Origin of the sequence: Agrobacterium vaccinii, assembly GCF_021310995.1 — a bacterium.
Lineage (GTDB): Bacteria > Pseudomonadota > Alphaproteobacteria > Rhizobiales > Rhizobiaceae > Agrobacterium > Agrobacterium vaccinii.
In genome coordinates this window covers 111,848-168,291 of record NZ_CP054152.1, presented here as the reverse complement: position 1 = coordinate 168,291, position 56,444 = coordinate 111,848, and the positions used below count along the sequence as shown (strand labels likewise).

Genomic DNA, 56,444 nt, shown 5'->3' with positions numbered 1-56,444 from the left:
CATCGTGATCGGGAGACCCGGTTGCTCGCCATTGCTCACGGCCTTATCGCGGCCGCAGAGATCGGGCTGAAGGAGCACGATCGTCTGGCGCTTGCCCGAACCCTTCTAGAGCGGAAGCTCGATGGGCGACGGACGTCGTCAAGACTGCCAGAACTGGTCGAGCTGGTGATGGAAAAACCATTGGTATCGGCTGGGATGGTGGCCAAGACGCTCGATGTGACGCCGCAGGCGGCGCGGCGGATTGTTTTGGAGCTGGGACTGAGAGAGATGACGGGGAGGGGGAGGTTTCGGGCGTGGGGAATTCTGTAACACACAAGAAAACTTTATTTGTCGTCTTCGCGTCAGGTCGATTGCGAATAGCTCTAATTACCGCTTAGATTGTGTTCTACTTGGGGAGCAGCCTGTGCCATCATTGCGAACAAATCTTGTTAAACGAATTGATCGTTTACCGAAGCCATCGAATACTGCCGATGCTATGCAGCCGTTGTTCGAAGCCGTTAGCAACTCTATTCACTCGACACAGGATCGTTTCCGGGAGAATGTAGCCCGCGACGGCCGTGTTGTGGTCACCATCGTCACAGGCCGTAAGCAGGCGCCAGTGAAGATCGTGGTTGAAGACAACGGGAATGGTCTAGACGAACGTAACTTTGATGCCTTCTCTACCACTGACACGGACAATAAGTACGCTCGTGGCGGAAAGGGTGTGGGCCGTCTTCTGTGGCTTGATTGCTTTGAAGGGATAAAAGTCAAGAGCGTTTACACGGAAGGGGAGGCTGTTAAGCGAAGGAGCTTCAGCTTTGTCTTATCGTTGTCAGACCAGATCGAGGACTACAGCGAGGAGGACCTAACGAACTCTAGCGCTGACACCGGCTTCGTTGTGGAGTTCGACGGACTACGCGACAATACGTATCGAGCAAAATTTCCGGGCAGAGCAAGCTACATATTTCAACACTTTACATCTCATTTCCTTCCGACATTCATCGGTTCAAGGTCGCCTCGAGTGACCGTTCACTGTGGCGACGAGACGCGACACTATCCGGATGAGATCAACTCGGTTATCCATCGAAAAGAGGTAATTCCGAGTATCGAAACCGCCGAGTATGGCGAGCTTAGTCTTACACTCATGGAATGCGACAAGATTGCCAGCGCTGACTTGCAGGGCTCGCATTTTGTCCATTTCATCGCACATGACCGCACCGTTCATTCTCATAAAATAGATGGCAAGCTAGGCTTAAAGTTCTTCGGCGAAAAGAGCGATAGAGTTTTTCACGCCGTACTAACGGGCGCCTACCTCGATAAAAACGTCAATCAAGAGCGAACCAAATTTCAGTTTGAAGACGCCGTTCTCGATAACATCGTTAATGACGTCTGCTTCTCCTATATCGAAGCTTTTCTCGCGGGCCCATTGCAAGCTCTCCACAAAGATCAGCGGACGCGTGTCAGAGCTATAACAGAATCATATCCATCAGTAGCGTTTGGCGACATCGATGATCTCCAGGACAAGCTTCCATCAGGCGAGTTAAATGACGATGCAATATTCGGTCATCTCTCACGTGAACGGTTCCGGCGTGACCAACGGCAGGCGGAGAAAATCAGGAAAGTTCTGGAACGGCTCAAGGAGCCATCAGTCGATGTGAACACCTTCTCTGCCGCAATTGAAGCTGCAGGCAAAGCCATCGAGGAAACCGAGCAGAAAAGCCTTGCGGAGTACATTGTTCGCCGAAAAGTGGTTTTAGATTTCATGGAAATCTTGCTCGAAAAAGTCCGTGATGATTCCCGTGATAGTAGTTACCAGCGAGAAGACATTCTGCATTCGTTCATTTGCCCTTTAAGGATAAACACGCTGGCAGATGGGGCGAGGAAGGTCGTGCCTGCATCGTCGCATGACCTCTGGATCATCGACGAGAGATTGACGTTCGCGCAATATTTCAGCTCGGATGACGAGTTTAACAATCTATCCAGCGCCGTGGACAGTGATGAGCGGCCGGACGTTCTCATATTCGATCATGTACACGGCTTGCGGCAGACCGACGATCCTTCACGGGTGTTGCTCGTAGAGTTCAAGCGTCCTGGCCGGACAAGCTACGCAGACGACGAAAATCCCCAGCACCAAGTTGAGCGTTATGTGCGTCGGCTGCTCGGCGGCGGACAGATCGACGTGCGCGGGAGGCCCATTAAACTGAAAGAAGACACGGTTTTCTACTGCTTCATTGTCGCCGATATAGTGGGGAAAATGGACGACTGGACTTATTCCTGGGATCGAACTGCGGATGGTCGAGGTCGCTTTTACCAACCACGTAGCGGTTTCAAAGGATCGATAGAGCTGATTGGCTGGGATACGCTTTTGAATGACGCACGCGAGCGAAACCAAGCATTTTTCGACCGAGCAGGAATATCCGGTAAAAGCTTTTTCGTTGAATCACAAGAAGTTGCGCGCGAGCGCCTTCGAGAGCCGGTTGCTGATTCAGTGAATTCCAAGCTGGAAACCGTCAATGGTTCGTAGATCCAGCACAAAAGTGCACTGCTCCAATGTCGGCCGCGACTAGAAGTGAGGAAAAGTCTTGTTCTTTAAAATTCTAGCAAGTGGTGTAAGGCCACCGGCCGATGCCATCGGCTGCGCGTTTCTGCTGACGGACAATTGGGATGACTGGTTTAAATACAATACCTTGTACCAATTGGTGGTCTTTGACGGAGACGGAACGCGGCATGACATAGGTGGCGTTAAGATTGGTCAGTTCAAAATGGAAAAAGAACAGCGACGGCCAGTGTTGCCCGTGGAGTTCGATGAGCTCGGCGAGGAGTTCTTCTCCCTTGGCCAAGATGACAGCTACTACGAAGACTTGAACAACCTCGGAGATGAAGCGCGCGACTTTATTCTGCGCGGTTTGCGCGACATGGCGTTTGATCTTGATCTTTTTCAACTCGCCCGCGAAGAGGGTGTCACGGGTGTTTCGCTTTTGCGGTCAGTGACGCCGGCAACGGTCCGAGGGCAGTTTTCACGTATGTCGCGTGGGGGCGCCCGGCTTTCAAAATATCGGTTTTCCTATACCGGGCCAAAACCCCGGAGAGCCGCTGTGCCGCCTCCGGTCTTTGAGTTTGAAGTTGAGCCAGGCTCAAACCCGCCGACAAATGTGCATGTAATTATTGGACGAAACGGAGTCGGGAAGACCCATCTGCTCAATAACATGACCCGGGCGATAGTTGATTCGAACGCTAGGACGAGCGAAGTCGGATCGTTTGAAGGGGATCCAGAGGATATTCTAGAAGATCAAGTTTTCGCAAATATTGTATCCGTCTCCTTTAGTGCATTCGACTCATTTGAGCCGCTGCCCAACCGACAAAACAAAAGCGAAGGCATTCTTTATACCTACGTCGGTCTGAAACGGATCGACAGTGCGGACAAGGATCGACGCCTCGTTCCGAAGTCTCCAGCAAGATTGGCAACAGAGTTCGCAAATAGCGTGCTCGTTTGCCGTCAGGGGGCAAGGGCTTCAAGATGGCAACGTGCCCTGGAAACACTGGAAACCGATCGCGTCTTTAGCGATGCGGAAGTGGTCGAACTGGCAAACCCTGAGCTCGACAGCGAAGACGTGAAAGGGGAGGCCCGGCGCAAATTCGACTTGCTGAGTTCGGGCCACAAAATCGTCCTTTTGACAATAACTCGACTGGTTGAGACAGTTGAAGAGCGCACGCTTGTCCTGCTCGATGAGCCCGAGGCCCATTTGCATCCGCCTTTGTTGTCAGCTTTCGTCAGGGCGTTGTCCGACCTGCTGGTCAACAGGAATGGTGTGGCAGTTATTGCAACGCACTCTCCTGTGGTCGTCCAAGAAGTGCCAATGAATTGCTGCTGGAAGATTCGACGAATAGGAGAGCGTTCTATAGCTGAGAGACCGGAAGTCGAGACGTTTGGTGAGAACGTTGGCATCTTAACACGCGAGATCTTCGGCCTCGAGGTAACTCATTCTGGGTTTCACAAATTGCTTACGGATGAGGTTCAGAGCGGTTCGACCTTTAATGGGATTGTCGAAAAGTTTGACAACGAACTCGGCGGTGAAGCGCGCGCGCTCGTGCGGGCCTTGATCGCAGCGAGAGATGCGAACGACATCTGATGCTGAAACTCGACAAACCAGCCCAAAGCGCACTCGACACATTTACCCTCTGCATTAGCCGTGTGAAAAACGTCAATCTGAAAACTCGGCTGAACGCTGCAACAGGTGCTGTTGTTGCAGCGTCCGCCGCATATGACATCGCCGGACCACTTCAGAACCTTCATTCCGTTCCCAGGACCGCACCGGTTGTTGCAGTCACAAAGGATGAAATGGAGACCGTTTACACCCAGCGAATGGCGGGATCAAAAGGTCCCGGGCGTCCAATTTATGACGAGATTTTTGCATCTGCGCCTAACGGCCGCTGTCCTCTTTGTGCTCATCGTAACGTGATGACATTGGATCACCATCTGCCCAAGGCTCACTACCCTGCGCTTGCTGTGTCGCCCTTGAACCTGGTGCCATCATGTACCGATTGCAACAAGGCAAAACTGGCGGGGTTTCCTACTACGGCGCAAGAGGTTGGCATTCATCCCTATTACGATGATGTCGACTCCGAGACGTGGTTGGTCGCGAGCGTCGTGCCGACCTCGCCCAGCGCGCTCCTCTTTGAGGTACAAGCCGTTGCAGCTTGGGATCCAATTCTTATGCAAAGAGTCCGAAATCACTTCAAGGAGCTAAAGCTTTCGACGCTCTATGCGTCTCAGTCCGCTGAAGAATTGCTGAACATACGGTACACTCTTAGTCAAACATACGGAGCCGGGGGCGTGAACGCTGTTCGCGATGAGTTAATGGCAAAGGCCATCAGTTGCAGCAACGCTCGCCGAAATGGTTGGAGAACGGCCGCTTATTTTGCATGGGCGTCTGACGACTGGTTTTGTGACGGCGGCTTTGCGTGAGCACAGGAAATGGTCGCTACAAATTGAGCTCACTCCGATGGATAGAAAGTGTGGAGGCTGGAACAGCTCACAACGACCACCGCTTCTAAATAGCGTTACCGTCGAGGGTGTTCACAGCATTCGTCCGTCTTTCAATCAGATAAATTGTCTCTGTTTATCGAGTGTACACTTTCCTCGCGCTGGAAGCGCAGTTTCGACGATTTTCTAATTGAAAATTCTAGAGTATATTCACTCATTCCAGATGAATTCATAAAATATATGAAGTCTATCGAATTTCGATTTATGTCGTTGTCGTCGAATGATTTGAATTCATCTACGAATGATTCTTCGAACTCATCTCCATTAAATTCATACCACTCGCCTTTGTACCAAAACATTGCCAATCCAAGTTGGATATATCGCTCGACGGTTTGATGATTCCAAAAGGGTTTGACACCTAAGATTTCCCCGTCGGGAAGCCAAGTCTTGGCCTGCCTTAGTCGAGACGTCCTATCCGTTGAGCGGCCGATTTTCAAACGAGATCCCGATCGAATTATGTAAATATATCCAGGATCTCCAGACGAGACGCCGAAATTACCAAGGCTTTTCGAGGGTTGGAAGCTGTCCGGCATAATTTGACGAATCCTCATCTGCGGTGCCTAATCTTGGCACACATGAATCGACTGCTTCAAGTATCGAATGGAACTATGAGGTGACGGAAACCCAGTGGGTGCAGTGAAGCGGACAGGAATCGGCGATTCCAGGATTATACGACGCCTTGAGGGGCGATCAGTTTGGGGGACGGATTTGACCAAGGGAGATATCTGTATTTTTTGCGGGAAGTCGGAGGTGGCTTTCAGTAGTATTGAGCACATAATTCCAGAGTCTTTAGGTAATTTATCCGACAGACATGCCCTGCCTAAGGGTATTGTTTGCGATCGATGTAATAATTACTTTTCCCACAGCGTGGAGGCTCCGATCTTGAGCCATACGTCGTTTCAAAACATTCGCGGTAAGTTTCAAATACCTACCAAACGTCGAAAAATACCTTTCGTGAAAGGATATGCACATGGAACCGACATCGAAGTAGGCATGCGCTTGGAAAAGAAAACGGGAAGGCTGGAAGTCTTTTCCACTAAAGAAAGTCAGAAGTCGGAATTTGAGCGTCTGAAGCGACTTGACGCTCTCTTCATTCGGAAAAATGTTTATGTCTTTCCGATGGATGTGAGACCACCGGAAAAGGAGATGTCTCGGTTCTTGGCGAAAATGGCCCTTGAGGCGATTTTCGCGAGGTTTGATACAGTTTCCGGAACTGAATTTGCTTTAGAAATGATCTCAACGGATCATTACGACAACATTCGGAAGTGGGCTAGGTACGGCAGTAATTTCGACGATTGGCCTTACCATTACCGGGCATACTTCCCGGAAGACACGTTGATGGAACATCCGGAGACAGGCAAGTGGGTTCAGTTTGGGTTCGCTTATGATCTGCTTCTTACGGATCACCCGGAGACATTTTTCATATTTTCATATCACGGCCACGAGTTCGCGATCAATCTTGGCGGCCCCTCCATCAAAGGCTACGAGAAATGGCTCGCCGAAAACAACTACGTCAGTGCCCTTGTGGAAAAGAAGGGTAGTTATGTCCATTCGGAGGTTGAGAGGGGTGCAAAAAAACATTTTCTCGTTCCTATTTTAAAAATGCCTATAGGCTTCGGAAATCTTTGTACTGCCCCGTGACTGCGCAGCCATTGTCGAAGTCGGTCTTCGTCTCCAGAAGGCTTTTGGTATTTTGGCGCGGTTCAATGCGCCCGGCATTCGACGGAGGCGCTATCTCGGGCTGAGTTCGCCTTGAGCCTGAAAAGCGACAAGCAACGCGTAAGAGCAGCTGCTCAGACTGTTTCCGGCGAGTCAATCTGACTTACCTCGCCGGAATTGTTGAGAGCGATCAGCGCTGCTCGGAGACTATCGCAGTACGCCGCCGACCAGCCACGGACAACAAGACGGCACCTACCGCACCCGACAGAACCGAACCCGCGAGAATGCCGATCTTCACACGATCCTGAACGCCGGGATCGTCAAATGCCAGAAGGCCTATAAAAAGGCTCATCGTAAAGCCGATACCGCACAGCAGCGCCGTGCCCGCCACTTGTCCCCAGCTTGCCTGAGCGGGAAGATCTGCAACACCAAGCTTCACCAGAAGAGCCACCGTGCCGAGGACGCCGACCAGTTTGCCAAGCAACAGACCGGCGGAGATACCCATCGTCAGGTGTTCTGAAAAGACCGACATGGAAATGCCGGCAAACGATACGCCGGCATTGGCAAAACCGAATATTGGTACGATCACGAATGCAACGGGCTTGTGAAGCAGGTGCTCGAGCCTGTGCAGAGGAGATTCGTGATGGGCTGCCTCCGGTATGCCGGGTGTCAACTTCAGTGGGATTGTCAGGGCCAGAATAACACCAGCCAATGTCGCGTGAACGCCCGAAGCAAACACGAGCACCCAGAGCACCGCTCCTAACACAAGGTAAGGCCAGAGCGCTTTGACGCCCATCCGGTTGAAGATGATCAGATTGCCGACCACGATGCCTGCGCCCGCAAGGGCCAAGAGATTAAGGTCGGCTGTGTAGAAGATCGCGATGACGATGACAGCGCCAAGATCATCGATGATCGCAAGGGCCGCCAGAAATATCTTGAGCGAGGCAGGGACCCGGCTTCCGAGCAGAGAAAGCACACCGAGTGCAAAAGCGATATCGGTTGCCGTAGGAATGGCCCATCCGCGTAACGCTACCGGATCATTCCAATTGAAATAGACATAGAACAGCGCTGGGAACAGCATGCCGCCCGCGGCGGCTGCACCCGGAAGAATTCGTCGGCTCCAGGTCGAAAGCTGGCCGTCCAGCATTTCTCGTTTGATCTCCAGCCCGACGAGCAGGAAGAAGACGGCCATCAGCGCGTCGTTGATCCAGTGTTGCAGGCTGAGTGGCCCGATATAGACATGGAGGAGATCAAAGTAGGTTTTCGCCAGCGGTGAGTTGGCGGTGATGATCGCCAAAACTGCGACGACCATCAGGACGATACCACCGGATGCCTCGTTGTCGAGGAAATGGCGAAGAGTGGATTGGATGCGACCGGGTCTTTGTTCTGAAGACATGGGTTCTCGCTCCCTTGTGAGAGGTTGATCGAAGTCTCCGTCAATTTCGGGAAGGAACCCGTGGCGCACGCAGCACGCGCCAAGACCTTCAACTTAGGGGAGGCGGTCTGTCTTTTCTATAAAAATCGGTGTTCCGCGATCATGAAATTTGCCGAGGAGTGCGCAAATTTCTGTGTTTTAGGCACTGCTGACTTACCGTAAGACCTTAGAAGGCTGTGCATGACCTTGACACCTCGACCCTGCCATTTAGACCTCGCGACAATTCTGGAATTAGGGAGTGAGGATATGAAAACACTAGGAACCATCTCTACGTTTGTCGGCAAGACATTTGCCGCCTGGGTCATTCTCTTTGCGGTCCTCGGTTTCTTTTTCCCTGACACCTTCAAGCAGATCGCACCGTGGATCGTAACGCTCCTGTCGATCATCATGTTCGGAATGGGTCTCACCCTGTCCGTGGATGATTTCCGCAAAGTTGTGAAGCGTCCGTTCGATGTCACCATCGGCGTGCTTGGTCAGTTCCTCATCATGCCGTTACTGGCCGTGTTGCTGACACGGATTATTCCAATGCCTCCAGAGGTCGCGGCTGGCGTCATTCTGGTCGGTTGCTGCCCGGGCGGCACCTCTTCCAATGTCATGACGTATCTGTCGAAGGGCGATGTTGCACTTTCGGTGGCCTGCACCTCGGTGACGACACTTGCAGCACCGCTGGTAACGCCGTTCCTGGTGTGGATGTTTGCCAGCCAATTTCTGCCGGTCGATGGCTGGGCAATGTTCCTCAGCATCGTCAAGGTCGTACTCGTGCCGCTGGCTCTGGGTGCTGCGTTGCAGAAGCTGCTCCCTGGCGTCGTCAAGGCCGCGGTTCCCGCGCTGCCGCTGGTCAGCGTCGTCGGCATTGTGCTCATCGTTTCGGCAGTCGTTGGTGCATCAAAAGGCGCCATCGCCCAGTCCGGCCTGATGATCTTTGCTGTTGTCGTCCTCCACAATGGTCTGGGCTACCTGCTCGGCTATTTCGCGGCAAAGGCGACGGGCCTTTCGCTTGCAAAGCGCAAGGCAATTGCCATCGAAGTTGGAATGCAGAATTCCGGTCTGGGTGCGGCGCTCGCAACTGCATATTTCTCGCCCCTTGCGGCGGTTCCAAGCGCCATATTCAGCGTGTGGCACAACATTTCTGGCGCGCTCCTGGCAAACTGGTTTTCGAGACGAAGCGATCAGAACACTGGCGCTGACTCAATCAATCGAGCCTAACCCATGTTATCTATAAACATCTGGGGGCACCAGATTGCTCTCAGTGATACCACATTAGAGGCGCTTCTTAGAGGGTGCGTAACCAGATGATCTGGGTGACACCGAGTGCCAGGATGGCCGCGATTGGAAGTCTTGCGATCATATGGACTTGAGGCTCACGCGCTGCTCCAGCTTCTCAGCGTCTTCCTTCCGCTCGCTGTAGCGATCGGTCAGGTAGCTAGATGCGTCCCGCGTCAGCAGCGTGAACTTTACCAGCTCCTCGCAAACGTCGACGACCCGGTCGTAATAGGATGACGGCTTCATTCGGCCGTCCGCGTCAAACTCCTGAAAGGCCTTGGCAACCGAGGACTGGTTGGGGATGGTGATCATTCGCATCCAGCGGCCAAGTACGCGCAGGTGGTTCACCGTGTTGAATGACTGGGAGCCGCCGGACACCTGCATCACCGCGAGGGTCTTGCCCTGCGTTGGGCGGATCGAGCCGACCGCCAGTGGAATCCAATCGATCTGCGCCTTCATGATTCCGGTCATCGCGCCGTGACGCTCCGGCGATATCCAGACATGGCCTTCCGACCACTGGGTGAGGTCGCGCAGTTCTTGGACTTTGGGATGGGTGACCGGTGCGGCATCGGGCAGCGGCAGATCTGTGGGATCGAAGATCCGCACCTCGCAGCCAAGTTCTTCCAGCAACCTGCCCGTCTCGAACGCGAGCAAGCGACTGTACGATACCGTGCGCAGCGAGCCGTAAAGGATCAGGATGCGCGGCTTGTGGGTCGAAAATGCCGGCCGCAGCGCGTCGAGGTCCGGCTGGCGCAGGTGGTCGCAGTCGAGAGCAGACAGATCAGCCAATGCGCTTGCCCTCCCCATCGAGAACCTGCTCGCCGTCTTCCTTGGTAAACGCACCCTTGTGCGTCTCCGGCAGGATGTCGAGTACGACTTCGGACGGGCGTGACAGCCGCGTTCCAAGTGGTGTCACCACGAACGGGCGGTTGATCAGGATGGGGTCTTTCAGCATGGCTTCGAGCAACTGATCGTCGGAGAGGTCCGGGTTGTCGAGACCAAGTTCGGCATAGGGCGTGCCTTTCTCGCGGATGGCTTCCCGCAACGCGAGGCCTGCGCCGGAAATCATCGTTTGAAGCTGATTACGGCTCGGCGGGGAGGTCAGGTACTCGACAACGGTTGGCTCGATGCCGGCATTACGGATCAGCTCCAAGGTGTTGCGCGACGTGCCGCAAGCGGGGTTGTGATAGATGGTGACGTCCATGATCTCAGGCCTTTTTGATGGTGGCGGCATTGGTCCGGACGGCAGCGCCGCGCTCGTACCAGTTCTTGCTGCGGTTGACGATCCAGACCACGGACAGCATCACCGGCACCTCGACGAGGACGCCGACGACAGTGGCGAGCGCTGCACCGGAGGTGAACCCGAACAGGCTGATGGCGGCGGCCACAGCCAGCTCGAAGAAGTTCGAGGCACCAATCAGGGCGGAGGGACCGGCCACGCAATGCTCCTCGCCGCTGACGCGGTTCAGCACATAGGCGAGGCCTGAGTTGAAATAGACCTGGATGAGGATCGGCACGGCAAGGAGCGCGATGACCATCGGTTGCGCAATGATCTGCTCACCCTGGAAGCCGAACAGCAGCACGAGGGTGGTGAGCAGCGCCACCAGCGAGACCGGCTGCAGGCGACCGGCCATGCGGTCGACATCCGTGCTCCCGCGCAAAACCTGCGCCACGATCACGGGCAGGAAGATATAGAGCACGACCGAAAGAATGAGCGTATCCCACGGCACGGTGATGGCGGAAAGTCCCAACAGGAGGGCTACGATTGGCGCAAACGCCACCACCATGATCGCGTCGTTGAGCGCCACCTGGCTCAGCGTGAAGTGCGGTTCGCCCTTGGTCAGGTTGGACCAGACGAACACCATGGCCGTGCAGGGTGCCGCCGCAAGAATGATCAGGCCTGCGATATAGCTGTCGATCTGGGTTTCCGGCAGATACGGTCGGAACAGCCAGCCGATGAACAGCCAGCCAAGCAGCGCCATCGAGAATGGCTTGACCGCCCAGTTGATGAACAGGGTAACGCCGATACCACGCCAGTGACGACCAACCTGGGCAAGAGAAGTAAAATCGATCTTCAGCAGCATGGGGGTGATCATCAGCCAGATCAGCACGGCGACCGGCAGGTTGACCTTGGCGACTTCCACCGCACCGATGGCTTGGAACACGTCCGGCATCAGGTGCCCGAGCCCAATTCCGACAACGATGCACAGGGCGACCCAGACGGTTAGGTAACGCTCGAACGTGGACATCAGGCGACCTGCCCCTGCGGGCGGGTGCCGCCTTCAAGCGCGCCTATCTCGCGAAGGCGGGTTTCCAGCGCCAGCTTGTCGATCGACGTCAGTGGCAGACTGAGAAACGCGGAGATCCGGTTTTCGAGGAAGCGCGCGGCCTTGGAGAATGCTCGGTCCTTCTCGATCTCTGTGCCTTCAACGGCGGCCGGGTCCTCGACACCCCAGTGAGCGGTCATCGGGTGGCCAAGCCACACAGGGCAGGCTTCGCCAGCGGCGTTGTCGCAGACCGTGAAAATGAAATCCATTTGCGGGGCACCGGGTTCGGCGAACTCATCCCAGGTCTTTGAGCGAAAGCCGGTGGACTCGTAACCGAGGGCGCGCAGCGTATCGAGGGCCAGCGGGTGCACTTGCCCCTTGGGTCGGCGACCTGCCGAATAGGCCTTGAAGCGCCCCTTTCCTTCGCCGTTGAGGATGGACTCGGCAAGGATCGAGCGGGCGGAATTGCCGGTGCATAGGAACAGGACACTAAAGACGCGGTCGCTGATCATCGCAGGTTCTCCGAAGTGGACGGGTCGCAGCAGGGGGTGAGAGCGGTGATCAGGGGCACACAGAGTTCGGCGCTGCCGCCGCAGCAGTCCTTGACAAGGTACAGGGTCAGGTCGCGCAACGCATCGATCTCGGCGCGGTAGATGATCGAGCGGCTGTGGCGCTCGCCTCTAATCAGACCGGCGCGCGACAGGATCGCAAGGTGGGCTGACATGGTGTTCTGTGGCACCTCGAGCAGGCGGGCGAGTTCACCGGCGGGCACGCCCTCCGGTTCGTGACGGACCAGCAGTCGGAAGGTGTCCAGACGGGTGGATTGGGCAAGGGCGGCAAACGCCGCAATAGCATTATTTGATTCCATGTATCCAGATTATTGGATATATGACTATTGTCAAGCATCTCGAGCTCTTTGGCGCCACCTCATATTGGTGAACTTGTACTTTCAGCATAAAATCCAGCGTGACATGAGCGCTGTAGGCGCATTGCTGCCGAACTCGCCGACCTGCGAAGACCAAATGCCGAAAGGATTGAAGCCACACCGAGTTAATGGTTGAAAGGTGCAACTAACCGATCTTATACGGGATGTCGATCATGCGCGAAATTGCTATCAGCCGCGAAAGTCGCCTTCGTTTGTTTCCCGCACGTCATAATTCAAATCCCAATTTTTTTTCCAGGGACTTTGAACCGGGCGGATTCTTATTTACAGTCGCGTCCTCAGAACCAGTAATGACCGTCGGCTTTGCGCTGGCAACGCCGTTATTATCACTGTGCTTCAAGCCTTGTGCGTATTGTCCTTCCGCATCCTTGTGAATCTTATTCAGGGATGGTTCATCGTCTTTCGGTCCAGACATTTGAATCTTTCTTGTCGGCGGTTTCTATTTTTGCAAACAAAATGGACAGTGCGTAGTTCCCCGTCATCTCAGAATTTGCGCGTTATTTCCCCCGGAAAGGATAAAGGTGGCGAATAATACAGTCTATTGCAGGCGAAAAGCAGATATCATTCAGGTCTGTTCATCCCCCGCATGAGGTCGTCGATTTCAAGCGTCCGCATCAGAAAATCTCGTATATGACAGCCACCAAAATTAGAGTTTGGTTGGATGGAGAGCATCGGAGACCGCGCCGCTACGATGCGACCTGGCCAAGGTAGACGCCAAACCTTTCAGACCGTCAGTACGACCTTGATGCAATTATCCTTTTTGTCGCGAAACGTCTCGTAGAGGCCCGGTCCGTCTTCCAGTTTCGCTCTGTGCGTGATGAGGAACGACGGATCGATCTCACCCTCTTCAATACGGCGCAGCAAGTCGCGCGAGTATCTGTTGACATGGGTCTGACCTGTGCGGATCGTTAGCCCCTTGTTCATAGCGGCGCCAAAGGGAATTTTATCCCAGAACCCACCATAGACGCCTGGGACTGAAACGATACCGCCGGGTCTGCAGGCCATGATGGCGGACCGCAGCGCATGCGGGCGATCTGTGCCCAAAAGTGTGGCTGCCTTTACCTTGTCGACGATCGCATCGAACGACGCGGTTGCATGGGATTCAGAACCAACGGCATCGATGCATTTATCCGCGCCGTAACCATCGGTCATGTCCTTGATATGCTCAAGGATCGTCTCATCGATCTCATCGAAGTTGATGATCTCGGCACCCAGCGACTGCGCGAGAGCAAGGCGTTCTGGAACGTTGTCAATTGCAATGACCCTAGCCGCGCCTTGCATGAACGCGCTCTTGATGCAGAACTGCCCGACAGGACCACACCCCCAGACAGCAACGACATCGGTTGGCTCGATCTCACAATTTGCGGCCGCCATCCAACCCGTGGGGAAGATGTCTCCCAAGAACAAGGCCTGCTCATCAGACATGCCGTTGGGAATGATGATAGGCGACACGTCGGCATATGGGACTCTGACGAACTCGGCCTGACCGCCGGCATAGGCACCGGTCAGATGCGAGTAACCAAAAAGACCAGCAGTGGGGTAACCGAAAGCCTTGGTTGCGTTATCGGCCGTTCTGTTTGTCCGTTCGCAAACCGACCAGTTGCCCTTAAGGCACTGATTGCATTCGCCACAGCTGATCGTGAATGGCACGACGACCCGGTCGCCAACTTTCAGCTTTTTATTGTCGCGCCCGACATCGACAACCTCCCCCATGAATTCGTGGCCGAGAATGTCACCCTTTTTCATAAAGGGAATGTATACGTCCATCAGGTGAAGGTCCGAGCCGCAGATTGCGCAGGCCGTCATCTTGATTACAACGTCTCGACCGTCCTCTATCTGTGGTTCAGGGACGTTGTCGCAGCGAATATCGCCTTTGCCGTGCCAGCACAGAGCTTTCATCTATCTTTCCTTTTGTCAGATCAGTTTGCCGTGCCGAGGGCACGGATTTCCGTTATAAAAAAGATCGCCAGCGAAATATGCTAAGGGCATAAATCCGACCCTTGGCGTCGATAACGACGGCAAGATCCGTTGACGACAAGCGCTCAAGAAGCTCCTACTGCGACATTGAACCTCACCTGAAGGTGAGCAGGAAGCCAGCTTATTGAGTAACCAAGCCGGGCGGAGGCACAGGTGTAAACCGCACGATCTTCAGATGGCGAACTTGAAGTTGAAGCAGAAGTTCCCGGCGAGTGTGCTTATCGACGTGTGAACAGAATTTAAGTAATAGCTTTTTGAGGCTTCTCGTATTACGCAGGCCCTTTACGCACGGAGATCTCTCGATGCCGTTTAGCGACCCTCTTCATCCATTGTGGAAACCTGAAAACCTCCGTCGCGCCATTCATGCTGCGGGCGTGGCACTGTGGTCGTGGAACGTTACGAACGATCGTTTCGCCATGGACGAGCAGGCATTCAAGCTCTGGGGTCTGGTGAAAAACGGCGAAGTGAAATTCGAAGACTTGTCTGCCCATGTTCATCCAGCCGATCGCGACCGTGTGCGCGCCGCGTTCACGGCTACGAGGGGAATTGTCGGACCCTATGAGATTGACTTCAGAATCATGGTCGGCAATGAAATACGCTGGATATCGGCGCGCGGATTGGGTGATGATGCCGCTCTACACAATGGACAGATGTTTGGCGTATTCCTCGACGTGACTGGTCGGAAACAGGCCGAGGAGGGCAATGAATTGCTCGCCGGGGAAATGAGCCACCGAGTGAAAAACCTTCTGGCGATCGCTATGGGCCTCACCAACATCACGTCACTGTCGTCCAACACCGTCAAAGAAATGGCAAAAGAGTTGACTGCGCGGCTGGCAGCTCTTGGCAGGGCACATGACCTAGTGCGGCCACTTCCGGGCGCGCAAGGGCACGCCGCGCTGTTGGGAGATCTCCTGTCGGTGCTTCTTGCGCCGTACGAGGATATGGGAGCATTCAAAGGGCGCATACGGGTTGCCGTACCGCGCATGGGAGTTGACGAAGCAGCAGCGACAGCCTTGTCACTTGTGTTTCATGAACTGGCGACAAATTCGATGAAGTATGGTGCTTTGTCCAAGGATACTGGCATTTTGGACCTGTCGGGTGCTACAGAGGATGGCGAAGTGACATTGACGTGGACAGAGCGAGGCGGACCGGCGGTGGATGCGCCGATAAGCGAAGGGGGGTACGGAAGTAAACTCCTCAACCGTATTGTATCCGGTCAACTCGGTGGGACGATCGAATACGATTGGTCTGAAAAAGGGGTTGTTATCGTTCTAAAACTGAGTGGCGAAAAGCTCGCCAAATAAGCTGAGCGAGTTTGCATCTGGTTGCTGATGACGAGAGTGAACATATTTCACGTCTACATGTAAGTGCGAGAAGATCGATAAACGGAGGTGACGGCGGCCAAAATTGCTTCGCGTGCGTCGCCCGTTTCCTCGGCGTCTAATAGATACCAGCTGTTGCACCTCACTGATCAAAAATTGGAATCGCCCTATTTTCGGGCTCGACGGTTCGGTCTCCGTCAAGCTGTTGGCACTTCCACGTGCTTCCGGGCGGCAGTGCTAGAGATCTAGGCGGTTCGAGTTGCTGGCCGACGTGTTTGATATTGCCTCTAATATTTCAAAGACTATCCCTGTAAAAAGAGTGGCGTAACCATCAACCGATCTCATGCACTGGCCATAATCTTTAACGAGAATAAACGCGTCTTCTCGCTTAACGCGATAGGCAGACTCGAACGGATGCCTGTCTATTACTGTCATTTTGAGGCGTTCGATGACACCAGCGCGATCATCTTGATGGACGGTTTCGAGAAAGCTCTCTGCAGGAAGACCTCGATCGACGTTGGAATAGTCAACGCCCATAATCTCTGCGTAGCGCCGATCGGCCCAAAACCTGTTTTCTACAATGTCCCAAGTGTAAAAGCCTCCTTCCATTACCGGATGGAGCTTCTGTTTGGTCGATAATATTCCCATGTAAAGACCCCGTTTTCCCTCGGGATGAGACTGGACGATTCGTGCTACAGATAAACCCCTTAAGACGACATGCGGCGATTTTTGCACGCCAAAATTTGCCGTTCAATTCTTAGGGACATCTGCTGTCACATCAGCATCAGTATGCTTCGGTCAACGGCAAACAACGGCGCGCTCTGCGTAGAATCAGCAGTGCCGAGATGTCTTTACGCCAGGTAGCAACATCGGCCGTTGCAGGGACTGTCCCTTTTCGAGTCCACTCCGAGTCAACGGCGGCTGGAATCATGCCTCCTCTAGCGCGCAGGCTTCAGGTTAAGCACCCGTCGATGGTCACCAGAGAAAATACAATTATCCGTGCGCAACGAATAGTCTTCGGCTTATGTGTTCATCGCATGGTTGACGAATTCACAAATATATCTAAAGTTGTCTTTAGCCGATAGTGCTCAACAAAGCCGATCTGAACGGAAAGTTGCGCTTGTCTGGGTCTCGTTTGTCGCTCTGTCCACAGAATGCTTCGCTGAGGAGCCGGTAAATGTATTCAAATTCTTCAAAAGCACGATTGCTGTCTAACCTTTCGAACGCCGTACGAATTGAACTGCTTTCTGCCATTTTAAAAAGAGAAATGTCCGTCGGCGAACTTTGCTCAAAGATGCAGATGAGCCAGTCGGCTGTGTCCCAGCATCTGGCGAAACTTCGGTCTGATGGCTTGGTAAACACACGTCGGGACGCGCAAACCATTTACTACAGTTGCGCCAACCCTGGTGTGCAACGTGTCCTGAATTTGCTCGACGAAATTTTCAGTCCAGAATTTTCCGCTGAAAATACATACGTGTTTAAAAGTGCCGATAAAGCAAGCTGACAAAACCCGCCAATTGGGCCTTGTCTCGGGAAAAATTGGAAGGTTCCCTGATTCATCCAAAGCCTATCAGGGCGCAACCGTTGGGCCCCCACCCACGCTGTCTTGTAAAAACGCAGGATACCCTACAAGCTGAAGTCAGCTGCGACGAGGGGTGCTACCCTAATCGCTGAGAGTGCAGTTCTTTTACGGCCTTGGCGATCCGGAAGATGGAAAGTCGGTAAGTCGAATAACATTTGAGACGCGGACTGGATCGGTTTCAAAAATGCTATACCCGTTCCGGCCCCGCCTTTTTGTTTCGTAGAGCGCCCGGTCTGCATTATCCAGCAGCACTTCAGGATCGATGCCAGGTCCATAGGGCGAAACAATCCCTATACTAACGGTTAAAGGAAGTTGCAGAGCTTGCCAATAAAGGGGTTTTGCTCTGATCGCATTGATGATCTGACTGGCAATAGTCGCTGCCGAGGCCGCAGACGCACCTATCAGAACCAGCCCAAATTCATCACCTCCAATGCGCGCAATTACGTCACCCCGTCGCAGCTGTTTTGTTATCACGCCTGCCACGTGCTTCAACGCCGCGTCGCCTGCTGCATGACCATATTTGTCGTTGATATGCTTAAACCTATCTAAATCAAACAGAAGCACGCTAAAGCGCTCCCCGCCAGAAGCTCCATCACAAGCCTTCTGAAGGTGTTTTACGAATTGTCTGCGGTTGGCTATGCCTGTCAGTTCGTCTTCATTTGCAAGGCGATCCAACTCTACACGTTCGCGCTCGACTGCCGATACAAGGAGCCCGAAATTCCAGATGACCGACACGAATAGAAAGACCAGTAGGTCGACCGATGCCACCTGATAAAGATCAAGCTCAGGCTCCATTCCTGTGACGATAAGAATATTTCCAGCCGCGACAACAAAATGGGATATCGCCCCCATTGTCATCGCCATGCATGAGACGGCCGCACCGAGATCTTGACGGACAAACCGCAACAAGTAGACCGCCATCAGCACGAGCGGCACAGCTTGCGTCAGAGTGTAGATTGGATTCCGCCCATGCCACACTTCGAATGTTAACAGCATAAGCATGACACTCCCACTCAGTAGCAGCGCAATCGTTTTCCATCCGACGGCGTCTCCGTGGAACTGGCGTAAACCACACCAGTTCAGGTAAAACCCGACGATTATGAAACTGTTTCCCGCAACGGTTTGAATGATCAAACCACTATCTCCTTGCGAGGAGAGAATGATGCCGCCAACCGCGCCTGCTGCACTGCCGAAAAGCCAATATCTGGCAGCAAGGAGGTCGGTATAGCGATAAGCGATCATGCTCCAAAGGACGCAGTGTGACAGATTGAGAAGCAGGACGACGACAAACAGAGTGAAGAAATCTGGCATTGGCAACCTGTCTGTGAAAGCCAGATGGCTACAAGGAGAGACTGAAGACTGCATGAAGATATTTCAGAGGATTTGATCGAAACACAATCCCTCGGAACTAACAACTGTCTTTTTCTATCTTAGCGCGCAGACGGATCAACCGTGGAAGCAAGATCACCACCCGCAGCGACTAGCGATAGAGGGCCGCGCTGTGGGGCCTAAAGTTAATTGGCATCTGAAAGTCTGGTTCAGGAGATTTGGGCATCTATTTGTGCGACCGGCCAGCAACTTGTCTGTCCCACTGTTATCATAAATCGTGATCCCGTTGGGATGATTACCGGATTTACTTTCGCCGTAGCTTTAGGCGAAACATCCTTGTCCGAGTATTTTTGTTCACCAAAGGAGCCTGTGATCCAATGATGATGAACCCGCGATGGACAGCACCGGTCGCAACATTGATCTTTGGCCTATTTTTCTGGCAACTTGTGTGTCATCTGGGCGACGTTAGTGAACCTTGGGATGCCGCCGCATACTGGTACGCTGCATATCCGTTGTCTGTGATCATATCTGGACTAATCGCGTGGTTTTTCAGAAAAATGTGGTACGCAGGAGCGATCATCACATTTGCCCAATTACCCGCGCTGGTGGCTGCAAACAATGACCCTTCAATCATGATCGGCCTCCCTTTTTTGCTTGCCTTGTCGTTTCCTGCCATCGCGGCATCAGCGCTTGCAATGCGGTTGCGACCTCGAGCTTAAGGGAATGCTTCCTCTTGGTGCGCGGAACGCAATTAAGAGCTGACTAACAATCCCGGCAGAGAATTCGTGCTTATGCTCATCGCCCCTCATGCGTCGCCGCAGCACTTGCTGCGACAAACGCAATTTCGATGTGGTGTGCTCAGGCAGCCTGCTGACTGTCGTTGCTCAGGATTTCAACGATCCGGTCATAGCCGTAGAAAGTCGCGAGGCTCAGTGGTGTCAGACCCGAGTGGGTTTTCAAATCACGGCGAGCACCGGCGCGGACCAGCGACGCAACAGCATCCACATATCCATGCCACACAGCATCGTGCAACGCGGTCAGGCCATTGTAAGGACCCTGTGCATCGAGCTCAACCTGTGTGTCCCCCTGCTTTGTTGATGACGTCAAGATATCGATGTGATCCGCCTTTCCGAAATAGGCAGCATCGTGAAGTGGCGAACCACGCATGAGACCGATCGTACGGCGGGGATCTGCCCCAGCATCCAGCAATACGCGCACTATTTCGGCATGGCCTTCGCGAACTGCGAGACCGAGAGGCGTGTAGTCGTCATCGAACGTCCCGGTTATTGGCACCCGAACCTCAAAATCCGCACCATCTGCGATCAGCCGCTTCACCTCCTCAATATTGCCGGCCTTGACTGATGAGACGGTTAACATGCCCGCGATGTGCTTTTCATCTGCCTCATCTCGTTCCTCAATCAACGCTGAGATTGCCTGCAGGTCGTCATACTTGGCGATGTCGAGCGCGGTCTGTTGCCAGTAATTCCGTATCGTGGTCCGAGCGCGCCGCGACAGCAAAACCCGCACGACAGATTCGTGCTTGTGAAGCACGGCATCCATCAAGGCTGTGTTACCAAGAACGGGCGATTGCTGATCGATGAAGGCTCCGTGGTCCAAGAGCATCCCGATCACATCGGCGCTGCCGGACTGTGCTGCCTTGTGGATTGCCGTTGCCCCCATTCGAGGTTCCGCCGCCAGCACGTCCGCCCCGGCGGTCAGGAGCAAAGCAACAGCTTGTGCCTGCCCAAGCGCAGACGCGATCATCAATGGCGTAAGACCATCGGAGCCTCGAGCATTGACGTCGGCCCCGGCGTCAATAGCGCCTTTGACCGAAGCAAGATCGCCTGTACGAAGTGCGTGAGAAAGTGTCATTATCGTATGTTCCTTGATCGATTAGGCAGTTGCTGAAACGGTGGCATTCAGGCCGTTCAGGAATTTGATGATTTCGGCATTCACGCGTTCGCGGGCCTCATGATGAGGCCAGTGACCGACACCTTCCAGGCGCACGACATCGACGAGGCCAGGCGCTGTCTCGCGCATTTCTTCCACTGTCGGTGGGACCGGGTGGAACAGTCGGCACAACCCGTCTGCATCGCCCCAAATATAAAGCGATGGCTGCTTGATCAGCACATCCTTGTAGGCAGCGAGATGCTCAAACGTCGCCTGCACGCCACGGTACTGGTTCAGCCCCCCTCGGAACCCCGTTCGCTGGAACGTTTCGATGTTGTGTTTCACATAGGCTGGATCGGCCCAGCTCGGCAGCACGTCAGGTGCAGGTCGGAACATATTCCGCTTTGCATCGATGGGGTCCCAGCCGGTTCCTTCGACGGGCTCGCCCGAGAGCCAATAAAGTGCACTCGGGATAGTCTTGCTGGCATCGCGGATCCGGTCATCCGTCTCCGCCTTCATCATGTCGAAAGCGTAATAGAGATCGCCGAGACCGCGACTGCGTAGCATGTCCCATGTACTCAACTCGCCCCGTGGCAGGAACGGGATGCCGAGCGTTATGATCCCGTTGAAACGATCTGGTCGCATGACCATTGCGCGTTGGCCGTGGTCCGCGCCCCAATCATGCGATACGATCGTTGCGGTAGGCACCTGCAATGCATCAAGGATGCCAATCAGGTCGCCAACAATGAAGGCTCCGCTATACAATGCTGGATCGTCCGGGGAATAACTGTCGCCAAAACCCCTCATGTCCAGCGCGATCGCGCGGTACCCGTTTTCTGCAACAACTTGCATCTGGCTACGCCACGTTTCCACAGTGTCTGGAAATCCGTGCAAGAAAAGCACGACTGGACCACGGCCTTGTTCAACGACATGGAAAGAGTCACCGTTGGCCTCGATTTGCGAATGAAGTACGGGATGATCCGTGGCGGCTGATAGTAAACTAGGATGGCTCATTTTCTGCTCCAATTTATGCTTGATGCGAGCCTTGCGGCGCGTGTTGGATCGGCTCCAATTCCATGACTTCACCACCTGAAGCGCGAAGCCTTTCAAGGTATGTGGAGTGATCGATGAGCTGGGCCGGGAAGTAGAGACCCGGTCGAGGCGCATCGCCTTCGAGACCAGCCAGGCGTTCAAGAACGAGCGCGACACCCAAACCCGTGAGCGGCATCTGCCCACCGGGGTGAACGATCGCGTGACGTTTCCGAAGCGGCTGCCCGGCGTGATCCAGGCCCGAAAGGTTGATGATAATTTCCGTCGATACCGGTCCGCCATTCCGGCGGGCGGAGCTCATTCCGATGGCCAAGTCGAACCGAATATCAGGTGCGTCGGTTGCGTTTGCCAACAACAGGACGTCGTTCGGCGAAAACAGGTTCGCGTTCAACTCGGTACCGTCGATTGCGCGGACCTTTGACTTGGTTTCGTCGCCATGGCACCACCGCCACGCGCCAGCCGTTCTTATAAGAGCAGCAGCACCCGCATACATCTGGCGCTCAAGGTCTGCATTTGCCGCAGGTCCAAACGCATCTTGCTCATCGAGCACCGCCTCGATGTGAAAGTTTTCCAGACGACCAAATTCTCGGGCGAACAGGAGCGACGGTACGCTTGTCGCACCAACCAGCCACTCTGTACCCAAAACGACGGGCGCGGCGGCAGGGTTTTGCATGAATGTCGCAGTTTCCAAACCGAGTTCGCTGATGCTTGGCGAGATGTTGATATACCCGGCACCTTTTTGCTGGGCCCAGCGGAGAGCTGCCCCAGTCTCATCGGTGAACAGCGTTGCGACTGCCGAGACGCGCCGCTCGCCTAACCCCAGGTCGGACGCAGTGAGGTCCACGACCACCGCAGACGCGCCGTCGACAGCTGCTGCTGCTCGTATCGCCCGTTGTTCGTCGCGACCGCCAATGAGGATTGGTACATCAGGATGTTGGTCACGCAAGAAGCGTGTAGCCCAGCGCCCGACCTCACCAGCGCCGCCGATAATCAGGATTGGGTCGTGCAGACTTTCAGAAGCTTGTAACATTGCGACACCTATGTTTTACTAATACCTACATATGGTAGGTTACTAAAAGTAGGTACGCAAGTGGAAAAACCAAAAGTCGCTGTCGACAACAGGACCGCGGGCCGTCTTTCAAAGCCCGAGCGGCGTCAGCAACTCCTGGAGACGGCGCGCTTAATCGTTCGGAAGGAAGGTGCTGATCGGCTGACGTTAGGCCATCTGGCAGTGCGTGCGGGCGTCTCCAAGCCTGTGACTTACGAGCATTTCGAGACCAGAACAGGTCTGTTGATTGAACTCTATCGTTGGATAGACACCGAACGCATCACCGCGTTTCGCACGCTTATGGCTGAGCAAAATCGATCTGCGGAAGAGACTGTTTCGGCTTTGGCTAAAACCTATCTGGCTTGCGGAACCGATCAGGGTGACGAATTTCATGCTGTCGGCGCGGCGCTTGCAGGAAGCGAAGAGAAAGCAGGCGTTTACCAGGAGTTAGTCGACGCTGTGATCGAAATGTTCGTGGAAGTTCTACGGCCTCACTCAAGCTTACGGCCGGAATCGTTGGCGTTGGCTTCCGCAGCTTTGGTTGCAGCAGGAGACGCGTTAACAACCGCAGTTACGCGCGGGAATTGCTCTGCTGCTGAGGCAGAGGAGGTGTTTTCGGTTCTCATTGGAGCTGTGGCCCCAGGTGAAGTTCGAGAATTGATGCCGGGCGCCAACAACTCTTAGTTTTTCAACAGTAACTGAGCAGAGCGGTCATATTTCAATAACCAGTAGTCGCCTCCGGAGCTGGTCCATGGCGCGTTGAAACACGGCCGGGTTGTCCAGCGCGCGCGACAACACTATTGCGCCCTGTATGGAAAGCACGGCATCTTCCGAGAGGATACGCGCTCGTTCATCGTGCTGGCCCTGCCGAACGAGCGCTGCTTGCAACGCGTCTACCCAGCTTGCGAAATAACCCCGAACGGCCTGGGAGAAGCGGTCTCGTGTATTGGAGACGGCCAAGGCGCCAACCAGGCATACACGCCTGCCAGATTTGAAGTAATCCGTGATGGCATCAAGCATCGCATTGATAGCAGCATTGGCATCGCTCCCGTTCCGCAAGGGGGCATATATCGCAGTTTCGAACCACTGTTCGATTTCTGTGAGGACAGCCCGCACCATCTCTTCTTTCCCACCAGGAAAAAAGTTGTAGAGGCTGCCCTTGCCGAGGCCAGTAGCCTTGCCAATCAAAGCAAGGCTTGCCCCTTCATAGCCGTGTTCACGGAACACTTCGGCGAGGGGAGCTATGGTGTCAGATCTTTCGGCAACCATGCGGGCCATGACTAGAGACCCAAATCGCTGAGGCCAGGGTGGTCATCCGGCCGACGGCCGAGCGGCCATTGGAACAGGCGCTCGCTTTCGGAGATCGGCATTTCATTGATGCTGGCATGTCTATGCGCCATCAGCCCGTCCTCGGCAAATTCCCAGTTCTCATTGCCGTAAGCGCGGAACCAGCGACCGCTATCGTCATGATATTCATAAGCGTACCGCACTGCAATGCGGTTACCGGCAAAAGCCCAAAGCTCCTTGATGAGGCGGTAGTCGTGCTCCTTGTTCCACTTGCGTGTCAGAAATGCCTGGGCCTCGTCGCGAGTGGTGCAGAACTCGACGCGATTACGCCAACGCGTGTCGAGCGTATAGGCCTGAGCGACCCTGGCAGCATCGCGTGTGTTCCAGCCGTCTTCGGCCAGGCGAACCTTTTCTACTGCACTTCCCAGGGTGAAGGGCGGGAGTGGAGGGCGTGACATGTTGGATCCTTTTTAAACTTATACTGATTGGTACGACTTTTACCGATTAGTACAATGTGCTCTGACGTCGTACCTGTCAAGCATGCGAAGACCGGGAAGCTATATACCGACGACGAGCGGCAGGGACTCCCTTGCGCAATCATCGATCACGTCACAACCCGCAACCTGCGCACCGTCAAAGCCTTACGTGGCTCATAATGTGAACCCCTGAGCAGCACATGAATGCGTCAATCGGCGGATTTGGAGCATTCATCACTTTAGCGAGTCGTCATTCACCTACTTGAGCTGAGTTGCTTATCGAGACTGTGACGTAAAAATTGCCCGAGGGATTTCACTTCTGGCGAGAGCGGTCCCCGTCCTTTGATCAGCGCGATTTCGGACGCCGGTTGATCGTCAAAACCTTCGGACGAATTTAGCTTTCGATGCTCCGGTAGAACTGCGTCGGATGGCAAGAGGCTTATGCCCAGGCCCGAGGCAACGGCCGCTTGCACGCCCATGAGCCCCTGGCTGGTATAGGCGATCCGCCAGCGGCGGCCATTGCGCTCGATGGCGCGAATGGCGCGATCGCGATAGATGCAGCCGACAGGAAAAACGGCAAGTGGCACAGGGTCGGTCTTGGCGGCGTGAGTGGCACTTTCCACCCAGATAAGGTCTTCTGTCCAGCTTGCAATACAAGGCCCATCGCCCGGCTCGCGTTTGATCAGCGCCAGATCGATCTCGCGCGCGTCCAGCAGGCGACGAAGTTCCGCGCTCCAGCCGCTGACAGTATCCAGTCGAATATGTGGGGATGCGGCAGAAAACCCAGTCAGAAGGTCAATCAGGCGCCGCCCTGCAAAATCTTCCGGCACACCCAGGCGAACCGTGCGCGGTGCCGAAGGCTTTCGCATCACCTCAGCGGCCTCTTCTGCCGTGGCGAGGAGCCTGCGCGCATAGCTCAGGAGCAATTCACCAGCTTCCGTTGTCTCGATCGTGCCTGTCGACTTGTCGCGCCGCAGAAGCAGCGCGCCAAGATTACCCTCCAGCTTTTTTATCTGCTGGCTGACAGTTGATTGCGTCAGGTGCACACGTTCAGCGGCTTTCGTGAAGCCGCCACTATCGACCACCGCAGCATAAGTTTTCAAAAGATCGAGATCGAAACCAAAGCTCATTTGAATTTCCACTGAAAGATATCACCACATTTAATTGTGCAATGTTGTGGGAGTTTGTCAATCTCAGGAAAAAGGAGATAACACATGACATTGACCGGACAAAAGCCGACATGGCTGACTTTCGATTGCTACGGAACCTTGATCCAGTGGGACGAGGGACTGCTCGCGGCAATGGACCGGATACTTACGACAAAAGGCACTGGTGTTGACCAGAAGGCCTTTATCTCAGCCTATGACCAACATGAACATGCCTTGGAGGCGGAGCGGCCTCATCGTCGTTTTGCTGCGGTCAGTGCCCTTGCGCTGGAGCGCGCTATGGGTGATTTCGGGCTGCCGTTCGAGACCGCCGACGCCGAGATTCTCACGTCCTCGATCGGCAAGATGCCGCCTTTTCCGGAGGTTGTCCAAACACTTGGAGAGCTGAAGGCCGCGGGTTTCCTCTTGGCGATCATCTCGAACACCGACGATGCAATCATTGCCGGAAACGTTTCCCAGCTTGGCGGCCATATTGATCGCGTTATCACCGCCGAGCAGGCTGGAGCTTATAAACCGTCACGGCAGACCTTCCATCATGCCTGGGAAAGCCTTGATATCGGCATGGAGGATCTGGTGCATATCTGCGCCAGCCCGCATCTCGACCTCGTGGCCGCGCGCGAACTTGGCTTTCGTACCGTCTGGGTCGATCGAGGAAGGGGTCGCAAGCCGCTGGAGGACTACCGACCAAATGCTATTGTACCAACCCTCTATAAGGTGCCAGCGGTGCTTTCTGCCGCAGGCTGGATGTGACGGATTGCTGAGGAGGCCCATATGGCACATGAACTGAATATTCCCAAAGCCCAGCTTGCGCCACGGCGCAATACTTCTCTGGAAACGGACGAGATATGGCAGGCAAGGGTCGATCTTGCCGCCTGCCTTCGAACAGCGGCGCGCCTCGGTCTTGAGGAAGGCATCTGCAATCATTTTTCCGCGGTGGTGCCGGGGCATTCGGATCTCTTCATTGTCAACCGCCTGGGCTGGGCCTTTCAGGAGGCGACGGCGTCCTCGCTGCTGATCTGCGATTTCGAGGGCAATGTGATTGCCGGGTGACGGCGTGCCGGAAGCGACCGCATTCTTCATCCATGCGCGTGTGCACAAAATGGCTCCGCGTGTGGGGGCCGCTTTTCATACGCACATGCCGAATGCGACTGCCCTCAGTATGCTGGAAGGCGAGCCACTGGTCTGGGCTGGCCAGACCGCGCTCAAATTCTATGGCCGCGTGGCAATCGATGAGCATTATAATGGTCTTGCTCTGGATGAGAGCGAAGGCGACAGGATTGCCTCCGTGCTCGGCGACAAGGATATCCTGTTCATGAAAAACCACGGCGTGATGGTCTGCGCACCGAACATTGCCGAGGCTTGGGACGATCTTTACTATCTGGAGCGTGCGGCCGAAGTCCAGCTAAAGGCAATGAGTACAGGTCGAGCATTGCTGCCAGTCTCGCTCGAAATCGCAGCGGAAACGGCAAGGCAAATGCGGGAAGGCGACCCCGAAAGCGCCAGACTGCATCTGGAAAGCCTGCGCCGTGTTCTCGATAGGCTGGACCCTGGTTATAGCGCCTGATCTTTTTGCGTCCCGGAATGTAACCTCGGGACGCGCTACACGCTTGTATCTATTTCAACAAGGCCCTCAGCCGTGGCGTCGCAAAGTCCAGAAACGTCCTGAGTTTCAGGGGCATGAGGCCGTCCGATAGATGGACGAGGTGAACCGGCGACGTCTCTCGTTCGAAGTTTTCCAGCAGTGGCACCAGCAAGCCAGCATCGACTGCGCGCTTTGCTTGATAGGCCATGACCCGAGTTATGCCGAGACCGGACGCCGCAGCGTCGACCGCAGCTTCTGCCGTATTGACGGAAAGGCGCGTCCGGATTGGCACCGCGATATCTTTTGCGCCGTCGTGGAACGTCCAGAACCGTGTCGACAGCACGCCTTCGAACGCGATGCAATCGTGTTGCTTGAGTTCGTCAGGATGGGACGGATGGGAATGCCGCTTCAGATAATCGGGATTGGCATAGACGGTCGTGCGGGTGGAGCCGAGGCGGATAGCGATCAGGCTGCTGTCCGAAAGACGGCTGATGCGCAGGGCGACATCGATATGTTCGTCTGCAAGACTGATAGGCCGGTCGCTCATAATCAGACGAATGTTGATGTCCGGAAAAGCTTTCAGAAAATCCGTGACGACTGGCAGGACATGCAGGCGACCGAAGACGATTGGTGCCGTCATCGTCAGGTCTCCCTTGGGTGCGACATATTCTCCGGTGGCGCGGCGTTCGGCTTCCTCTACCCTCTCGAGAATTTCACGAGCCGCAACGACATAACTCTCTCCGGCCTCGGTGAGCAGGATTTTGCGGCTGGTGCGGGTGAACAGGCGAACGCCGAGAAGGCTCTCCAACTCTGAGATCTTGCGGCTGACCGTCGGTAGCGGCGAGTGCAATGCGCGCGACGCGGCGGAAAGGCTACCATGTTCCACCACTGACAAGAGAACACCCATGGCGTCGAGACGATCCATATTTACCTTCCATAAAACGAGAGGATGGTTACATAAAACACCGTCTACTCTAAAAATATGGTTCCCGATAGGTTTCTTACGTTACCGGATGACGGTGTCCGGACCTCAAGGGAGCAAACCATGAAACTCTATCACTTTCCGCTTTCGGGCCATGCGCATCGTGCTCGTCTTTTCCTATCTTTGCTGAACGTGAAGGCTGAGATCATCGACCTCGATCTGGCGAACGGCGAGCACAAGACGCCCGAATTCCTGAAGCTCAACCCGTTCGGCCAAGTGCCGGTGCTCGTCGATGGGGATGTTGTCGTCAATGATTCCAATGCGATCCTTGTCTATGTTGCCACGAAGCTTGGCCGCAAGGACTGGATGCCCGACGATCTCGCCTCTGTCGCGAAGATACAGAAATGGCTTTCCGTTGCCGCCGGAGAAATTTCGTATGGTCCGTGCGCGGCCCGCCTGATCACGGTATTCGGAGCAGACTTCCGCGCCGACGAAGTGATTGCCCGCGCTCACCGGATTCTCGGCCTCATCAATGCCGAACTCGAAAATCACCGTTTCATCATCGGCAACACACCGACCATCGCGGATGTCGCGCTCTACAGCTACATCGCGGGCGCGCCGGAGGGCAATGTCGATCTGACACCGTACCCGGAGGTCCGTCACTGGTTGGCGCGGATCGAAGCTTTGCCCGGTTTCGTCGCTCTTCCGAAAACGGCCATCGGCCTCGCAGTCTGACATAGCCTTGCGGCCGGGTGCTGGCCCGGCCGCTGTTTCCATAGGAGGTTCGAATGCCTGCTGAAGAACTCTCACCATCGTCGGCCTGGCATGCGGGGGAACTGCAAATACAGCGCCACGCTGGGGTGCTGGAACAAATGGACCCTGTCGGGCGTAAGGTTTTGCGCACGTTCATGCTTGATCAGCATCGGGAGTTCTATCCGATGCTGCCGTTCATCGTCATTGGAGCTGTGGATGGCGAGGGCAATCCATGGGCGACGATCCGTAGTGGACATCCCGGTTTTTTACAGGCGCCCGATGCCCAGACACTCAGCATCGATGCCGCCAGCGATCCCGCTGATCCCGCCGAAGCCGGGATGAACGACGGCGACCCGATCGGTCTGGTCGGTGTCGATCTCATCACGCGTCGACGCAACCGGATGAACGGTACGGTCGTCCGCAGCAGCAGCGACCGTTTTTCCGTTGCCGTTGGACAAAGCTTCGGCAACTGTCCTCGCTACATCCAGCATCGTCAGTTCAGCTTCGTGCGCGATCCAGCAACGCGGCAATCTTGCGAAGTGATTGTGTCAGATCGGCTCGACGCACATCAGCGTAGCATTATCGAAGCCGCCGACACTTTCTTCGTGGCGTCCTATGTGGACCTAGAGGGTGAAGGACGGCAGGTGGATGCCTCCCATCGTGGTGGCCGACGCGGTTTCGTTCGTGTCGATGCCGATGGTGGCCTGACTGTGCCGGATTTTAACGGCAACCTGTTCTTCAACACGCTCGGCAATTTCGCCGTCAACCCGCGCGCCGGGCTACTGTTTGTCGATCATGAGACGGGTGACATGCTGCAGATCGCTGGAAGCGTCGAGATCATCCTGGATTCACCCGAGATCGCGGCCTTCGAGGGCGCCGAGCGGCTTTGGCGCGTCATGCCGGAAAAGGTCGTGCTGCGCAAAGATGCACTGCCACTGCGCTGGAGCTTTCTTCAAGATGGCATGTCGCCAAGCAGCTTGATGACGGGAACCTGGCAGGAGGCCGCAAGCCGCTTGAAGGTCGCGGCCCAGGCAAAAACCTGGAGGCGCTTCCGCGTGGAGCGAACCATCGAGGAAAGCTCAACGATCCGTTCGCTACATCTTGCTCCGGTGGATGACGAGGCTGTCATTCCGCATCTGGCAGGCCAGCATCTGCCGATCAGCATCACGGAGGGGACGGATACGATCCGCCGCAGCTACACAATATCAAGCGCCCCCTCGGACGGCTTCTATAGGCTAAGCATCAAGCGTGAAGGCCGGGCGTCTACGCTCCTGCACAAAATGCGGCAAGGCGACGAGATCAAGTTGCTATCACCCTCTGGAGCGTTCACCATCGACGCGATGGAGCGCAGCCGTCCGGCCGTGCTTCTTGCAGCTGGCATCGGCATAACGCCTTTACTTTCGATGCTGCGTCATGTCGTCCATACAGGTGACAGGACGCGCTATCGTCGCCCGGTATGGTTGTTTAGGTCGTCGCGCACCGTTGCCGAAAGAGCGTTCGACAGCGAAATCGGCGAACTGGTGGGGCGCAGCGAAGGCACCGTTCGGGATATCAGGGTGCTCGGTGCGCCCGGAGTCGATGACGACGGCCTTTTCGATGCGACAGGCCGCATCGACATGACACTGTTGAAGACACATCTGCCCTTCGGCGACTATGACTTCTACATCTGCGGACCGTCGTCCTTTATGCAGGCAATGTATGATGGGCTGCGCGGACTGAATATCGCAGACGTTCGTATTCATGCGGAAGCATTCGGCCCCTCCGGTCTGAAGCGTGATCACGCTGTTCAGGTATCAACGAAGCCGCGCAAGCCTGCCGCTTCGGTTCCGACGCCAGTCGTCTTCACACAATCGTCAAAACAGGCGCAATGGAAGCCAGGCAGCGGGTCCTTGCTGGAATTGGCAGAACAAAGTGGCCTCAACCCACCTTATGGCTGTCGGGCCGGTAACTGCGGGGATTGCCGAACGAAGATCGTCAAGGGTGACGTCAGTTATCTCTCTGAGCCAGGCTATGCGGTAGCAAATGGCGAGGCGCTGATCTGCTGTTCGGTTCCTGCAGAAGGGGACAAGGATTTGCAGCTCGAATTGTAGGCGATGTGAATTCTTTGTCAGAGGACTTTATGGCTCGCTTGTCTCGTACAACCTCAGAGGCATTGCATCGCAGCTTTGAGGGCTCTCGCTTGTCGCTTGATTTGGGCTCTGGTCATCGAGCGGTTTGTCACGATCATGCGCCAATAGAGGGCGGATGGGATCATATCCAGAGCCATTTCAACGTCGATGTTCGCATTGAGCTCGCCGCGTGCGATGGCTCGCTCGATGATCGCAGACCCCGCAGCGCGACGCGCCTGAGCCAGCCTCTTCAATGCGACAACGAGTTCGCTTTCGCGAGCGGCTTCTGCATAAATATCAGGCAATATCCTGCGCACGAGCCGATGACGGAGGGCGCGCCTCATCGTCAGCAGATACTGGAACCCGCTTATCCTTCTCTCGGCAGCGAAACCTTCACCTGTCACGACGGAGGCTCAATGATGGAAAAAGATAAGTCAGCGAAAATCCTTGTGACAGGCGGAACCGGAACCACCGGACGATTGGTTGTGGAGGGCTTGAGAGAGCGGGGGATCATTCCAGAGATAGGCACGCGCACTCCGTCTCGCGAAAGCGAGGTTCTGTTTGACTGGCAGCAGCCGGAAACTGCGCGGAGAGCTTTTGATGGGGTAGATGCTGTGTACATTGTCGCTCCGACAAATACGAGCGACCATGGTGCAGTCGTCCCGCCCGTCCTCGATATTGCGCGCTCCTGCGGTGTCCGGCGCTTTGTCCTGCTCAGCGCGTCGTCGTTGGAAGCCGGTGGGCCGATGATGGGGCAGATCCACGCTTATCTTACCGACAACGTTCCAGAGTGGACAGTTTTGCGCCCCACCTGGTTCCTACAGAATTTTTCTCACCAACAGCACCAGATCACTATCCGGCAAGAGAATGCCGTTTACTCGGCAACTGGATCGGGCCGGGTTGGCTTCATTGACGCAACCGATATCGCCAGAGCGGCTGTCAGCGCTCTGCTGGAAGACAAATCCTGGAACAGGTATTTCATTCTGACGGGCCACGAAACGTTGTCCTACGCGGATATTGCGTCCAAGCTGAGCAGCATTCTTGGCCGTAACATCCGACATGTGAATCTCGACGTCGATCAACTTGCCGAGCGATATCACGCGGGTGGTCTGGATAAGGATTATGCGCAGACGCTCGCTTCAATGGATAAGTGGATAGAGGACGGGAATGAAGACCGCGTCACCGACTGTGTGTTTGTGCTAACGAGACAGGCACCGAAATCAGCGGACGTATTTATTCGGGAAAACCATCAGCGCTGGCTATCATGAAGTCGACCTCCACAACGCCATCCACAGAGCGCGTGCATGGTAAGAAAGAAGCGCGGCCCGATGGTTCGAATCCTCTCAAGGCGTTTGTATAACGCCTTCTTCCGAGATCGTTACTCTGATCGCGAATGAGGAAACACTGAGAAAAAACAAGTTCGCCAGCCAGATGCTGACGAACCGTAATAGTCGCTTTGAACGCAAGGGCACCATTCGTGGTATCCTTCGTCAGGATCGATCTTGCTGCGAAAAACCCAGTAGGCGTAGAGGGCTCCTAGCAATGGAACGGAAAACCCTCACAAGGTTCAGCTTTCCCGGACCGAAGGGGCGTTACACGACGCGGGAATGTTCAACAGGCGGCTGCATCAGCTCTATGGTAATACCATCCGGGCCGGAGATGTACGCGACCATTGTTCCGCATCGGGGGCCGGCTGGTATCGGCTGCGGCGAACCCTTCACTGCCCACCCCGCCGTCTCAACCCGCGCGATGGCCGTGCGGATATCCGTAACCGTGAAGGCGATGTGCGCGGCGCCGATCGCACCCGCGCTACGAGGTGTCTGGCCCAACGTACGGCCTGTCGAATACTCGAGAAGCTCGATAGGGAAGCCATTTGGAGCAGTCACCAGCGCCATTCGGCAACGCGGATCGTCAACCCCCGTGGCCTCCCGTAGGAACTCCCCACCCATCTCTCCTCGCCGAGTAAGGTCGAAACCCATCGCCTCAGTCCAGAACTGGATCGCCTCCTCCAACGAGGCGACCGAGAACCCCGTATGGTCCACAGCTATCACGCCCGCATCTTCGGCCATTTTTTAATCCTCTCATATCGAACAGTTGCCTCCCGCTACAGTAAGCCATTCGCCAAACAAGTCACAGCACTTGCAATCCCTTTAACCATTTTATAGCTCGGGTTCGATTCCCCTCAAGAGCTACCCCTGTTCATGCCCCTTTCGAATCCATAGCTCGCAGTACAATCAGTGAGAAAGCAGTTCGCTGGATCAGTGGATCTAATCACTGAAACGCTGGCGATGTTTGCGGCATCGCCAGCCTACTTCTCTTCAAGCAGCTTCCCACACCTGGTTCAGTATTTTTGCCGCAAGTGCTGCCTTGTCCTGTGGAAGGAAACGTCCGTAATGCTGCTGAACCATCTCCGGCGTATCCTGAATGGCGTAGCTCGCCTGCTCATATGAGCCGGTGAGTTTCAGAATGTGCGTTGCCAACACGTCCCGAACATTGTGCGGGCCGTGTGGCAGCAAGCCACTGATCGCTCCGCGACCGGTGTAGGGGTTATAGATGCCGTAGCGTTGGATGATGAGACGCCAAGCTTCATAGAATGTTGTCTGATTATACGCCGCATCGGCGCTCGATAGCTTGACGGTTTTCACGAAAAACGTCCCCGGATCGGTAGCCTGACCAAGTAGAACCTTTCGATGACGTTCGATGTAAGCGTTGATGTAGTGATAGAGATCGAGCAGATCGGGCAGTATAAGCCTGAAAGGCTTCGATCCGAAGAACGATGAGTTGGAGTTCTTGAATGCAACGGACGGGATCAACACTTCCCAACCTCGCTCTCTATCGCTCCACCTGATTTCTCCGCGCCGCATTTCTTCAAGCCGCCTTTCAGAGGTGGGGAAGTGTCCACGCGGGCAAAACAGGAGTTGCCGCAGGTTCTTTTGACGTAGGCCGAGATGGAGACCCAATCGCAGCATGAGAAACGAGCGTACGGATTCTGCTGCAGCTCTCGGGTAGCGGTCTTTGTCGGGCATACGGAGAAGGATTTCGTCCGTAATCTTGCGATATTCTGCAAGAGGGCTCGGTGCCTCAAGCACGCACATGATTGGCTCGAAAGGGTCTCGATGGACACGCATGACCCGCTGGATTTCCCTGATGCGATTTCTCGCATGGGAATGGAACGCATCGCAGCAAGCATGCCAATCACGTCGGGCGAAGGCAATCTCTTCCTTTGTAACCAAGCCACTTACCGGCACCACGCGCTCGATGAGTTCAGGATGCTGCCTGATCCAACCGGTTTCCTCCCGGGTGAGCGATAATGAGATGCTGAGCATGTCCGCTTCCCAAGCCGTGTAGAAGCCGCGTCGCCGCTCACGCCACTGTAGATACCAATCCCACACACTGGGAAAAACCAAGAGGCCAAACGTCAACGCACTGAGCGGCACACCTCTACCGGCGACTTCGCCTTCAGGTGAGGCAGCGAGAGCGCCAAACATCAAGCCAAGATGTTCGAGCTTCTGAGATGCGGTCTCCTCGCCCCAAACTCCATTGCGCTTGAAGCCGACTGCCGTCAGGGTCGCGGTCTTGAACGACATCAGATTGGCCATTTCGAGCGCAAGTTGGGCAGGTGCGTCGATTACCCCGGAAAGCATATCGGGGTCTTCTATCTCATTCTTATATCCATCGACCATCTTACCTGGTGACGTCATCGGTCTATGAGAGCCGCCGTAGGTTACGCCAGGAAAGCGGATGGCATAACGTTGTTTCGTCGCCAGCGCCTGATAACGACGATAGTCCGTCGCACCGGTTAGAATAACCCGCCTTACCCATTCAAGGATTTCCGCACGCTTCTCCTCTGGCAGTAAGTTGAAATCATCCGGCAGATGCCATGCTAGACGTCGGCGCTCTGTGGGAGATACATCGTCACCGACATCATATCCGATCCCGGCACGAGACTGGTGAGGAAGCTTTTCCTTGAAATAACCAAGTGGCAATCGGTACCGGCGTTCTATTCGATTGAGGATTTCCAGGTTTGCCACACTGCGCGGTACTTTCGTTCCCTTCAACCAGCTCAACAATGTCGTTGCTTCAAGAGCATCGCCGTCTCGGAATATGGCACGATGCAAATGGTAATAGCTCTCGCCGAAGCGGTCGATTTGAAACTGAAGAGCAGCCTGAAAAGATACCGGTTCTTCGTAAGTCTCGAAAAGCGGTTCCGGGAACTCTTCGATGGGCTTGGGTTTTGGGCCAGGCTTTGATCGATAACTGGAGTTTGCCGCGTCAGAAGCTTGTTTGCTTGAGAGACCTGTTACGCGGCTGTGTGTCTTTGCTGCTTTGCGTGCGGCCGAGGGTCTTTTGCGGCTTCGCCCGGTTTCAGCGAGCCAGCGTGAGATGGCATCGAAACCGTACTGGCCGACCCTCCTGAGTTCTGCTGATATTTGCTCAAGACCGCATGCCAACGAGATTTCTTCCCAGTTGACATGCCTGCCGAGCATGGGAGGAAGCATCCGGTCGTCAATCAGACCGATCATATATTGTGAAAGTGCGCGAAAGTGCTTTGCATCCGTAAGCGGTGCCAACTTCATCTCGCAGAAGCTGGAAATCTTGCGCCGAAAGACGATTGCCGATTGATCTATGCTCATTCAGGTTTCCCTTGCAGATTACAGCCCAGCCCGGGGGCGGCTTGCTAAGGGAATTGGGTTAACGAGATATTAATGATCCAAAAGTGCGCGCATCAATATGTTTTGAGGCACGTAGTTCGTTTAGGGAACTTCCACTCGAGCGCATGTTCGGATGTACTAGCTTCCAAATTGTTGGCAGGAGATACGAATTTATGACGCGAGATATGGCTCTGATCAGCGAGCTTCTGCTCAAGTTGGACGCAATGGAGATTGGTGGCACCGGCGGACTATTATTAACTGGCAGCAGTCCTGAGGTTGCCGTTGAGGGGTACCGTGACGACGTTATCCATTATCATCTACACCTGCTGGATGATGCCGGTTTCCTTCTGCCGTTAAGGATCAAAAAGCAGCCTTCAATTTCAGTAACCTTTCGTGGACTGAGTTGGAGCGGCCACGAGTTCCTAGACAGTGTCCGACGCAAAGACGTTTGGGATCATACCAACGCTATTTTGAAAAAGGCGGGAGGAGGCACCTTCGAGATCGCGAAGGCAGTTGCTATCGCTTATATTTCTGAGCAGCTATCATCGCAGGTTGGTATCGCACTTAAAAAGTAGATTGGCCAAAGACGAACGCTAGATTTTGTAATTCAATTGCATTACTATTAGATATCAATCTGGAGATAGCTATGGCTGCAAATGCGCTCGTTCAAACTCGTATCGATGCTGACGTTCGTGACCGAGCGTCCCTAGTTCTTGAAGGTATGGGACTTACGGTGTCAGACGCGGTCCGTATATTGCTGACGAGAACCGCCAACGAGGGCGTGTTGCCGCTTGAACTTTTTTCAGGCAGCGAGGCTCACGATATTTGGTTTCGTGCTAAGGTGCTTGAGGCGCTAAACGACACAAGACCGGATATTTCCGACGATGAAGTCGAGGCTCATTTCGAAAAGCGTCGGCAGGCTGCGCGCAATAACGCGGCGGGTATAACGTCTTGAGACTAACCTGGTCTGCGTTTGCCTTATCGGATCGCGACGCAATTTTTACTTTTATCGAGTTGGAAAACCCGGCCGCTGCCATTTTGGTCGACGAACGTATCGTCGTTGCAGTCCGTCGCCTGATCGATTTTCCAGCAAGTGGCAGAGTCGGGAGAATTGCTGGGACACGTGAGCTTGTAATCAGCGGAACGCCTTACGTCGCAGCGTACACAATCACAGAAGCTACGGTTCGAGTACTGCGTGTCTTGCACGGGGCTCAGGAATGGCCTGAAGCTCTTTCAACCAGTTAGCCTTAGCCTGATAGCTTTCGGATTAAGATGTTTGCGGTTCGATTCCTTTCAAGTTTGTTATTTCCAAACTCCAAAAGTGACAGACGCGAGGCCAGGGAATGATGATAGTTCGCAACGAAGAAAGCATAGGTTAGAAAATCTAACGTGTTTTCGCGACTTTCTAAATTGAGCTAATTTCTTCAGTGCCATAAGTTTGTCTTAGCTGCTCGGGAGGCAGCTGGGAGTGGCGGTTAGCCGCGCGCTTCTTGGAGGAGATTTGACGCATCGTAGCCACCTTGAACCAGCAAAGCGCACCGCTTGGCTGTGGTGAAACTCATGCGGCTTTGCTAAGCGGAGCACTCCTCACATTCATTCCCTAGCTGAGGACTTTGTTTAATGAATCTCTATTCTCTTCTTTCGTTGCGCGCGGCCGGTGGTAAGCCAGTTCGGGTGGGATTGATTGGCGCCGGTAAGTTTGGCTCAATGGTGCTTGCTCAGGCGCAGCGTATCGATGGTTTCCACATGGTTGCAGTTGCCGATCTCGATGTGGGCAAGGCGAAGGAATCGATGAACCGGGTTGGCTGGCCGAAGGAGCGTTATTCCGCCACGAGCAGCGCAGACGCCGTCAAGAACGGTACGACGTTTGTCACGGACGATGTCAACGCGCTGTTCGAATGCGGTGAGATCGAATGCATTATTGAAGCAACTGGCCACCCGATTGCCGGCACTCGCCATGCACTCGGCGCTATCGAGCACAACAAGCATGTGGTCATGGTCAACGTCGAGGCTGACGTGATGGTGGGTCCCATCCTCGCTGAAAAAGCGCGTGCCAAGGGCTTGATCTATTCCATGGCTTACGGTGACCAGCCAGCCCTCATTTGTGAACTGGTCGATTGGGCCAGAGCAACGGGCTTCGAAATAACATCGGCTGGCAAGGGTATGAATTTCGAGCCACGCTACCGCTATTCCACGCCGGATACGGTCTGGGGCTTGTTCGGCTGGACAGCGGAACAGGTGGCTGCTGACAATCTCAATCCGAAGCTCTACAACTCCTTTACCGACGGCACGAAGGCTGCGATCGAAATGGCGGCTGTTGCCAATGGTACCGGTCTGGATTGCCCGGATGACGGTCTGGCTTTCCCGCCAGCGGGCCTGCATGACCTGGCCCGCGTGTTTCGCCCGGTTGCCGACGGCGGCCGCATGGCACGCTCCGGTCTCGTTGATATTGCTGCCAGCCAAGAGCCGGACGGACGTGAGGTGTTCAACAACATCCGTTATGGTGTCTTCGTCACGTTCAAGGCGCACAATGAGTATGCGCGTTCCTGCTTCAAGCAATACGGCCTTCTGACAGATCCATCCGGCTGGTATGCTTCCATGTGGCGCCCGTTCCACATCATCGGTCTCGAAACCTCGATCAGCGTTTTGTCCGCAGTCCTGCGTAATGAGCCGACAGGGTGCTCAAAGGAGTTCCGGGGGGATGCAGTCGCGACCGCCAAGAAGGACATGCAGCCAGGTGAAATGCTGGACGGCGAAGGCGGCTACGCCGTTTGGGCCAACGCAATCCCTGCCAGCCGCAGTCTTGACCTCAAGGCGCTTCCGATCGGGCTTGCACACAATGTCAAACTCAAGCGCGCGATCAAGAAGGACCAGATTGTTTCCTACGATGACGTGGAGCTCGTGAAGGACCTGGATGTGGTCGGACTTCGCCAAGAGATGGAAAATCGTTTCCGCCCGGCAAAAATAGCGGCGGAGTGAGCAGCATGAACTCGCCGAACAACAAGGCCTTCGTAGTGATCGCAGAGTTTCAGGTGAAACCGGATAGCCTTGCGGCTTTCCTGGAGGCGGCGCGGGATGATGCCATGCATTCCGTTGCCGACGAGCCGGGCTGCCGGCAGTTCGACGTTATATGTCCGGAAGGCTCGGACGACGTCGTTGTCTTCTACGAGGTTTATGACAGCCGCGAAGCGTTCGATGCTCATCTGGAAACGCCTCATCTCGGTCGCTTTCGAGAGGCTTTCCCTTCATTGATCGTGGAAGAGCGGCCCGTCCGCTTTTCCACACGGTACTACCCATGAGCGGAATGGACGAGCAAACGCGCAATACAACCGTTGCCGTCATCGGTACCGGCATCATGGGTGCACCCATGGCCGGTCGCTTGGCAGGCGCGGGTTACAAGGTGCAGGCGTGGAACAGGACATCGGAAAAGGCAGCGGCATTGCATGACACGGGCGTCACCACTGTCGGCAGTGCCGCGGAGGCAGCCTCCAAAGCCGATGTGGTTATCTGCATGCTGAGCTCAGGTCCCGTTTGCGAAGCGGTTTTGCTTGGCGATAGCGGCGTCGTGAGCGCCATGACGGCAGGCGCCACACTTATCGTGATGAGTTCCATTCCAGTGGAAACAGCCGTTGCGATCGCTGAGGCTGCGGCCGCCTGCGGCATCGAGTGTCTCGACGCACCGGTTTCGGGCGGGGAAAAAGGGGCTATTGAAGGCACGCTGGCAATTATGGTCGGTGGAGACAGCGCGGTGGTGGACAGTCTGTGCCCGATCTTCGCCTGTCTTGGACGGGTTACACATGTCGGGCCATCAGGCAGCGGCGCGCTGACGAAACTTGCAAACCAACTGATTGTCGCATCGACGATATGCGCCGTTGCCGAGGCACTGACGCTTGCCGAACGCGGCGGTGCGGATCCAGCCAAGGTTCGTGAAGCGCTGCTTGGTGGCTTTGCGGACTCCACCGTTTTCCGTCAACATGGTCTGCGCATGGTCGAAGGCAATTTCGTGCCTGGCGGACCGGCCAAATATCAGGTGAAGGATACATCCACGGCTCTGGCGTTTGCGCGAAGTCGTGGCTTGACACTACCGATCGGCGAGGAGGTCGATCGGCTTTTCCAGGCTATGGTCGATAATGGCGATGGCGACCTGGATCACAGCGGAATTATCCGCGAACTAAAACGCATGAATGCATAATAAACGTGTTGAATGCGTGCGACTTGACCACCAAAGGGAGGAATAACCATGAAATGCAACGGGATTCGTAGCTTGATCGCTGCGGCAGCCTTTATGTCTGTTTCCATCGCACATGCCGAGACGCTGACACTGTCAACGCCGGACTCTGACACCTCGGAAATCACGCTGGCTGCGAAGAAATTCGCAGAAATCGTGTCTGCGAAGACGAACGGTGAATTGACCATCAAGGTCTTCCCGAATGGTACGCTCTACGGGGGTGATCCGTCGGCTGGCGTAAAGCAACTGGCCGGGGGCTCGCTTGACCTGTTGCTCAATTCCACATCGCTTTACGCGACATTCAATCCGAAATTCACTGCCATCGCCATTCCCTATCAGTTCCGCGATATCAAGCAGTTGCAGGCATATCTGGATAGCGACCTTGGCCAGGAACTCCAATCAGATCTAAGCAAAATCGGCATCAAAGGCCTCGATCTCTGGTCGCGACCCCTTCGCCAGATCACCAATTCCAAGCTTCCCATCACGTCGCCCGCTGACATGAAGGGCATGAAGCTGCGCGTTCCCAACAATCCGTTGTGGGTCGAATTCTTCGGTGCCATGGGTGCAGCACCCACACCGATGGCTTTCGCCGAAGTTTACAACGCTTTGCAGTTAAGGGTGGTTGACGGTCAGGAAAATCCGATCAACGTGCCGGTCAGCGCAAAACTTTACGAAGTCCAGAAATACGCAACGATCAGCAACCACATTGCGGACGCCTGGGTCCTTGGCATGAACCCGGCACGCTACGAGGGTTTGAGCGACGCCTTGAAGGCCGCACTGAATGATGCCGCCAAAGAAACGGAAGCTTGGAAAGCCGAGAACGATAATGCCGACATCGCAAAATCCATTGCGACTTTGAAGGCAAACGGTGTGGAGGTGAACGAATTGACCGACGAGCAGCGCAAGGCGTTTGTCGATGTCGCGGCAGGTCTGTCCGACAAGTTCTCCGCTCTGGTCAAGGATCAGTCCTTCTTCGATCGCACGCATACTTTCGTCACTACGAATTGATGCTTTTCCGACACGTTGCCTGTGGGGCAATGTGTCGGTTCTCATCCGTTCATGTACTCCTTTGAAAGGACATTTACATGCGTAGTTCCGTAAGTTCGTGGCTTGGCACCGTCGTCAAAATTGTTGCGGATGTTGCAGCTGGCGCCGCCTGTGGCGGTGTCTTGATCGTCGTCCTGTTGCAGGTCATCGGCCGCTTGTCGGGGCATCCTCTGCCCTGGACCGAGGAAGCAACGCGCTTTCTCTTCATCTGGATGGTCTTTCTTGGCCTCGCTGCGGGTTTCCGCACGGTGGAAAGCGCCCGAGTTGTCGTCTTTCTCGTGATGGGTCGGCGTCTGTTCCAGCATCTGGCGGTGCCGCTTTATGTCGGATCGTCCGTGTTTTTCTTCGGCCTTATGGGCTGGACCGGATTTACCCTCATGCGTCAGCAGATCATGATGAACGAAACGGCTGCGACCTTACCTATTCCGATGTGGCTTATCGGCATGGTGATGCCGGTTTCGGCGGTCATCGCAATACTGGCGATCATCGATTCTCTGCGCAGCCGTCGCGACTTGATCGCGCTTCCAGAACTCGGACTTCCGGCGGGCGAAATTGCCCATGCCGATGTGTCCATCACGTCAGGACATTAAAGCCATGTCGGTCTTTCTTCTCATCTCATTTTTCGGGCTGAGCATGCTCGGCATTCCCTTGGCTGTTGCCTTGGCTCTGGCCAGCGTCGCCACCTTGTCGTTTTATACGTCGATGCCTCTCGATCTCTTGTCGCAGACGATGTTCTCGTCGATGAATTCGTTTCTTCTGGTCGCGGTGCCGCTTTTCATTCTTGTCGGTACCGTGATGGAACGTGGACGTGTCGCCGAACGCATCTTCGACTTTGCTGAAGCGATGGTCGGTTGGCTGCCGGGAGGCCTAGGCCACGTCAACGTCATCTCATCGGTCATCTTCTCCGGCGTTTCCGGCTCATCGGTTGCCGATATCGCCTCTGTCGGTGCGATTGAAATCAAGGCGATGGAACGGCATGGCTTTCCGAAGGGCTATGCGGTTGGCATGACGCTGTGTACGGCGACGCTGTCGTCCATCATTCCGCCATCGATCCTGGTGGTGATTGCGGGTTCGATCGCGAACGTTTCCATCGGAACGCTCTTGGTGGCGGGTTTGGTGCCGGGATTGTTCATTGCCTTGGCCTTCATGGTCTTCAACCACTTCTACTCCGTCCATTACGGGTACAATCCTCCATCACCGTTCAATCTTCGCACAGTCATTGTGACAGGTCTTCGTGCCATTCTGCCAATGCTGACGCCGCTCATTCTGATCATCGGCATCGCCAGTGGACTGTTCACGCCAACAGAAGCGGCTGCAATCGCAGTGGTCTATGTCGGCATCCTCGGCGTCCTGGTCTATAGAACGCTGCCGGTCAGAGAATTGCCGGAGATTCTGATCTCGACCGCACGGATATCCGGAACGATCCTTTTTATTGCTGCGACGTCGCAGATTGCAGCATGGGTTTTCACCTACGACGGTTTGCCGGAAAAGGTCGCCGAGCTGCTGCAGGCCATGAATCTGGGCCCTCTGACTGGCATGCTAGTCATTTTTGTCTTCCTGCTGATCATCGGTATCTTCATGGAAGCTATTCCAGCAATGTTCATTCTCATTCCGGTGCTGATGCCTCCGGTAGAGGCGCTCGGCATCGATCCGATCCATTTCCTTATCGTCACTGTCATGACACTGACGCTGGGGCTTGTGACGCCACCCGTGGGTGTCTGCTTGTTTGCGGCAGCCCAGGTGGCGAATATGAGTGTCGAGGACGTCATTCGCGGATCTCTTGCTCCGATGGCGGTCCTGACGCTGGCGATCTTTGCCCTCGTGCTTTTCCCGATCTTGACACTGGGACCAATCCGCCTGCTGGGAATGTATTGAAGTATGTGCAGACAATATGCCGGGATCGTCCAAGACGGACGATCCCGCAAAGGCCCTAAGTCGATTTTCTTTCAGGGCTTTACTTAAATTGACAAAGCGCCCGATGGGTGGATCTTCTGCCAGGTCTCTCGTTCAAGCCGCAACCAGTCGAGAAAGATTCGCACTTTCTTTTGCCGAAGATGGTCACGCGGACACACAATCCACTGCGTCGTGATCTTGATGGTCGGTGGCGATGCGACGGGGCAGACAAGTCGCCCGCTTTCAATCTCGTCTCCCATCATCAGGCTGCTCTCAAGAGCAATGCCCATTCCGCGAACTGCAGCATCAATGGCCATATGACTCCGGTCGAAAAGAATGCGGCGCCAACGTTCTTTTGCGGTGACGTTGGCCAACGGAAACCAGCTGTTCCACTGCGCTTGCGATTTGGCGGAATGTATCAGGCGATGTTCAAGCAGGTCTTCCGCGCTCAAGCTGCCAGCCGCTGCATAATGCGGAGAACAGACCGGATAAAACTGCTCGTCTACTATGCCCTCCACGAAAAGACCCGGCCACCGTCCGTCGCCATGCCGAATTTCGATGTCCACGGCTTCCTGACTGAAATCTGTTGGTTCATTTGTGCCATCAAGGCGAAGCTCAAGATCGGGGTGCGTGTCGAGCAGGGTGCCAAGCCGCGGCAGCAACCATTTGTTGGACAGAGTTGGCGTAGCCCGCACGGTCAGCGTCGTAACCGACCGGAAACCCCTGATGGTTCCAGTCGCTTCTTCGATCCGTTCGATCTGATCGGCAATCATCGAGAAATATCTCTCGCCCGCCTCCGTCAACATAATCCCGCGACCAGCTTTCGTCAGCAGCGTCACGCCGAGTTGGCCTTCGAGCACTTGGATCTGCTGACTGACCGCCGACGATGTAACACTGAGCTCTTCCGCAGCGCGCGAGATGCTTCCCGCACGTGCCGCAGCATGAAAAACCAGGATCGATTTAATGGGCAGTTGCATGCTTTTCTTGAACTCTGTTGGTCGCCGCAATCTGCTGCAAGGTTTTGCCGAACGAACTATCCGAACCGCCTTTTCGTGCCTATTCAGGACTCCTCATAGCAAATATGCAATGCAGCGATGCAAGCTTTCGACTGCAACTTTCCGCTCACTTGATTTATTAATAGGCCCAGAAACCATGTAAGAAAGCAATCGAATGAACCGTAATTCGAACCATGCACGTTGGCACGTCGGAAAGAAAATCTGGGATGCACTGGTTTGCGCACGTACGCATGAGGCTGAGCGTATGCTATCTCGAGTGAAAACCTCCAGACAACCCTGATAGGCTACATCTTCATACGGTTAGTGGGCTTCAAACGAAACTTTGCATAGCGTAGGCACGGTAGCCTTTTTGCCGAGCCATTGTTTTGATCGTACCACGCATTTTCTTGTTCTGAAAAACAAGTTCAGGGCCTAATATCTAGAATCCAATTCGCGCCAGACTTCCACCTCTGGGCAGTGGACGATTATTTGATAGGGAAGCCCAGCCCGCGCAAAGTCGCTGCCAACGCTGCGCGCCCATTGAGCGCCTCTGCGTTCTCAATACGTTTTGCGATTGGCGCTGTCCAACCTGACTGCGGCATCTTTTGTTTGACCTGAAATTCCCTCAACACATCGTCATATGTTTTCAGATCGATCTGAGAAGTCTCTGAATATGTCTCATGAAACAGAACTGTAGATTGTGGCAGACGTGGCTTCACGTCGGTAATGACATCAGGGTTGGGATATCCGACGGTGAGGCCGAAGACCGCAACCATTTCGGCAGGCAATCGAAGTTCACGGGCGACGTCGTTTGGCTGGTTGCGGACGCCTCCCACGTAACACGAGCCTAGCCCGAGTGAATCGATTGCCGCAACAGCGTTCTGGGCCGCGAGAGCCGCATCGATGGCACCGATCAGGAAACTTTCCAGATAATCTAGGCCCTCAGCCTCATTGCCATGCTGCTTGGCGACGGCTCTCAAGCGTTTGAGGTCAATGAGCCATACAAGGAAAAGCGGCGCAGCCAGAATATGCGCATTGCCACCTGTATAGCCAGCAAGCCTAGCCTTTCGGTCTTTATCCTGAACCGCAACGACACTCCAGGCTTGAAGATTGGACGAGGTAGGCGCGGATTGGGCCGCTGCCACTAAGAGTTCGATCGTACCCGCGGGCAATGATTTCGGTAGATATGCGCGCGTAGTGCGATGGTTTAGCAGAGCATCGATCGTACTGTTCCAAAAAGGCAGAGAGAAATCTTGATCCACTCCATAGCGCGCAGCAAGGCGCTGCTGTGGCGCTTCACCGTCGGTCAGGTCAGAAGAATGCATCGTCATCGAAAACCTCTTGGGAGTTCAGGCAGCTATAAAAGGAGATACCCTCTTCATATTCTATTTCAATAAAATCAAACGATCAAACCACTCGAATGATTGGCACCAAACGCTAAGCTTCATATTGGTGTCTCCGTGAATGGTATATGTCAGCCTTCCCAATACGCGCGCGTCCGGTCTAGATACTCTCACCTGAATCTAAAACGCAGCAATACCGCTCCGATGTGCCTTGCCGGCAATCTGGCACGCCCGACAAGCTAATGACCGGTTTTTTCGGTCTTTAGCTTGGCACCGAGATCATCACTCTCCCGATATGCTTTCCTTCGGCATAATAAGCAAAGGCTTCGTTTGCCTCGTCGAACGGGAATGTGCGATCGACGAGCGTCTCAATTCCAAGTCGCTTTATCGCTGCAAGAAGATCGGAGAACATGCTTCGATTGCCGTTGGCGATGCCGCGAATGGTGATATTGCGCAGAATAAGGGCGGTGTAGTTCGGAATTGGCGATGTGGTGCCAGGCGTTACGCCGATAACGACGATACGGGTATTGGCAGCGGCAGCCGCGATGGATTGTCCCAGTGTATCCTGACCACCGGTCTCCATGATGATGTTTGCGCCGACGCCGTCGTTCTGCGCCATCAGTTCGTTGGCCCATTCGGGATGGCTGTGGTAGTTGATGAGAATGTCGGCGCCCATATCGCGTGCGATGGCCAGTTTGGCGTCGCTGGAAGAGGTGATCGCGACACGCGCACCAAGCGCCTTTGCCAGTTTCAACGCGAAGAGTGAAACACTGCCGGTGCCAAGGCACACGACAAGTTCGCCTTCCTTCACCTTAGCAACCTCAATGAGCGCATTCCATGCGGTAAGGCCGACGGAGGCAAGCCCGGCAACGCGGGTATCGTCGAGATCGTCGGGGACGCGTATCAGCGCATCGGCTGGAATGACAACCCGCTCTGCCAACCAGCCATCATGCGTCACGCCGATGTCGTGAGAGAAGACGTCCGTGCGGAACGGACCGTCTATCCATCCCGCGAAATGTCCGCACACGACGCGGTCACCTTGTGCGACGTTGCCAACGCCATCCCCAACAGAGACAACGACACCGACGCCTTCCGATATGGGGATGCGATCGGGCGATTGGCGCGGTCCGTAGACCCCGCGCAGGATTTGCACATCGCGGCTGATAAGGCTGATCAGGCGTGGTGCGACGACGACCTGCCCTGGTCCTGCAACTGGATCTGGACGGTTGACTGCGGTCAGGCATTCGAGACCATTCTGGTCGCCAATCTGGTAAGCTTTCATGGACTATTCCTCAGGAAAGGTTGTGGGTCCGAGGACCCGGTAAGAATGCGTAAGTGCGAGCGATGGTCGCGATTATCAATGCCGCTGCTGCCAGCAGAAAAGCTGCCCATGCGAGGGGACCCGCACCGCTGCGGTCTAGCAAAATGCCGCCCACGAGGCCGCCCGCCGCAATCGCGCTGTTCCACACGGTGGTGAGCATGGCATTGGCGAGGTCAACACCTTCTCCAGCCGCATCTGCAAGCGCCGTCTGTAGCTGCGTGGCTACACCACCGAAGGAGAGGCCCCAGACGACCATGGCCGCGATCATGATGGGTGTTGAGGTGGCAAATAATGCCAAAGACAGAGCCGTCGCGCAGAAGGCGATGAGGCTGCAGAGAACCAGTGCGCGCAAAAGTCGGTCGACCAACACGCCAGTCAGCCAGATCCCGGCCATTGCCGCCAGTCCGAAAGCGAGAAGCAGCACATCGATGTTGTCGCCCAGACCCGAAAGCGCCGCGAAAGGCGTGACGTAGGTATAGAGAATATTGTGCCCCGTCACCCACAGGAACAACACAGTGAGGACTGTTCGTACCCCCGATGTCCGCATGACCCCGGTAAGAGATAGCCGCCGCTCAGTGGGTTGGCCCGGAAAGTCAGGCATTTTCCAGATTACCCAAACCAACAAAAGCAGGGTCGTCGCAGACATAAACAGAAAAGCCGCTCTCCAGCCGACAGTGGCGCCGAAGAAGGCACCAGCAGGAACTCCGAGAGCGAGCGCCAGCGGCGTCCCTGCCATGGCGATCGCCAGTGCCTTTCCCTGCAAGGGCTCGATCACCATTCGCCGTGCATAGCCTGAGACAATACCCCATCCAAGCCCCGCGGCCATGCCCGCCAAGAAACGAGCTCCAAGTGTGATGGCATAGGACGTTGATAAGGCCGTGATCGTGTTGAAAATCAGGAAACCGGCAATTGCAAGCAGCAAAGCCGGCTTGCGTCGCCAGCCCTGCGTCCACAATGTCAGCGGGATCGCCGCGACGAGTGACCCAACGGCATAAACAGTGACGGTCTGACCCGCCAGCGACTGCGAAACGCTCAGGCCCTCCGCCATCTGCGGCAGAAGGCCAGCGGGTAAGGTTTCCGTCAGAATCGCGGTAAATCCCGTCATGGCAAGCACAAGCAAGGCTCCCACGGGCAGATGCTCCTGCGGCGACGCAAACGTTTTCCGGCGTTGGACTGCCAATGTATCTGCCATGATTTTCCTGATTTATGGGTAGATCGTTCCGGAAGTCGCATTATAGGGTTTGCTTTGTCAAGCAAATCTGGAATGATCGCTCTATAAGAAGAAGGCGGACAAGGATGGCGAGAACCGGTAGGCCAAGGCGTTTTGATCGCGACGATGCGGTATCGCGTGCGATGCATCTGTTCTGGCAGCATGGCTATGAGGGAGCCTCGACGGACCGGTTGCGGCTCGCCATGGGTGGTATTTCTTCAGCGAGTTTCTATGCCGCCTTCGGTTCGAAGGAGCTGCTTTTCCGTGAAAGCCTGCAACGGTATCTGGAGCAGCATGGTGGGGTGGTGGCAGCTCTTCGCGACATCAGCCTTCCGGCGCGTGACCGGCTCGAACGGGCGCTTCTGGCTTCGGTGACTGTTCAGACGGAGACATCTCACCCGTCCGGCTGCATGGTCACACTTTCGGCGACGGTCCTCTCAGAGGCGGGCGTGACGTTGCAGGCTTTAACCGCGGGTTACCGCGAAGAAACCCGAAGAGCGATCGCCGACTGCATATCTGATGGAGTTTCAAGCGGCGCCCTGAGCGCGGCAACGGATGTTTCCTCTTTGGCTTCTCTTTACGATGCAATCTTGCTCGGCGTCTCGATCCAAGCCCGCGATGGCGTATCAATCGCATCGATCCGTGGCGCCGTCAGATCGGCGATGGCAAGCTGGGATGCTGCGGCCAGAGATTAGAGATGCCGCGATGGCATTGATATGTCCTTGATTAAGGTATGGATTTCACTCAGTGATATTTACGAGGCATCAGAACGACGGAGAAATAGTCGTTCATTCCAATTCTGAATACCCGGTGGGACCTCGCAGGCTCAAAGCTTTGCTTCGACAGCATGACCGTTCCGTATCCTCGATGATACGCCTCACCACAGGAAATATCTCTGTGCAATACCGGGTCATTACGAAGCCACCCGAGGTCTTCTTGAACAGGTCGTCACCGGTTATGGCGAGCACGCGTTTCAGCGCGTGGCTCATTGCAGGCTGGTAAAGACCGATATATTGACCAGCAGCTGTCATATTGCCCTTCACGACCAGGGCATAGATGACCTTTAAAAGGTTGAGGTCTATCGACCCCAATTGAAACCGCTGCATTCGAGCCCTGCCTGCCTTTTTGAAACTTCCCATGATCCAAGTGAGATCACTCCGAAAAGACAGGAACTCGCCTGCGAGCACAAACGCAAGCGAAACCTGCCGCAGCAGGGGACTGAACAGGCAACTGGAGCACATCCTGACTGGTAGACCGCCAGAAAGGACGCGTTTCGGAACCCTGTTCCAGAGCCATGCTTATGTTCTGGCAGCCACGACCGCTTCGGCAATTTTGAGGAAATCGCCAGCGGTGACCTTTGCCGGTTCGTAGGTGGTTTTCCCAAGATTTCGGGCGACTGCAAATTCGTCCGTGACGGCGCGGCGATGAACGATGACCGTGTCGATGGCGGGAAGGCACAGAATGAACTGCCCAAAATTGCCATTCATCAGGTAGGAGCCTTCGAATGCGGGATCGCTGGATGTTGGTATCCACCAGAGATAACCATATCCAAGGCCTTCCTTGCTCTTGGCCTGTTCCGGCGTAAACCGCATTTTGGTGCTCTCGGTGATCCAAGTCTCCGGCACGATCGTCTTCCCGTGCCACTTTCCGTTTTGGAGCATCAGTTGCCCCAGGCGCGCCATGTCGCGAGCGGAGAGGAACAAGTGGTAGGCGAGGTAACGAGACTGGTTTTCATAGCCCATCATTCGCTGTCTATCGATTTCGAAATCCTCAAAGCCCAGCGGTTCGGCTATATCTTCCTTCAGCGCCTGGAAAACTGTCTTGCCGGTCCGTTTTTCGAAAATGGCACCGAGAACATTGAAGTCCCAATTGTTGTACAGAAAGACGGAGCCTGGCGCGGTCGTGTCACGTTCCGGCGTGTTCTCGTTACCACCGGGACTACCCGCCGCATGATAGACGCCGGAGCTCGATGTCAGCAGATCCTTGATTCTTGCGGTTTTTTCCAAAGGCAGAAGTCCGTCATCCTCCTCGATGCCGACATCTCCTATTGTCATGTTCAGATCGATTTTGCCTTCATCCACATAACGCCCGAACAACATCGACAAGACGCTTTTTCTGGCTGACGCAAGGTAGCTGACATCAGAAATATTCCCGTAACGATAAACGATCTCACCGCCCTGCACGACCATCATCGATGATGTGGGTAGCGGGTAGAGTTTCGCTTCCATCTGCGCAAGTTTCTCTTGCGACCAACCAGCCGATGCAACGTCCTTGACGGTCTTCCATGGTTTGTCCGACGAAGGACTAGCACATGAGATTGGATCTGCCGCAGATGCTGTCTGTTTGATCAGGCCGACAGCCGTAAAGGTGGAGACTGCCGATGCTGCAAGAACAGAGCGTCTTGATAGTTTAGGACCAAAGGCCATTGATATCCTCCCGTAGGGCATTGATTGGTTGTCAGTTGGTTGCGCAGGTGAAGCTGGACGCCATCGCAATGTCGCCATCACCTTTGTATTTCGGCCATGACGGATATTCGCAAAGAGGACGAGTGCGTCCCTTCGTGGGGGATTTGGTGGCATCCAGAACGATCGGGCGTGCAGGCGGAACGTCGTTTTCCACCCAATTATCCAAAGCCGTCAGATTGTCCCAGGTTGGTGAGAAGCGACCGCCTCCATGGGCCAGCCCTGGAACAAGATAGAATCGCATAAATTCGCTTACTTTTACTTTGCCCATTTTTGCGACGATCGACTCGAACAGTTTGGCATTGCCGAGGGGACTTACGCTCGGATCGTCATCGCCCTGAAGCCAAATGATTTTGCCACCGCGGGCGCTAAAGGCCGACCAGTCGGTCCGTGTCGCGCCGATGATGTCCGAAAGTTCAACGATCCTTTTCTTGAGCTTGCCCGGTTGGCGGATATCGAAGGATAAAAGATTGAGTGGCTGGTCAGGCGAAACGAAATTTTGCAGAAATTCGAACGAGCGGCTGGAGTGATGGGCATTCGGACCGGACACCGGAGGATTACGGATTTGAGGCTCTGATCCCAGTTGCATCATGATGCCTTCCAAGCTGTTATAGCCGGGATAGGTGTCTATGCCGTTTGCCAGCTCGTAGGGCAGCCAATAGCCCTCGTGATAGATATTCAGCGTACGGTCGATCTGCGCTTTCGTGAGGCAGTCTTCGGGCTTTCCAATTGTGTCACCTTTGCAGGCGAGGCGCTTGACCAAGACTTTTGACTGAGCGCGGCATGCTTGCATGTTGCTGATCATGCCGTCTTCGGCACCATCCAGCCCATCGCAAGACTTTAAGGCCTCTTTTGAAATCGTCTCTACCAGCTTCGGTGGAATCCATCCGGCTGAATTATTATCATAGACCGCACGTGCAAGGCCTGCGCCCCATAGTCTGAGGCCAACGAAATTGGCCGTAGGATAATTCGTGAGAATACCATCATAAGATTCCGGCCAGCGGGATGCCGCCGTCAACCCCTCGCGACCACCTGTAGAGCCACCTTGGAAATATACTCTGGATATCGGCTTGTTGTATCTTTTTTGGACGAGAACCTTGGCGACATCGAGAGTTTTTTGGATGTGCATATAGCCGTAATTCAGCATAGCTTCGTCATTTTTGGCAAACGAAGCGTCATCCGCGTTGGGCGCCTGATGTCCTGAATCGCTTCCGAATGTGACGTATCCTTGCGCTAGCGGAGTGGGCGCAACGTCTAGGCCAAGTGTTGTCTTCTCCGTCGTTGGTGGCACGCTGGCATTATAGCCACCGCCGCCATATTGCAGCAGCTTGCCATTCCAAGCGGTTGGGAGATTGACCTGCCAGACGATATCAGGTGCTTTTGGATCGACCGGCTTTGTCTTTCCCATGATCTTGCAATATTCGCCGTTTTGATTGGATTGATCAGAAGCTTTGATCAGAGTAGTGGATATCACTTCCGCGCCCGTGGTCGGGAGCTTTATTTTGGATGCCGAAATATCTGCTTTCTCCAACGCGGAACACAATGTAGACGTGTCTTGTTCGACCGCTCTTGCGGGTAAGCAGAAAGTGTAGGCGAGCGAGATCGACATCACGCTAAGTGATGCTACCCTATGCAGAAATATCATGTTTTCCTCCCAGCTGCTCAGCCACTCCAAGGCCAGCAGGATATCCTCTTTCAGGACAGTAGCGGAAGAAACGCCACTATGTGAAATGCAAATAAGAGAACGATTATTGCGATCGACGCATGACCATGCTTTCGGTTCTTTTAAGTGCGGCGAGGGTGTTAAATATCGTCGTTGAGTTGCGACAAGGATACGAATATAAGAAGGGGCGATCAATCGACCACCCCTTTCCAAATGCCAATTCGCTTGCTTATGCTGGCCGTTCTTCGCCCGCATTGGGCCTCCAGGTTATCAATTTCTTCTCGACAAAATCGAGCACGAGATCGATGACGAGGACAAACATTGCCAGGATAATGATACCTGCAAATACGCCCACCGCATCGAAGTTACCTTCCGAGCGAGCAATCAGGTAGCCGAGGCCTGCCGATGCACCGAGATATTCACCGATGATCGCGCCGACGACAGCAAAACCAACCGATGTGCGAAGCGAGGACAAGATCCAGCTTGCAGCAGCAGGGAAGTAGACGTGGCGCAGAAGGTCGGAACGTTTTGCGCCGAGAATGCGAGCGTTCGACAAGACGACTGGGTTCACTTCTTTCACACCCTGCATGGCGTTGAAAAATGTCACGAAGAATACGAGCGTCACTGCAAGGGCAACCTTCGACCAGAGGCCTAACCCCAGCCATAGGACGAAGATCGGTGCTAGGACAACGCGCGGAATTGCGTTGACCGCTTTAATGAAGGGATCCAGCACGCGTGCGACGAATGGGCTTAGTCCAAGCCATACGCCCGCTGCGACGCCGAGGCCTGTTCCAATGAGATAGCCGAGAACCGTCTCACTCAGTGTAATGCCGACGTGCTTGTAGAAACCAGCGTCTGCGATCCAGGTGATGACCTGTTTTACGATGTCGAACGGAGCGGGGAAGAAGAAGCGATCTATCACGCCGGTGGAAACGCCGAGCTGCCAGCCACCCAGGATGACAACGAGAAGCGCGACCTGAATGAGGCGAATGTTAATGGCGTGCATAGCTTTTCTCCACTTCGCCGCGCAGGGATGCCCAAATATCGCGGTACAGAGTCATGAATTTTGGATCGAGTTTGATTTCCGCCACGTTGCGCGGACGCTCCAGATCGACGGGGAAGCTCTCGATAACACGGCTCTTCGGACCGGCTGCGAGCACGACGACGCGATCGCCTAGAGCAATGGCTTCTTCGAGATCATGCGTGATCATCACGACTGCCCTTCGGTCTTCCTGCCAAAGCCTTAAAAGCTCGTTCTGCATGAGGTGTCTGGTGTGGATGTCGAGCGCTGAGAACGGCTCATCCATCAAGATGACCTTGGGTTCGGTGATGAGAGCCTGCGCCATCTGCACACGCTTGCGCTGACCACCGGAAAGCTGGTGAGGAAAGCGTGCTTCAAAACCTTTCAGGCCAACTTTTTCTAGCCATGCCAGCACCTTGCCGCGCCGCTCTACCTCTGGCACGCCTCTGAACATGAGCCCTAACTCGACATTTTGATACGCAGTTTTCCACGGAAGAAGAGCGTCCTGCTGGAACAGGTAGCCGATGTTGTTCTGAACGCCGTTGACAGCTGCGCCGTCGATAGCAACGGTGCCTTTCGCTGGCTTCAACAAACCGGCTATAGCGTTAAGGATCGTCGATTTCCCGCAACCGGTCGGCCCGACAATGGAGAGAAACTCTCCATCGCCAACGTTAAGATTGACGTCCTGAACGGCAACAAACGAACCAAACGCCATCGTGACGTCATCAATTGTTACCATCGGTTTGGCTTGAACATCTGCCACGGGCGTTAACTTTCTGATTGTCGAAGACATTGACATACCCTCAGTTTGCCGGCTTCGAAGCCGTGGCCTCTACGAACGTGTTGGTGTAGGTCGTGTTGAGATCAATTGTGGCCTTCGCGACCGCCTCGTTGAAGCTTTTTAGAACCATCAAAGGTGTTTCCAGATCACCCGGAACGAACTTTCCGTCTTCCGAGAAGATGGCTTTCGCGGCTTCCACAGCCTTGATGTAAGTTTGCTTGTCGCCAGATACGAAGTCGTCAGGGAGCTTCTCGACGATCTCTTCGGCTGAATGCGCCTTCATCCAATGCAACGCCTTGACGGTGGCGTTGGTCACTTTCTGAATTACCTCGGGATGTGCGTCGATGTAGTCTTGAGTGGCATAAAGAACGGACGTCGGATAGATGCCGCCGTAGACGTCCTTGGCACCCTGGTCGCTGCGTGCATCGATCAAAATCTTACCCAATCCACGCTCAACGACAATCGTAGCCGCTGGATCATAGTTGACCAGCAGGTCGATTTTCCCCTGCTGCAAAGCGGCCACGGCTGCTGCGCCAGAACCGACGCCAATGATGGAAATATCGTCTTCACTCAGATTGTGCTGCTTCAGATAATAGCGAATAAAAAAGTCCGAGGAGGAGCCGGGAGAGGTGATGCCGACCTTTTTGCCTTTGATCGTCTCGGGCTTTGCGGGGTCGAAGTCTGTATCGTTGGTCCCGGCAAGAACCAGTCCGGAATTGCGCGCCAGCATCACGAAGCCGACAACGTGCTTGTTTTGCGACTGCATCTGGATCGTGTGATCGTAGAAACCGACTGCAACATCTGTGGAACCGGCGACGAGTGCCTGTAGAACCTTGGAACCACCTTGGGCAAAGTTCTCTGTCGTTACATCAAGCCCCTCATCCTTGTAGTAACCAAGGCTCGCAGCCACGGGAAAGGGCAGGTTGTTGAGATTATAGGATCCGACACTCATTCTGACGGATTCTGCGTTTGCGGATGCTGCAAGTGCACAGAGCGCTGCTGTTGCTAACAAGTATTTACGCATAGGGTTCTCCTCCCGGTTATCTAAAGTAATTCGCCTATCTGGCGTCGTTTAAGCGGCGTTTTCAATCGCCGTATTCGGCTTTGCGAAAACGTATCCTTCGAAAAGTCGGCGGGCCGTCCTCACGAGACCAGCCGTTATTGCACCGTTTCTTATCTCCAGTTGAACATCGAGACGGCCTGCCGGATGCTCGATCTGAACCTGGGTCGGTACAGCGGGTTTATCCGTGTCTTCAAATACGACGGTTCCATCCGTCACCGCCGCCGTGGCAATGCCGACCGCGCCGGTCGTCGCCAGTGCAGGGTGGCATTCGTTGGGCATGAAGTACCGCACGGATAGGGTTCCGCCCTTACGGGCGGGAGATATCAAAACTGGCTTGGGGATGACCATGTCGGTTACGTCACCCATACCCATGAGTTCACCAGCCTTGATGCGTATGCGGGTTAACCGTTCGATCAATTCATGGTTTGCGGTCAGCGCTTTAGGATCTTCATAGCCCGTCAAGCCCAGATCTGCAGCGCGCATGAGCACCATGGGCATCGCGCAGTCTATTGCCGTCACGGCAACGCCATCAATGATGTCGACAGGCTTACCGGTGGGCAACAACTTGCCGGTTTTGGCGCCTGCGGCATCCATGAAAGTCAGCGCGATCGGAGCAGCCAAACCAGGAACACCATCAATTGAGGCATCACCGAGATAGATGACTTCATTGCCGTGGGTAGGTACCTTGGCCTCGATCAACTTGCCGGTATTCACGTTGTGGATGCGAACAAGTGTATCTGTGCCCTGTCCCTGAACGAGCCCGGCCTCGATTGCAAAGGGTCCTACGGCAGCAAGCATGTTGCCACAATTGGGCGAGTAGTCGACATATTGCCGATCTGTGCGAACCTGGGCAAAAAGGTAGTCGATATCGGCTCCCTTCACCTTAGAGGGGCCAATGATCGCGACCTTTGAGGTGACCGGATTTCCGCCGCCTATGCCATCGATTTGAAGGGGATGTCCGGAACCCATGATCGATAAAAGGGCGGCATCCTTCTCAGCTTGGTCGCGTGGAAGGTCCGACGCCAGAAAAAACGGCCCGCGAGATGTTCCGCCGCGCATCAGCACACAAGGTATCTTTTGAAGGTCGTTCATATTCGCCTCAATCTTGCATTTGATGGATCAATCCATCGGGTTGTTGCAATATGGGCAAGACAGCGTTATTTGTTAAATGCAATGTTTTGGAGGTTTATTGCGATATGAGCATCAATTGCGAAATTCTCGATTTGCGCGCTTTTCAAGCAGTGGTTGAGTTGGAGAGTTTTCACAGAGCCGCTGATGCTCTACACATCTCACAGCCGGCGCTGACCCGACGCATCCAAAAACTTGAGCAATCCATTGGTGCACCTTTGCTGGAGCGGACCACGCGTCATGTCGCTCCGACAGCTATGGGTCAGGAAGTCATGCCGCTCGTCCGGCGTATGCTCGAAGAGTTCGATGGCTCGTTGTTTGCTATGAAGGATGGCACGCAAAGGCGCGGGCTGATCACCATGGCCTGTGTCCCAACTGCAGCTTTCTATTTTCTTCCAATCGTCATAAGGACATTCAGCGAACAATATCCTCACATTCGCCTTCGAATTCGTGACCTTACCGCGAACGAAGGTCTTCAAGCAGTGGCACGGGGTGAGGTGGAGTTTGGCATTAACCTCATGGGAAACTCAGATCCAGATCTTTCCTTTGAGCCAC

General features: G+C 54.8%; 56 protein-coding genes and 2 pseudogenes (2 of these 58 running past the window's edge). 26 read left to right on the top strand and 32 right to left on the bottom strand.

Going from position 1 to position 56,444, the window contains the following annotated elements; genetic code table 11:
- From HRR99_RS23075 to HRR99_RS23060, 4 genes are all read left to right on the top strand, one after another.
- On the top strand, positions 1–309 hold the 3' end of the coding sequence (locus HRR99_RS23075) for an RHE_PE00001 family protein (RefSeq protein WP_233125050.1). Its footprint begins 831 nt before the window's first position; 309 of the gene's 1,140 nt are visible here — the last part of the coding sequence; its start codon lies off the left edge, out of view; its stop codon occupies positions 307–309.
- A 94-nt stretch (positions 310–403) separates the two neighbouring features.
- The gene (locus HRR99_RS23070; protein WP_233125049.1) at positions 404–2,503 is read left to right on the top strand and encodes an ATP-binding protein; all 2,100 of its coding nucleotides are present in this window, start codon (positions 404–406) and stop codon (positions 2,501–2,503) included.
- 58 nt (positions 2,504–2,561) lie between these two features.
- On the top strand, positions 2,562–4,109 hold the full coding sequence (locus tag HRR99_RS23065; protein ID WP_233125048.1) for an AAA family ATPase: 1,548 nt from the start codon (positions 2,562–2,564) through the stop codon (positions 4,107–4,109).
- Positions 4,109–4,945, top strand: coding sequence for an HNH endonuclease (locus tag HRR99_RS23060; RefSeq protein WP_233125047.1), 837 nt, complete (start codon positions 4,109–4,111; stop codon positions 4,943–4,945). Before HRR99_RS23065 ends, HRR99_RS23060 begins: the two co-directional genes overlap by 1 nt.
- A gap of 131 nt (positions 4,946–5,076) precedes the next feature.
- On the opposite strand, the gene HRR99_RS23320 is transcribed toward HRR99_RS23060, so the two are convergent.
- Positions 5,077–5,556 (bottom strand): GIY-YIG nuclease family protein, encoded by a 480-nt coding sequence (locus tag HRR99_RS23320; RefSeq protein ID WP_350225193.1) that lies wholly within the window; start codon positions 5,554–5,556, stop codon positions 5,077–5,079.
- A gap of 175 nt (positions 5,557–5,731) precedes the next feature.
- Here HRR99_RS23320 and HRR99_RS23055 point away from each other — a divergent pair, with 175 nt between their 5' ends.
- Positions 5,732–6,664, top strand: coding sequence for an HNH endonuclease (locus tag HRR99_RS23055; protein ID WP_233125046.1), 933 nt, complete (start codon positions 5,732–5,734; stop codon positions 6,662–6,664).
- 208 nt (positions 6,665–6,872) lie between these two features.
- On the opposite strand, the gene nhaA is transcribed toward HRR99_RS23055, so the two are convergent.
- Positions 6,873–8,078 (bottom strand): Na+/H+ antiporter NhaA, encoded by a 1,206-nt coding sequence (nhaA, locus tag HRR99_RS23050; protein WP_233125045.1) that lies wholly within the window; start codon positions 8,076–8,078, stop codon positions 6,873–6,875.
- 285 nt (positions 8,079–8,363) lie between these two features.
- Between nhaA and HRR99_RS23045 the strand changes: the two genes are divergently transcribed.
- Positions 8,364–9,323, top strand: coding sequence for a bile acid:sodium symporter family protein (locus HRR99_RS23045; RefSeq protein ID WP_233125044.1), 960 nt, complete (start codon positions 8,364–8,366; stop codon positions 9,321–9,323).
- 138 nt (positions 9,324–9,461) lie between these two features.
- Here the strand turns inward: HRR99_RS23045 and arsH are convergent, their stop codons facing one another.
- From arsH to HRR99_RS23010, 7 genes and pseudogenes are all read right to left on the bottom strand, one after another.
- Positions 9,462–10,187 (bottom strand): arsenical resistance protein ArsH, encoded by a 726-nt coding sequence (gene arsH / locus HRR99_RS23040; protein WP_233125043.1) that lies wholly within the window; start codon positions 10,185–10,187, stop codon positions 9,462–9,464.
- A complete protein-coding gene (arsC, locus tag HRR99_RS23035; RefSeq protein ID WP_233125042.1) occupies positions 10,162–10,584 on the bottom strand; it encodes an arsenate reductase (glutaredoxin) in 423 nt (140 codons plus the stop codon). The genes arsH and arsC overlap by 26 nt, the downstream gene beginning before the upstream one ends.
- Before the next feature lie 4 nt (positions 10,585–10,588).
- Positions 10,589–11,629 carry an ACR3 family arsenite efflux transporter gene (arsB, locus tag HRR99_RS23030; protein WP_233125041.1) on the bottom strand — a complete coding sequence of 347 codons (1,041 nt, stop codon included), beginning with the start codon at positions 11,627–11,629 and terminating at the stop codon, positions 10,589–10,591.
- Positions 11,629–12,159 carry an arsenate reductase ArsC gene (locus HRR99_RS23025; RefSeq protein ID WP_233125040.1) on the bottom strand — a complete coding sequence of 177 codons (531 nt, stop codon included), beginning with the start codon at positions 12,157–12,159 and terminating at the stop codon, positions 11,629–11,631. The genes arsB and HRR99_RS23025 overlap by 1 nt, the downstream gene beginning before the upstream one ends.
- The gene (locus tag HRR99_RS23020) at positions 12,156–12,515 is read right to left on the bottom strand and encodes an ArsR/SmtB family transcription factor (protein WP_233125039.1); all 360 of its coding nucleotides are present in this window, start codon (positions 12,513–12,515) and stop codon (positions 12,156–12,158) included. The genes HRR99_RS23025 and HRR99_RS23020 overlap by 4 nt, the downstream gene beginning before the upstream one ends.
- A 246-nt stretch (positions 12,516–12,761) precedes the next feature.
- Positions 12,762–13,005: pseudogene (locus HRR99_RS23015) on the bottom strand (hypothetical protein).
- Positions 13,006–13,313: 308 nt separating this feature from the next.
- Positions 13,314–14,489, bottom strand: a complete 1,176-nt coding sequence (locus tag HRR99_RS23010; protein ID WP_233125038.1) for a zinc-dependent alcohol dehydrogenase — start codon at positions 14,487–14,489, stop codon at positions 13,314–13,316.
- A gap of 380 nt (positions 14,490–14,869) precedes the next feature.
- Here HRR99_RS23010 and HRR99_RS23005 point away from each other — a divergent pair, with 380 nt between their 5' ends.
- Positions 14,870–15,871 carry a sensor histidine kinase gene (locus HRR99_RS23005; RefSeq protein WP_233125037.1) on the top strand — a complete coding sequence of 334 codons (1,002 nt, stop codon included), beginning with the start codon at positions 14,870–14,872 and terminating at the stop codon, positions 15,869–15,871.
- Positions 15,872–16,126: 255 nt separating this feature from the next.
- Here HRR99_RS23005 and HRR99_RS23000 read toward each other — a convergent pair whose 3' ends face one another.
- Entirely contained in the window at positions 16,127–16,537 is a 411-nt protein-coding gene (locus tag HRR99_RS23000) for a hypothetical protein (protein ID WP_233125036.1), read from the bottom strand.
- 529 nt (positions 16,538–17,066) lie between these two features.
- Here HRR99_RS23000 and HRR99_RS22995 point away from each other — a divergent pair.
- Positions 17,067–17,393: an ArsR/SmtB family transcription factor gene (locus HRR99_RS22995; RefSeq protein WP_233125035.1), complete on the top strand. Its 327-nt coding sequence runs from the start codon at positions 17,067–17,069 to the stop codon at positions 17,391–17,393.
- Between the two features lie 183 nt (positions 17,394–17,576).
- Here the strand turns inward: HRR99_RS22995 and HRR99_RS22990 are convergent, their stop codons facing one another.
- Positions 17,577–18,782 carry a GGDEF domain-containing protein gene (locus tag HRR99_RS22990; protein WP_233125034.1) on the bottom strand — a complete coding sequence of 402 codons (1,206 nt, stop codon included), beginning with the start codon at positions 18,780–18,782 and terminating at the stop codon, positions 17,577–17,579.
- Positions 18,783–19,177: 395 nt separating this feature from the next.
- Between HRR99_RS22990 and HRR99_RS22985 the strand changes: the two genes are divergently transcribed.
- Positions 19,178–19,519 carry a hypothetical protein gene (locus HRR99_RS22985; protein ID WP_233125033.1) on the top strand — a complete coding sequence of 114 codons (342 nt, stop codon included), beginning with the start codon at positions 19,178–19,180 and terminating at the stop codon, positions 19,517–19,519.
- Between the two features lie 139 nt (positions 19,520–19,658).
- Here the strand turns inward: HRR99_RS22985 and HRR99_RS22980 are convergent, their stop codons facing one another.
- The 3 genes from HRR99_RS22980 to HRR99_RS22970 form a co-directional block, all read right to left on the bottom strand.
- Entirely contained in the window at positions 19,659–20,672 is a 1,014-nt protein-coding gene (locus tag HRR99_RS22980; protein WP_233125032.1) for an ankyrin repeat domain-containing protein, read from the bottom strand.
- 21 nt (positions 20,673–20,693) lie between these two features.
- Positions 20,694–21,542 carry an alpha/beta fold hydrolase gene (locus tag HRR99_RS22975; RefSeq protein ID WP_233125031.1) on the bottom strand — a complete coding sequence of 283 codons (849 nt, stop codon included), beginning with the start codon at positions 21,540–21,542 and terminating at the stop codon, positions 20,694–20,696.
- Positions 21,543–21,717: 175 nt separating this feature from the next.
- Positions 21,718–22,770, bottom strand: a complete 1,053-nt coding sequence (locus HRR99_RS22970) for an NAD(P)-dependent oxidoreductase (RefSeq protein ID WP_233125030.1) — start codon at positions 22,768–22,770, stop codon at positions 21,718–21,720.
- A 60-nt stretch (positions 22,771–22,830) separates the two neighbouring features.
- On the opposite strand from HRR99_RS22970, the gene HRR99_RS22965 reads away from it, so the two are divergent.
- Complete coding sequence (locus tag HRR99_RS22965) at positions 22,831–23,472, top strand: TetR/AcrR family transcriptional regulator (protein WP_233125029.1); 642 nt, start codon at positions 22,831–22,833, stop codon at positions 23,470–23,472.
- 27 nt (positions 23,473–23,499) lie between these two features.
- On the opposite strand, the gene HRR99_RS22960 is transcribed toward HRR99_RS22965, so the two are convergent.
- The 3 genes from HRR99_RS22960 to HRR99_RS22950 all read right to left on the bottom strand — a co-directional run bounded on the left by HRR99_RS22960 (position 23,500) and on the right by HRR99_RS22950 (position 25,681).
- Positions 23,500–24,066: a TetR/AcrR family transcriptional regulator gene (locus HRR99_RS22960; protein ID WP_233125028.1), complete on the bottom strand. Its 567-nt coding sequence runs from the start codon at positions 24,064–24,066 to the stop codon at positions 23,500–23,502.
- A gap of 2 nt (positions 24,067–24,068) precedes the next feature.
- The gene (locus tag HRR99_RS22955; RefSeq protein ID WP_233125027.1) at positions 24,069–24,533 is read right to left on the bottom strand and encodes a nuclear transport factor 2 family protein; all 465 of its coding nucleotides are present in this window, start codon (positions 24,531–24,533) and stop codon (positions 24,069–24,071) included.
- Between the two features lie 272 nt (positions 24,534–24,805).
- Complete coding sequence (locus tag HRR99_RS22950) at positions 24,806–25,681, bottom strand: LysR family transcriptional regulator (protein WP_233125026.1); 876 nt, start codon at positions 25,679–25,681, stop codon at positions 24,806–24,808.
- Positions 25,682–25,765: 84 nt separating this feature from the next.
- Between HRR99_RS22950 and HRR99_RS22945 the strand changes: the two genes are divergently transcribed.
- Positions 25,766–26,467, top strand: coding sequence for a haloacid dehalogenase type II (locus HRR99_RS22945; protein ID WP_233125025.1), 702 nt, complete (start codon positions 25,766–25,768; stop codon positions 26,465–26,467).
- A gap of 21 nt (positions 26,468–26,488) precedes the next feature.
- Positions 26,489–27,281: pseudogene (locus tag HRR99_RS22940) on the top strand (aldolase).
- Positions 27,282–27,330: 49 nt separating this feature from the next.
- Here HRR99_RS22940 and HRR99_RS22935 read toward each other — a convergent pair.
- Entirely contained in the window at positions 27,331–28,224 is an 894-nt protein-coding gene (locus HRR99_RS22935) for a LysR family transcriptional regulator (protein ID WP_233125024.1), read from the bottom strand.
- A 120-nt stretch (positions 28,225–28,344) separates the two neighbouring features.
- Here HRR99_RS22935 and HRR99_RS22930 point away from each other — a divergent pair, with 120 nt between their 5' ends.
- Both HRR99_RS22930 and HRR99_RS22925 read left to right on the top strand, forming a co-directional pair.
- The gene (locus HRR99_RS22930; RefSeq protein WP_045232692.1) at positions 28,345–28,956 is read left to right on the top strand and encodes a glutathione S-transferase family protein; all 612 of its coding nucleotides are present in this window, start codon (positions 28,345–28,347) and stop codon (positions 28,954–28,956) included.
- 53 nt (positions 28,957–29,009) lie between these two features.
- Complete coding sequence (locus HRR99_RS22925; RefSeq protein WP_233125023.1) at positions 29,010–31,064, top strand: 2Fe-2S iron-sulfur cluster-binding protein; 2,055 nt, start codon at positions 29,010–29,012, stop codon at positions 31,062–31,064.
- Between the two features lie 53 nt (positions 31,065–31,117).
- Here HRR99_RS22925 and HRR99_RS22920 read toward each other — a convergent pair whose 3' ends face one another.
- A complete protein-coding gene (locus tag HRR99_RS22920; RefSeq protein ID WP_233125117.1) occupies positions 31,118–31,426 on the bottom strand; it encodes a TetR-like C-terminal domain-containing protein in 309 nt (102 codons plus the stop codon).
- On the opposite strand from HRR99_RS22920, the gene HRR99_RS22915 reads away from it, so the two are divergent.
- Positions 31,406–32,350: an NAD(P)H-binding protein gene (locus HRR99_RS22915; RefSeq protein ID WP_338422851.1), complete on the top strand. Its 945-nt coding sequence runs from the start codon at positions 31,406–31,408 to the stop codon at positions 32,348–32,350. The genes HRR99_RS22920 and HRR99_RS22915 overlap by 21 nt on opposite strands.
- A gap of 324 nt (positions 32,351–32,674) precedes the next feature.
- Here the strand turns inward: HRR99_RS22915 and HRR99_RS22910 are convergent, their stop codons facing one another.
- Entirely contained in the window at positions 32,675–33,151 is a 477-nt protein-coding gene (locus HRR99_RS22910) for a VOC family protein (RefSeq protein ID WP_233125022.1), read from the bottom strand.
- A gap of 249 nt (positions 33,152–33,400) precedes the next feature.
- A complete protein-coding gene (locus tag HRR99_RS22905) occupies positions 33,401–35,716 on the bottom strand; it encodes a hypothetical protein (RefSeq protein WP_233125021.1) in 2,316 nt (771 codons plus the stop codon).
- 191 nt (positions 35,717–35,907) lie between these two features.
- Between HRR99_RS22905 and HRR99_RS22900 the strand changes: the two genes are divergently transcribed.
- From HRR99_RS22900 to HRR99_RS22860, 9 genes are all read left to right on the top strand, one after another.
- Positions 35,908–36,309, top strand: coding sequence for a DUF2513 domain-containing protein (locus HRR99_RS22900; protein ID WP_233125020.1), 402 nt, complete (start codon positions 35,908–35,910; stop codon positions 36,307–36,309).
- 71 nt (positions 36,310–36,380) lie between these two features.
- Positions 36,381–36,689 (top strand): type II toxin-antitoxin system RelB/DinJ family antitoxin, encoded by a 309-nt coding sequence (locus tag HRR99_RS22895; protein ID WP_233125019.1) that lies wholly within the window; start codon positions 36,381–36,383, stop codon positions 36,687–36,689.
- Positions 36,686–36,979, top strand: a complete 294-nt coding sequence (locus HRR99_RS22890) for a type II toxin-antitoxin system RelE/ParE family toxin (RefSeq protein ID WP_081880185.1) — start codon at positions 36,686–36,688, stop codon at positions 36,977–36,979. The genes HRR99_RS22895 and HRR99_RS22890 overlap by 4 nt, the downstream gene beginning before the upstream one ends.
- A gap of 375 nt (positions 36,980–37,354) precedes the next feature.
- Positions 37,355–38,713, top strand: coding sequence for an NAD(P)H-dependent oxidoreductase (locus HRR99_RS22885; protein WP_111838607.1), 1,359 nt, complete (start codon positions 37,355–37,357; stop codon positions 38,711–38,713).
- A 5-nt stretch (positions 38,714–38,718) separates the two neighbouring features.
- A complete protein-coding gene (locus tag HRR99_RS22880; protein ID WP_111838876.1) occupies positions 38,719–39,033 on the top strand; it encodes a putative quinol monooxygenase in 315 nt (104 codons plus the stop codon).
- Positions 39,034–39,038: 5 nt separating this feature from the next.
- Entirely contained in the window at positions 39,039–39,926 is an 888-nt protein-coding gene (locus tag HRR99_RS22875) for an NAD(P)-dependent oxidoreductase (protein WP_111838875.1), read from the top strand.
- A gap of 48 nt (positions 39,927–39,974) precedes the next feature.
- Positions 39,975–40,970: a DctP family TRAP transporter solute-binding subunit gene (locus HRR99_RS22870; RefSeq protein ID WP_111838606.1), complete on the top strand. Its 996-nt coding sequence runs from the start codon at positions 39,975–39,977 to the stop codon at positions 40,968–40,970.
- A gap of 77 nt (positions 40,971–41,047) precedes the next feature.
- Complete coding sequence (locus tag HRR99_RS22865) at positions 41,048–41,599, top strand: TRAP transporter small permease (RefSeq protein WP_111838605.1); 552 nt, start codon at positions 41,048–41,050, stop codon at positions 41,597–41,599.
- A 4-nt stretch (positions 41,600–41,603) separates the two neighbouring features.
- Positions 41,604–42,884 carry a TRAP transporter large permease gene (locus HRR99_RS22860; protein ID WP_111838604.1) on the top strand — a complete coding sequence of 427 codons (1,281 nt, stop codon included), beginning with the start codon at positions 41,604–41,606 and terminating at the stop codon, positions 42,882–42,884.
- Between the two features lie 83 nt (positions 42,885–42,967).
- On the opposite strand, the gene HRR99_RS22855 is transcribed toward HRR99_RS22860, so the two are convergent.
- From HRR99_RS22855 to HRR99_RS22840, 4 genes are all read right to left on the bottom strand, one after another.
- The gene (locus tag HRR99_RS22855) at positions 42,968–43,879 is read right to left on the bottom strand and encodes a LysR substrate-binding domain-containing protein (RefSeq protein WP_111838603.1); all 912 of its coding nucleotides are present in this window, start codon (positions 43,877–43,879) and stop codon (positions 42,968–42,970) included.
- A gap of 503 nt (positions 43,880–44,382) precedes the next feature.
- Complete coding sequence (locus HRR99_RS22850) at positions 44,383–45,222, bottom strand: NADPH-dependent oxidoreductase (protein WP_422387374.1); 840 nt, start codon at positions 45,220–45,222, stop codon at positions 44,383–44,385.
- Between the two features lie 280 nt (positions 45,223–45,502).
- Positions 45,503–46,522 (bottom strand): zinc-dependent alcohol dehydrogenase family protein, encoded by a 1,020-nt coding sequence (locus HRR99_RS22845; protein WP_233125018.1) that lies wholly within the window; start codon positions 46,520–46,522, stop codon positions 45,503–45,505.
- Positions 46,523–46,532: 10 nt separating this feature from the next.
- Positions 46,533–47,753, bottom strand: a complete 1,221-nt coding sequence (locus HRR99_RS22840; RefSeq protein ID WP_111838600.1) for an MFS transporter — start codon at positions 47,751–47,753, stop codon at positions 46,533–46,535.
- 104 nt (positions 47,754–47,857) lie between these two features.
- Between HRR99_RS22840 and HRR99_RS22835 the strand changes: the two genes are divergently transcribed.
- Positions 47,858–48,466: a TetR/AcrR family transcriptional regulator gene (locus HRR99_RS22835; protein ID WP_111838599.1), complete on the top strand. Its 609-nt coding sequence runs from the start codon at positions 47,858–47,860 to the stop codon at positions 48,464–48,466.
- 93 nt (positions 48,467–48,559) lie between these two features.
- Here the strand turns inward: HRR99_RS22835 and HRR99_RS22830 are convergent, their stop codons facing one another.
- The 7 genes from HRR99_RS22830 to HRR99_RS22800 form a co-directional block, all read right to left on the bottom strand.
- The gene (locus HRR99_RS22830) at positions 48,560–48,877 is read right to left on the bottom strand and encodes a LysR family transcriptional regulator (RefSeq protein ID WP_162694433.1); all 318 of its coding nucleotides are present in this window, start codon (positions 48,875–48,877) and stop codon (positions 48,560–48,562) included.
- 192 nt (positions 48,878–49,069) lie between these two features.
- A complete protein-coding gene (locus HRR99_RS22825) occupies positions 49,070–50,197 on the bottom strand; it encodes a serine hydrolase domain-containing protein (protein WP_233125017.1) in 1,128 nt (375 codons plus the stop codon).
- Positions 50,198–50,228: 31 nt separating this feature from the next.
- Positions 50,229–52,151: a tannase/feruloyl esterase family alpha/beta hydrolase gene (locus HRR99_RS22820; RefSeq protein ID WP_233125016.1), complete on the bottom strand. Its 1,923-nt coding sequence runs from the start codon at positions 52,149–52,151 to the stop codon at positions 50,229–50,231.
- A complete protein-coding gene (locus HRR99_RS22815) occupies positions 52,126–52,902 on the bottom strand; it encodes an ABC transporter permease (RefSeq protein ID WP_111838596.1) in 777 nt (258 codons plus the stop codon). The genes HRR99_RS22820 and HRR99_RS22815 overlap by 26 nt, the downstream gene beginning before the upstream one ends.
- The gene (locus HRR99_RS22810; protein WP_233125015.1) at positions 52,889–53,716 is read right to left on the bottom strand and encodes an ABC transporter ATP-binding protein; all 828 of its coding nucleotides are present in this window, start codon (positions 53,714–53,716) and stop codon (positions 52,889–52,891) included. Before HRR99_RS22810 ends, HRR99_RS22815 begins: the two co-directional genes overlap by 14 nt.
- Positions 53,717–53,720: 4 nt before the next feature.
- Positions 53,721–54,722 (bottom strand): ABC transporter substrate-binding protein, encoded by a 1,002-nt coding sequence (locus HRR99_RS22805; protein WP_162694431.1) that lies wholly within the window; start codon positions 54,720–54,722, stop codon positions 53,721–53,723.
- A gap of 48 nt (positions 54,723–54,770) precedes the next feature.
- Positions 54,771–55,853 (bottom strand): 4-oxalomesaconate tautomerase, encoded by a 1,083-nt coding sequence (locus tag HRR99_RS22800; RefSeq protein ID WP_111838594.1) that lies wholly within the window; start codon positions 55,851–55,853, stop codon positions 54,771–54,773.
- A gap of 104 nt (positions 55,854–55,957) precedes the next feature.
- On the opposite strand from HRR99_RS22800, the gene HRR99_RS22795 reads away from it, so the two are divergent.
- A protein-coding gene (locus tag HRR99_RS22795; protein ID WP_111838873.1) for a LysR family transcriptional regulator crosses the window boundary here: on the top strand, positions 55,958–56,444 show its 5' portion. It continues 410 nt past the right edge of the window; only the first 487 of its 897 coding nucleotides appear in the window; it begins with the start codon at positions 55,958–55,960; its stop codon lies off the right edge, out of view.

Coding starts and splice junctions, on each gene's coding strand:
- HRR99_RS23060 (WP_233125047.1), top strand. CDS start 4,109: ATGCTGAAACTCGACAAACCAGCCCAAAGCGCACTCGACACATTTACC.
- HRR99_RS23320 (WP_350225193.1), bottom strand. CDS start 5,556: ATGCCGGACAGCTTCCAACCCTCGAAAAGCCTTGGTAATTTCGGCGTC.
- nhaA (WP_233125045.1), bottom strand. CDS start 8,078: ATGTCTTCAGAACAAAGACCCGGTCGCATCCAATCCACTCTTCGCCAT.
- HRR99_RS23045 (WP_233125044.1), top strand. CDS start 8,364: ATGAAAACACTAGGAACCATCTCTACGTTTGTCGGCAAGACATTTGCC.
- arsH (WP_233125043.1), bottom strand. CDS start 10,187: ATGGGGAGGGCAAGCGCATTGGCTGATCTGTCTGCTCTCGACTGCGAC.
- arsC (WP_233125042.1), bottom strand. CDS start 10,584: ATGGACGTCACCATCTATCACAACCCCGCTTGCGGCACGTCGCGCAAC.
- arsB (WP_233125041.1), bottom strand. CDS start 11,629: ATGTCCACGTTCGAGCGTTACCTAACCGTCTGGGTCGCCCTGTGCATC.
- HRR99_RS23025 (WP_233125040.1), bottom strand. CDS start 12,159: ATGATCAGCGACCGCGTCTTTAGTGTCCTGTTCCTATGCACCGGCAAT.
- HRR99_RS23020 (WP_233125039.1), bottom strand. CDS start 12,515: ATGGAATCAAATAATGCTATTGCGGCGTTTGCCGCCCTTGCCCAATCC.
- HRR99_RS23010 (WP_233125038.1), bottom strand. CDS start 14,489: ATGAAAGCTCTGTGCTGGCACGGCAAAGGCGATATTCGCTGCGACAAC.
- HRR99_RS23005 (WP_233125037.1), top strand. CDS start 14,870: ATGCCGTTTAGCGACCCTCTTCATCCATTGTGGAAACCTGAAAACCTC.
- HRR99_RS23000 (WP_233125036.1), bottom strand. CDS start 16,537: ATGGGAATATTATCGACCAAACAGAAGCTCCATCCGGTAATGGAAGGA.
- HRR99_RS22995 (WP_233125035.1), top strand. CDS start 17,067: ATGTATTCAAATTCTTCAAAAGCACGATTGCTGTCTAACCTTTCGAAC.
- HRR99_RS22990 (WP_233125034.1), bottom strand. CDS start 18,782: ATGCCAGATTTCTTCACTCTGTTTGTCGTCGTCCTGCTTCTCAATCTG.
- HRR99_RS22985 (WP_233125033.1), top strand. CDS start 19,178: ATGATGATGAACCCGCGATGGACAGCACCGGTCGCAACATTGATCTTT.
- HRR99_RS22980 (WP_233125032.1), bottom strand. CDS start 20,672: ATGACACTTTCTCACGCACTTCGTACAGGCGATCTTGCTTCGGTCAAA.
- HRR99_RS22975 (WP_233125031.1), bottom strand. CDS start 21,542: ATGCAAGTTGTTGCAGAAAACGGGTACCGCGCGATCGCGCTGGACATG.
- HRR99_RS22970 (WP_233125030.1), bottom strand. CDS start 22,770: ATGTTACAAGCTTCTGAAAGTCTGCACGACCCAATCCTGATTATCGGC.
- HRR99_RS22960 (WP_233125028.1), bottom strand. CDS start 24,066: ATGGCCCGCATGGTTGCCGAAAGATCTGACACCATAGCTCCCCTCGCC.
- HRR99_RS22955 (WP_233125027.1), bottom strand. CDS start 24,533: ATGTCACGCCCTCCACTCCCGCCCTTCACCCTGGGAAGTGCAGTAGAA.
- HRR99_RS22950 (WP_233125026.1), bottom strand. CDS start 25,681: ATGAGCTTTGGTTTCGATCTCGATCTTTTGAAAACTTATGCTGCGGTG.
- HRR99_RS22945 (WP_233125025.1), top strand. CDS start 25,766: ATGACATTGACCGGACAAAAGCCGACATGGCTGACTTTCGATTGCTAC.
- HRR99_RS22935 (WP_233125024.1), bottom strand. CDS start 28,224: ATGGATCGTCTCGACGCCATGGGTGTTCTCTTGTCAGTGGTGGAACAT.
- HRR99_RS22930 (WP_045232692.1), top strand. CDS start 28,345: ATGAAACTCTATCACTTTCCGCTTTCGGGCCATGCGCATCGTGCTCGT.
- HRR99_RS22925 (WP_233125023.1), top strand. CDS start 29,010: ATGCCTGCTGAAGAACTCTCACCATCGTCGGCCTGGCATGCGGGGGAA.
- HRR99_RS22915 (WP_338422851.1), top strand. CDS start 31,406: ATGACGGAGGGCGCGCCTCATCGTCAGCAGATACTGGAACCCGCTTAT.
- HRR99_RS22920 (WP_233125117.1), bottom strand. CDS start 31,426: ATGAGGCGCGCCCTCCGTCATCGGCTCGTGCGCAGGATATTGCCTGAT.
- HRR99_RS22910 (WP_233125022.1), bottom strand. CDS start 33,151: ATGGCCGAAGATGCGGGCGTGATAGCTGTGGACCATACGGGGTTCTCG.
- HRR99_RS22905 (WP_233125021.1), bottom strand. CDS start 35,716: ATGAGCATAGATCAATCGGCAATCGTCTTTCGGCGCAAGATTTCCAGC.
- HRR99_RS22900 (WP_233125020.1), top strand. CDS start 35,908: ATGACGCGAGATATGGCTCTGATCAGCGAGCTTCTGCTCAAGTTGGAC.
- HRR99_RS22895 (WP_233125019.1), top strand. CDS start 36,381: ATGGCTGCAAATGCGCTCGTTCAAACTCGTATCGATGCTGACGTTCGT.
- HRR99_RS22885 (WP_111838607.1), top strand. CDS start 37,355: ATGAATCTCTATTCTCTTCTTTCGTTGCGCGCGGCCGGTGGTAAGCCA.
- HRR99_RS22880 (WP_111838876.1), top strand. CDS start 38,719: ATGAACTCGCCGAACAACAAGGCCTTCGTAGTGATCGCAGAGTTTCAG.
- HRR99_RS22875 (WP_111838875.1), top strand. CDS start 39,039: ATGGACGAGCAAACGCGCAATACAACCGTTGCCGTCATCGGTACCGGC.
- HRR99_RS22870 (WP_111838606.1), top strand. CDS start 39,975: ATGAAATGCAACGGGATTCGTAGCTTGATCGCTGCGGCAGCCTTTATG.
- HRR99_RS22865 (WP_111838605.1), top strand. CDS start 41,048: ATGCGTAGTTCCGTAAGTTCGTGGCTTGGCACCGTCGTCAAAATTGTT.
- HRR99_RS22860 (WP_111838604.1), top strand. CDS start 41,604: ATGTCGGTCTTTCTTCTCATCTCATTTTTCGGGCTGAGCATGCTCGGC.
- HRR99_RS22855 (WP_111838603.1), bottom strand. CDS start 43,879: ATGCAACTGCCCATTAAATCGATCCTGGTTTTTCATGCTGCGGCACGT.
- HRR99_RS22850 (WP_422387374.1), bottom strand. CDS start 45,222: ATGCATTCTTCTGACCTGACCGACGGTGAAGCGCCACAGCAGCGCCTT.
- HRR99_RS22845 (WP_233125018.1), bottom strand. CDS start 46,522: ATGAAAGCTTACCAGATTGGCGACCAGAATGGTCTCGAATGCCTGACC.
- HRR99_RS22840 (WP_111838600.1), bottom strand. CDS start 47,753: ATGGCAGATACATTGGCAGTCCAACGCCGGAAAACGTTTGCGTCGCCG.
- HRR99_RS22835 (WP_111838599.1), top strand. CDS start 47,858: ATGGCGAGAACCGGTAGGCCAAGGCGTTTTGATCGCGACGATGCGGTA.
- HRR99_RS22830 (WP_162694433.1), bottom strand. CDS start 48,877: ATGCAGCGGTTTCAATTGGGGTCGATAGACCTCAACCTTTTAAAGGTC.
- HRR99_RS22825 (WP_233125017.1), bottom strand. CDS start 50,197: ATGGCCTTTGGTCCTAAACTATCAAGACGCTCTGTTCTTGCAGCATCG.
- HRR99_RS22820 (WP_233125016.1), bottom strand. CDS start 52,151: ATGCGGGCGAAGAACGGCCAGCATAAGCAAGCGAATTGGCATTTGGAA.
- HRR99_RS22815 (WP_111838596.1), bottom strand. CDS start 52,902: ATGCACGCCATTAACATTCGCCTCATTCAGGTCGCGCTTCTCGTTGTC.
- HRR99_RS22810 (WP_233125015.1), bottom strand. CDS start 53,716: ATGTCAATGTCTTCGACAATCAGAAAGTTAACGCCCGTGGCAGATGTT.
- HRR99_RS22805 (WP_162694431.1), bottom strand. CDS start 54,722: ATGCGTAAATACTTGTTAGCAACAGCAGCGCTCTGTGCACTTGCAGCA.
- HRR99_RS22800 (WP_111838594.1), bottom strand. CDS start 55,853: ATGAACGACCTTCAAAAGATACCTTGTGTGCTGATGCGCGGCGGAACA.